This window comes from Solwaraspora sp. WMMA2101 (assembly GCF_049179175.1).
Classification (GTDB): Bacteria; Actinomycetota; Actinomycetes; order Mycobacteriales; family Micromonosporaceae; genus Micromonospora_E.
Map to the genome: position 1 here is coordinate 3,265,527 of NZ_JBMHMA010000006.1, position 56,825 is coordinate 3,322,351.

The window sequence follows — 56,825 nt, forward strand, 5'->3', positions numbered from 1 at the left end:
ATCACCTTGGTGATCGCGGTCGGCGGGATCCCGGTGCCGACACACGCCCCGCCGGAGGTCGGGTTGGACGAGGTGACGAACGGGTACGTGCCGTGGTCCATGTCCAGCATGGTGGCCTGCGCGCCTTCGAGCAGCACCGTCTCGCCCCGGTCCAGGGCGTCCCACAGCATCGCCCGGGTCTCGGCGATGTGCGGACGCAGCCGGGACGCGTAGCCGAGGTACTCCTCGACGACCGCGTCGACGTCGATGCCCTTGCGGTTGTAGACCTTGAACAGGATCTGGTTCTTCTCCCGCAGCGCCAGCTCCAGCTTCTTGCGCAGGATGCCGGGGTCGAGCAGGTCCTGGACCCGGATCCCCATCCGGGCGACCTTGTCGCCGTACGCCGGCCCGATGCCCCGGCCGGTGGTGCCGATCCGCGACGACCCGAGGTAGCGCTCGACGACCCGGTCCAGCGCCCGGTGGTGCGGCATGATCAGGTGCGCGTCGCCGGAGATCCGCAGCCGGGAGACGTCGACGCCGCGTTCGGCCAGGCCGTCGATCTCGGTCAGCAGGACCTTCGGGTCTACCACGACCCCGTTGCCGATGATGATCATCGCGTTCGGGGAGAGCGCCCCCGAGGGCATCAGGTGCAGGGCGTACTTCTGGCCGTCCGGGGTGATGACGGTGTGTCCGGCGTTGTTGCCGCCGGAGAACCGCACCACGTAGTGGACCCGCTCACCGAGCAGGTCGGTAACCTTGCCCTTGCCCTCGTCACCCCATTGCGCGCCGAGCAGCACGATCGCTGGCATCTTGTGTAACCCGCCTCCATGGGGCTCGGGTGCCAGGTGGCGACCGCGTGGCGAGCCCGGGGAGTCAGGCTAACAAGGGCCGCGATCCTGGTGGACGTGGCCGCGAGGATCGGCAGGAGGCGGCGACGGTGTACGACGTGGTGCTACTGACGCTCGGCAGCCAGCCGGACGCGGGCTGCGACGGCGGCTGCGGGGTCGCCTGCGGTACGGCGGCGAACCGTCCGAAGTCCGACTGCGCCGAACCGGTCCGGGTGCCGGTGCTGGCCTGCCGGGACGCGCTGGTCGCGGCCGGTGCCCGGGTGCGGACCGTCACCGCCCGCTCCGACCGCGAGATCGACGACGTACTCGCCCAGCTGGACGGACCGGCCCGCCCGGACGGGCTGACCTGGCCGGATGAGGACAGCAAGACCCGGCTGGTCGTGGCGACGGCCAGCGACGGACAGTTACGGGCCGTGCTGCGCCGGCTGGTGCGCCGGTACGCTCCACCGCCGAGTCGCCGACCCGCCGACCTGGCCGACAACCGCACCCTGCCCGACCTGCCGGCGATCGGGATCCTGCCGCTGGACCCGGGCCTGGTGCGGGACACGCCGACCGACGGGGGCACCCCGCCGGGCGACCTGGCCGGGCGGCTCGGGCTGCCCCGAGATCCGGCCGCCGTCGCGGCAGCGGTGCTGCACGGCCCGGTCCGGCGGCTGGACCTGCTGCGTACCGACGCCGGTTCGGTGACCCTCGACGGTGCGCTGCTCGGCGGTGCCGACGACGCCGACCGCCCGCTGCCGTGGCGGGGCCGTGTCGAGGTCGACGACACCGTGCTCAGCGCCGGCGACGAACCGCTGCTGGCCTGCGTGGTGGCCAACGCCGACGGGTACGCCCGGCTCGCCGAGGTGCAGCTCGTGGCCCACCCCGACCCGTCGGACGGGCTGCTGGAGGTCGCGGTGGCGGTGCCGGTGGTGACGAGATCGCGGTGGCGCGGGCAGCGGGTGAAGATCGAGGTACGGCGGGCCCGTGGTCGGGCGGCGGCGGTCACCCCGCGCGACGGAGAGCTGCCGTTCGTGGACGATACGGTGACGGGAACATTGACCCGCAAACGATCCTGGTGGGTGGAACCAGCCGCCTGGGGCGTGTACACACATTGACCTGGTATGCGACGCTAAGTAGCGACTGACCTGCACATCCTCGGGTGGGGCCACGGGGGGCGAGGGGGAGTACGCCGTGCACGACCAGACCGAACCGGCGGTGTCGACCGGCGCCGGTGGCGCGCCGGTGGAGGAGCCGTTCTGGCCGCCGGACGAGATCGTCGCCACCGGGCGCAGCGACGTCACGATGGCGGTCCCGGTCGTGCCGGTCGCCCCGCCGCCCACGGCAGCGGCCAGCCAGCCACCACCGCACGACGTCGCCCCGACGCCGCAGCCGGGTGACGGCAACGGTCGGGCGGTCGAGCGGGACCCCGGGCTGCCGCACTCACCGACCTCACCGTGGGCACAGCCGCCGCGCCGGCTGACCCCGCCGACGGACACCGGCGACAACGATCAGCGGGGCGGCCTGCCGCCGGCACCGCGACGCTCACCCGAGCAGCCGACGTCAGCGTCGGCGTCGGCAGAGCAGTTCGCGCCGGCGGAGCAGTTCGCGCCGGAGTCCGCTGGTCGGCCGCATCCGTCGTCGCCCCGGCCCGGCCCGACTCACCCCAGTCCGCCGCACCCTGGCCCGAGCCGGCCGGCACCGCCGCCCGGCCAGACGCCCACGCCACCGGGCCCGCCACCGCCACCGGGCCCGCCACCATCCCCGCCGGCCGCCGGCATGGGGCAGCCGGCCGACCCGTGGGCACCCGCCGATGCCGGTCCACCGGCAGCGACCGGTTGGGACGACTGGACACCGGCCGACGGTGGCGGCTGGTCGCCGCCGCAGCCGATGGCGTACCAGCAGGTGGTTCCCGGCGTGACGGAGCTGCCTCGCCAGCCGTACGAGGAGGCTCCCGGCGTACACCGGATTCCGTCCCCACCGACCCCGCCGCAGCAGCCCGTACCACCGCCACAGCCCGTACCACCGCAGCAGCCCGTACCACCGCCACAGCCCGTACCACCGGCCGCCGGCTACCCGCCGGCGGCGGGAACCGGGTACCCGCAGCCGCCAGCGGTCACCTACCCCGTGCCGCCCGCAGTGGCCGGGCCGTACCCACCGGCACCGCCGCACGGCCAGCCCGATCCGCATGCCGGCTGGGTCGGTGACGGCTTCGCGCCGACCGCCGAGGAGTTCGCCCAGCGGCGCGCCGTCAAACCGGCCAACCCGGTCGCCACGATGGGCATGCGGGCCGCGCTCAACCGGACCACGCTCGGGCTGGTGAAGCTGCCGCCCGGTCAGCAGGAGCAGGAGATCCGGCGCGACATCGAAATGGTGCGCCGCAACTTCGGTGGGCTGCGCCAGGTCACCGTGGTCAACCCCAAGGGCGGCGCCGGCAAGACCGTCGCCATCCTGATGCTGGCCATGACCTTCGGGCAGAAACGCGGCGGGTACGTCCTGGCCTGGGACAACAACGAGACGCAGGGCACCCTCGGGATGCGCGCCCAGCAGGACTTCCATTCCCGTACGGTCCGCGACATGCTGCGTGACCTGCGGCAGTTCCAGGGCTCACACGGCCGCGTCGGTGACCTGTCCCAGTACGTCCGGGCGCAGGGCGAGGGCATGTTCGACGTCCTCGCCTCCGACGAGTCGGCCACCGCCGGCGAGATGCTCACCGCCGCCGCGTTCGCCGAGATCCGCGAGGTCGTCAGCCGCTTCTACAAGCTGATCTTCGTGGACACCGGCAACAACGTACGGGCGCAGAACTGGCAGGCGGCGATCGACGCCACCGACCAGCTCGTGGTCACGATGTCCGCCCGCAACGACTCCGCCGAACCCGCCGCCCGGATGCTCGACCATCTGGAGCAGACCGGCCGGCAGCGGCTGGTCCGCCAGGCGGTGACGGTGATCTCCATGCCGCCGTCGCGACGGGAGATCGACCTGCGCCCCATCGAGCAGCACTTCGCCGCCCGTACCCGCACCGTCCTGCTGGCACCGTACGAACGGATCATCGACAGCGGCGAACCGATCCGGTACGGGCAGCTCTCGTCGACCTTCCGGCAGGCCTGGCTCAAGATCGCCGCAGCGGTCTCCGACGGGCTGTGAGCGCGGCCGTCGGCTGCGCCGCGCTCACCGCTGGGCCGGCCGGTCAGCTGCTGGCCAGCGCGTCCCCGGCCGCCGGGTCGCAGTCACGCAGGAACTGCGCGCAGCGCGCCGCCTCGTCGGACTCGCCGATCTCGCCAGCGGCCCGCGACAGCAGATGCAGGCAGGCGAGGAAACCCTGGTTGGGTCGGTGCGACCAGGGCACCGGCCCGTGGCCCTTCCACCCGTTGCGACGGAGCTGGTCGAGCCCCCGGTGGTAGCCGGTACGGGCGTACGCGTACGCGGTGACGACCTCACCCTTGGCGAACGCCCGCTGCGCCAGCACCGCCCAGGCCCGGCTGTGGGTGGGGTGCTGGCCGGTGGCGGCGGCGTACGCCTCATCGGTGTCGACCTGGGCGGCCTCGGCCAGCGCCGCCTCGGCCTGCTCGTCGCCGGGAAGCAGGGTGGCCGGCGGCTCGGGCAACAGGTTCTGCATTTTGCCCATTCAACCCGGATTCGGTGCGGCATGGTGACTGAACGGATGAGTCCTTCGTCACGCGTGCGGCGGGTGTGCCGGGCGCGGCACTCGACTAGAAATAGAGGTCCGGAGCCTCCCCAGGACCCGGTTTGAGAAGCCCGGTGGCCTCGTGCCACCGGGCTTCGCTATGCCCACGCCCGCTGTGCACCAAGCAGGTGCTCAGCAATTTGCGGCCAACAGGGAAAATGTCCGGGTGCCCACGCCACCCCCCGCCGAACTCCTCGAACCCCACGACACCACACCGCTCGAAGTGGAGTCCCGCGCCGAACTCGACCGGCATCTACGGGCCGGCAGCCTCGCCGGGCTGACCGTGCAGGGACTGCAGTTCGACGTACCGCCGGTGCCCGACCTGACCGACGTCGACCTGACCGACACCCTCTTCCTCGGCTGCACGTTCCCGTCCGCCCAGGCCGAGGCCGACCTGGTCCGGCGCGGCGCACACGTGGTGCCGCCGGTCGCCGGGCTGCCGTACCCGAGCCACCCGTCCCGGCTGTACACCCCCGCCGACCTGGCCGCCGGCTTCGCCGAACACGGCGCCGACGGGATGTACGACAACCTGGTCTACCAGCACTTCCGCCAGCACGGTGGCGCGCTGCCGGAGATCCGCGAGGCGCTCGCCCAACGGCTGCACGACCACGCGATCGACAACGCGCTCACCGACGCCACCCGGTCCTGGATCGACGCGTACGGCCCCGCCTCGGTCGTCGGCGTGATGGGCGGGCACGCGGTGGTCCGGGGCAGCGCGCCGTACCGGCTCGCCGCCACGCTCGGCTGGGAGCTGACCCGGGCCGGCCGGCTGATCGTCACCGGCGGCGGGCCGGGCGTGATGGAGGCTGCCAACCTCGGCGCGTACCTCAGCGGTCACGACGCCGAGGAGCTGACCGCCGCCATCGACCTGCTGGCCACCGCGCCGCACTACGCCGACCAGCAGCCGTACACCGCTGCCGCGCTGGCGGTCCGCGACCGGTACCCGGTGGCCGGGGCCGACGGCACCGCCGCCGACCTCGGCTGGGCACGCGCCGGTGGGCTGGCCATCCCCACCTGGCTGTACGGGCACGAACCCGCCAACCTGTTCGCCGGCCGGGTCGCCAAGTACTTCTGCAACGCCGTCCGGGAGGACACCATCCTGCGGCTGGCCCGGGGCGGCATCGTCTTCGCGCCGGGCCGGGCAGGCACCGTCCAGGAGGTGTTCCAGGCGGCGACGAAGACCTTCTACGGCACCGACGGCGCCAGCGGTCCGTACATCTTCCTGGACCGCACCTTCTGGACCGAGGCCCTGCCGGTCGAGTCGGTCCTCGCGCCGCTGCTGGCGCTGTCCCCGGCCGGTGACCTGTCCCCACTGATCCGGCTCACCGACGACGTCCACGAAGCGGTCGCGCTGCTCACCGCCACCGGGCTGCCGCCGGTGGTGCCGGCCCAGTCACGGAGCTGACCTCGACCCGCACGACGATCGACTATCCGGCGGTCGGTCCCATTCATTGGACAACGCCCCGTCTGCGGGGCGAGACCGATGCCGGTGTACCGCTACCTGCCGGCGACCTTTCGGCGGCGCTACCAGCATCGACCGGCAACGCTCCAGATATGCCCCGGCCGGTGACGATGTCCGCCCTCGATCCGGTTCCCGGGCCGGCTGGCGTCGATCCCGCCTTGGCGCTGCACTGGAGTGAACTGCTACGGCTCCTGGCCGCCTCGCACAACGTCTTCGGTTCACGCCAGGTGTACGGCGCTGTTTGCCGAGAGCTAGCCATCGTCCGCCGATACCGCCGCGAGGCCTCGGACGACCTCACGCCACGTCTTCTGGCAGTGGAGGCACGATGGGCGGAGTTCGCGTCCTGGACCGCCGACAACCTCGCCGACGTCAACGCAGCCACCTACTGGCTCGACCACGCACTCACCCTGGCGAACCGGGCGGGCGACAAGCGGATGGCCGCCTATATCGTCATGCGCCAGGCACAGCAGGCCGTCGACCGCCTCGACGGTACCCAGGCGACGGGACTCGCCGAAACCGCCGAGACACTCGAACCACTCACCGACCGCGACCGCGCCCTCTGCCTCATCCGCCAGGCCCAGGGACACGCCCTCCGCAACGACCAACTGCGGTCCCTCTCCGCGATCAAGACCGCGCACCAACTCGTCAATCGGTCCATGGGCAACACGGCCGATGACCCGGACACCATCGGCCGCCACTGCACCCACGCCTACCTCCGCGCCCACGAGGGCTACTGCCTGCTCCAGCTCGGCCGCGCCGCTGCGGCGGCCGACACCCTGGAAACCGTTCTGACCGACTGGCCTGCCGACTACCGCCAGGACGAGGCGCTTACCCGAAGCTGGCTCGCCCGGTCCTACGCCGCGACGAACCGGCTGACCGAAGCCGGTGCCGAAGGCAGCCGCGCCCTGAGTCTGGCCGCCGCGACCTCGGCGGCCAGGGCGATGACCTCCCTGCACCATCTTCACGGTCGGCTCGCAGGCGCAACGGGATCCACCGAGGTCGTCGAGTTCCGAAATGCCTTCTCCCTCGTCGCGTCAACGACCAGACTGTGATCATGAACCTGATCTCCACCGCGACCACCACGGACGAGGCCCACCGCGCAGCCGCCGTCGCAGTCCTCCCGGTGGGCAGCTTCGAACAACACGGCACCCATCTCCCGCTGACCACCGACACCATCGTGGCCAGCGCGATCGCGAAAGCCGCCGCGACCGCCTACGACCTACTGCTGCTGCCCCCGGTGACGATCAGCTGCTCGCAGGAACACACCGGATGGCCGGGCACCGTCAGCATCCGCTCCTCCACCCTGACCCACATCGTCACCGACATCGCGCAGTCGCTAGAGCAGGCCGGCGTCGACCGGCTGGTCGTGGTCAACGGCCACGGCGGCAACTACGTGCTGTCCAACATCGTCCAAGAGGCCAACACCAGCGGACGGCGCATGGCCCTGTACCCGAGGAGGCAGGACTGGGAAACCGCCCGCCAGCACGCCGGCCTCGACAGCACCAGCCACGACGACATGCACGCCGGCGAGATCGAGACCTCCCTGCTCCTGCACCTGTGCCCCGACCTCGTCCGACCCGGCTACCAGACCGCCGACCACCTCACCGAACGACCCGACCTCCTGGTGCTCGGCATGCGCGGCTACACCCACACCGGCGTCATCGGCGCACCATCCGCCGCAACCGCCACCAAAGGCAAGGCCGTCCTCGACAGCCTGACCACCACCTTCGCCACCAGCCTCGCCATCCTCCAACAGAACACCCAACCCTGACCGGTCACGCCCGCTGCGCCTCGCCGACCGCCGTAGCGCTCCAGCGCAGAGCCTGTAGTGGCGGTGTCGCGCCGGGCGACCGGTCGGTCGGCCAGGTCAGGCGACGGGGCGACGACGCCAGGCGACGATCGGCAGTTCGACGTCGGGTGCGGCGGACAGGCCGTTCTCGTCGAGGGCGTTCTGCACGGCCAGCCGGGCACCGTCGAAGCGGAACTCGACCGCGTGCAGCACGTGCGGCCGCCAGTGCGACGGCATGATCCGCTCGATCACGTTGACCGCCCGCAGCGGTCGGCCCCGGGCCGGCAGCGGCGCCGGGTGGCGGTCAGCTCGCCAGTCCAGCCGCAGGCCGGGCTGGTCCACCGGCATCGTCATGTCCACCTGGTTCCAGGTGATCGCGCACTCGTCGAACTTGCGGTGGGTGACCTCGACGTTGGTGTCGCCGAAGCCAAGGACGACCGGGCCGTTGGCGTACCAGGTGTCCTGGTCGAGGTCCCACATCAGCCAGACGTCGATCAGTGGCCGGCCGATCAACCGGGTGAACCGGGCGCGGTGGGCGGCGGCCAGCGTCGCGGCGTCGTGACACCACTGTGGCTCGTACCCGTCGATGCCGAGCACCGCGACCTCCACACCGGACCTGTTGGATCGGTTGATGTCCTATGGTGCACCCCGACCAGTGACGACGCACGGCCGGCCCCGAGTGGGGCCGGCCGTGCGGACAGAGCGTGGGCGGAGGGTTACTTCGCCAGGGTGGTGCCGGTGGAGCGCAGGTGCTCGCAGGCGTCGACGACCCGCTTGGCCATGCCCGCCTCGGCCGACTTGCCCCAGGCCCGGGGGTCGTACGCCTTCTTGTCGCCGACCTCGCCGTCAATCTTCAGCACCCCGTCGTACTTGGTGAACATGTGGGTGACGACCGGCCGGGTGAACGCGTACTGGGTGTCGGTGTCGATGTTCATCTTGACCACGCCGTAGTCCAGCGCGGCCCGGATCTCCTCCAGCAGCGAGCCGGAACCGCCGTGGAAGACCAGGCTGAGCGGCTTCTCCTTGCCGTACTTGGCGCCGACCGCGTCCTGGATCTCCTTGAGGATCTCCGGCCGCAGCTTGACGTTGCCGGGCTTGTAGACGCCGTGCACGTTGCCGAAGGTCAGCGCCGCCATGTAGCGGCCCTTCTCGCCGAGGCCGAGCGCCTCGACCATGGCCAGGCCGTCCTCGACGGTGGTGTACAGCTTCTCGTCGATGGCGCCGACGATGCCGTCCTCCTCGCCACCGACGACGCCGACCTCGATCTCCAGCACGACCTTGGCCGCGGCGGCCTCGGCGAGCAGCTCGGTGGCGATCTCCAGGTTCTCCTTCAGCGGTACGGCGGAGCCGTCCCACATGTGCGACTGGAACAGCGGCGCGCCGCCGGCGGCGACCCGCTCCTTGGAGGCGGCCAGCAGCGGGCGGACGAAGCCGTCGAGCTTGCCCTTCGGGCAGTGGTCGGTGTGCAGCGCGATGTTGACCGGGTACTTCTTCGCCACTTCCTGGGCGAAGGCGGCGAAGGCCAGCGAACCGGTGACCATGTCCTTGACGGTCGGGCCGGACAGGTACTCGGCGCCACCGGTGGAGACCTGGATGATGCCGTCGCTCTCGGCCTCGGCGAAGCCCTGCAGCGCGGCGTTGAGGGTCTGCGACGACGTGACGTTGATGGCGGGGTACGCGAACGCGCCGGCCTTGGCGCGGTCAAGCATCTCGGCGTAGACCTCGGGAGAGGCGATGGGCATCTCGAACGCTCCTTTGTACCGGTTCGGCCCGTCGACGGGTCGATTGTCGTGCTCAGCTCACTGCGCTGGACCGCGCTGTCCTCCGCTGGCAGTATCCCGCAGCGACGGGGCGACGGCGACATCGCCCCTGTCCGTGCCGACGGTCAGCGGCGGTCGTACTTGTCCGGGACGACCAGGCTGATCGCCCAGCCGACGATGGCCATCACGATCGCGCCCCAGAACGCCGGCCAGAAGCCGTCGATGGTGAACGGCAGGTCCAGTTGCTGGGCGAGCCAGTCGGTCAGCAGGAACAGCAGGGCGTTGACGACCAGGGCGAACAGGCCCAGGGTCAGCAGGTAGAAGACGCAGCCGACGACCTTGATGATCGGCTTGAGCACGGCGTTCACGATGCCGAAGATCAACGCGACGATGACCAGGGTCAGCACGGTACGGGTCGCCGAGTCGCCGGAGACCTCGATCCCGGGGACGACGAGCGTGGTGATCCACAGGGCGACCGCGGTGATGGCGAGTCTGATCAGGAATCCCATCCCGTCATCCTGCCATCCGGGATCCACCACCTGACCCGATAACCGGACAACTTTCCGATTCTGGGTAGCAGTCTGCGGGCAGCCGGGTCAGCCCGTACCGTGGAAAGCGCGCAACCGCCGACCGAGGAGGCCGATATGACGTACCCGGACGAGGACCTCGCCCCGGCCGACCACCTCGACCCCGCCGAACGCGACATCGAGGCCCCCACCGACGACGCGGTCGAACAGTCGGTGGTGGCCAACCCGGTCGAGCAGCCCCCGGAGATCCACCGGGGGCTGGAGGTCGACGACTGGGACGCCGTCGAGCAGTCCCGCATCGTCGACCTCGACGACGACGGCTACCGCTGAGCCGATCACACCGGTCACCCCGGGCCGGCGTCCGCCGCGACGGCTAAACCGCTGTCCCAGGGTGGCGCCCGGCTGACACGATCACCCGCGTGCTGCTGACCGTGACGACGACTCACCGACCCGCCACCGACCTCGGCTACCTGCTGGTCAAGCATCCGGACCGGATGCAGTCGTTCGACGTACCCACCGGCACCGCGCACGTGTTCTACCCGGAAGCCGACGAACAGCGCTGCACCGCCGCGCTGCTGCTCGACGTCGACCCGGGCCGGCTCACCGCCGCGCGGGGCCGCCACCGCGGCCGGCCCACCGCCGCGATGCCCGGCAGCTTCACCCTCAGCCAGTACGTCAACGACCGGCCGTACGCCGCGTCCAGCCTGCTCGCCGCCGCGCTCGCCAAGGTGTTCCGGTCGGCGCTGCGCGGGCAGAGCCGGGACCGACCCGAACTGGTCGACGTGGCGCTGCCGCTGACCGTCCGGGTACCGGTGCTGCGCTGCCGGGGCGGCGCGGCACTCGCCGACCGTCTCTTCGCCCCGCTCGGCTGGACGGTGACCGCCCGGCCGATCCCCCTCGACGAACGCTTCCCCGAATGGGGCGACAGCCGCTACGTCGACCTCACCCTGACCGGCACGCTGCGGGTCGCCGACGCGCTCAACCACCTGTACGTGCTGCTGCCGGTGCTCGACGACGCCAAGCACTACTGGATTGCCCCGGACGAGCTGGACAAACTGCTACGGGCCGGGGACGGCTGGTTGGCCGGCCACCCGGAGCGCCGCCTGATCACCCGGCGGTACCTGGCGCACCGACGGATCCTCGCCCAGCAGGCCGAGGACCAGCTCGCCGAGGCACAGGCCGCGCAGCTGCGGCTGTCCGACGCGGCGGTCGAACCCGACAGCATCGAGTCGGACAGCGTCGAACCCGACGGTGTCGGCCCGGACAGCGGCGACCCGGACGGCGCGCCGTCGCGGCCGCGTCCACTGGCGGCGACCCGGCGGGCCGCCGTACTGGCCGTGCTGGCCGAGGTCGGCGCCAGCCGGGTGCTCGACCTCGGCTGCGGCGGCGGTGCGCTGCTCACCGAACTGCTCGCCCAGCCCCGGATCAGCGAGATCGTCGGCACCGACGTGTCGGCGCGGGCGCTGGAGCTGGCCGCCCGCCGGCTGCGGCTGGACCGGCTGCCGCCCCGCCAGCAGCAGCGGGTACGGCTGTGGCAGTCGGCGCTGACCTACCGTGACGACCGGCTGCGCGGCTTCGACGCGGCGGTGCTCATGGAAGTGGTCGAGCATCTGGACCCGCCCCGGCTGCCCGCACTGGCCGAGTCGGTCTTCGGGCACGCCCGACCCGGCACCGTCGTGGTCACCACCCCGAACGTGGAGTACAACGTGCGCTTCGACGGCCTGACCCCCGGTACGCTGCGCCACCCGGACCACCGGTTCGAGTGGACCCGTGCCGAGTTCGCCGCCTGGGCCGGGCAGGTCGCCACGACGTACGGCTATCAGGTGACCTACCGGCCGGTCGGCGAGGTGGACCCGCAGGTCGGGCCGCCGACCCAGCTGGCGGTCTTCACCCGCGACGGCGCCCGCGCCGGCGCCGACGGTGCCGTGGGCGTCGGGGGTGCCCGGTGACCGTCCTGGAGATCCCCGAACTCGCCCTGGTCGCGCTCGTCGGCGTCTCCGGCTCCGGCAAGTCGACGTTCGCCCGCCGGCACTTCGCCGCCACCCAGGTGCTCTCCTCGGACACCTTCCGGGCGTTGGTGGCCGACGACGAGAACGACCAGTCGGCGTCGGCGGACGCCTTCGACGCACTGCACTACGTCGCCGGCAAACGGCTGCGGGCCGGCCGGTTCACCGTGGTCGACGCCACCAACCTGCAGGAACACGCCCGGGCCGGGCTGGTCGCCATCGCCCGCGAGCACGACGTGCTGCCGGTCGCGGTGGTGCTCGACGTGCCGGAGCAGCTCTGCTGGGAACGCACCCAGGGCCGCACCGACCGGACGTTCGGCCGGCACGTGGTCGCCAGGATGCACCGCGACCTGCGCCGGTCGGTCGGCAAGCTGGCCCGGGAAGGGTTCCGGCACGTGTTCGTGCTGCGCGGCACCGACGAGATCGACGCCACCGAGATCCGACTCACCCGGCTGTACAACGACCGCCGGGAACTCACCGGCCCGTTCGACATCATCGGTGACGTGCACGGCTGCCGGGCCGAGCTGGAAGCGCTGCTGACCGCGCTCGGCTGGACGCTGGAGCGCGACGACACCGGCCGACCGGTCGGTGCCCGGCACCCGCAGGGGCGTACCGCTGTCTTCGTCGGTGACCTGGTCGACCGCGGCCCGGACTCGCCCGGGGTGCTGCGCCTGGTGATGGGGATGGTCCGGGCCGGCACCGCGCTCTGCGTGCCCGGCAACCACGAGCAGAAGCTGCTGCGCAAACTGCGGGGCCGCAAGGTGACCGTGTCGCACGGGCTGGCCGAGACCCTGGAGCAGCTGGCCGCCGAGCCGGCCGATTTCACCGACGACGTCGCCAGGTTCATCGACGGCCTGGTCAGCCACTACCGGCTCGACGGGGGCGCGCTGGTGGTGGCGCACGCCGGGCTCAAGGCCGAATACCAGGGCCGGGCTTCGGGCCGGGTGCGCAGCTTCGCGCTGTACGGGGAGACCACCGGTGAGACCGACGAGTACGGCCTGCCGGTGCGTTACCCGTGGGCCCGCGACTATCGGGGTGCCGCCACCGTGGTCTACGGGCACACTCCGACACCGCGCCCCGAGTGGGTCAACAACACCATCTGCGTCGACACCGGCTGCGTCTTCGGCGGCCGGCTCACCGCGCTGCGCTACCCGTCTCGGGAGCTCGTCTCGGTGCCGGCCGCCCGCGAGTACTACGCCCCGGTGAAACCGTTGACCGCCGACCCGGTCGACGGAAACGGTGCCACCGTGTCGGAGCGCCGCGACGACGTACTGCTGCTCAGCGACGTCACCGGCCGGCGGCACATCGACTACGGCTACGGCACCACGACGGTCGCGGCCGGCAACGCCGCCGCCGCGTTGGAGGTGATGAGCCGGTACGCGGTGGATCCCCGCTGGCTGGTCTGGCTGCCGCCGACGATGGCCCCCTGCTCGACGTCGACCCGGGACGGCTACCTGGAGCATCCGGCGGAGGCGTTCGCCGACTACCGGGCCGCCGGGGTGGAGCGGGTGGTCTGCCAGGAGAAGCACATGGGGTCGCGGGCGGTGGTGCTGGTCTGCCGCGACCCGGCCGGGCATCCCCGGTTCGGGCCGGGTGGCGGGGTGGTGCACACCCGGACCGGGCGGCCGTTCTTCGACTCGACCGCCCGTACCGAGGCGCTGCTGGCCCGGGTCCGGGCGGCGGCCGACGCCGCCGGGCTCTGGCAGCGACTGGCCACCGACGCCGGGCCGGCCAGCTGGCTGCTGCTCGACTGCGAGCTGCTGCCCTGGTCGGCGAAGGCGCTCGGGCTGATCCGCGAGCAGTACGCGGGGGTCGCCGCCGCCGGCCGGGCCGCGCTGCCCGCCGCGCTCGACGCCCTGGATGCGGCGGCCGGCCGGGGGCTACCGGTCGGGCAGCTGCGCGAACGGCTGGCCCGCCGGGCCGTCGACGTCGACCGGTACGCCGACGCCTACCGGGCGTACGTCGGCGACCCGGACACGGTGACGTTGGCGCCGTTCGCGGTGCTGGCCAGCGACGGCCGGTCGTACGCCGACCGCGACCACGGCTGGCACCTGGACTGCGCCGACGCGCTGGTGGCCGCCGATCCGGCGGTGTTCACCGCCACCCGGCGACGGGTGGTGGACCTGGCCGACGAGGCGGCGGTGACCGGGGCGACCGACTGGTGGCACGAGCTGACCGCCGCCGGCGGCGAGGGCATGGTGGTCAAGCCGTACGCCGGCCCGGCCGCCCGGGGCGGCACCGGCCGGCTGCTGCAGCCGGGGATCAAGTGCCGGGGCCGGGAGTACCTGCGGATCATCTACGGCCCGGAGTACACCGAGCCGGAGCGGCTGGCCGCCCTGCGCCGCCGGTCGTTGGGGCGCAAACGGGCGATGGCCCTGCGGGAGCACGGCCTCGGCCTGGCCGCGTTGGACCTGCTGGCCGCCGACGCCGCACTGTGGCGCCGACACGAGCTGGTGTTCGCGGTACTCGCCTGCGAGTCCGAGCCGGTCGACCCCCGACTGTGAACTCTGGCCCGGTATGGTTGCGCGAATGTCAGTGCGTGAACGTGTCGGCCATGTGTTCCGGGGTGCGGCGATCGGGGTGGCGGAGGCCATCCCGGGCGTCAGTGGTGGGACGATCGCACTGGTCACCGGCGTGTACGAGCGGCTCATCGCCTCGGCCGGGCACCTGATCAACACGGTCCGGTACGCGGTCTCCGACGTACCCCGCAAGCAGGGCTGGGCGCGCAGCCGCGACCAGTTCCGCCAGGTGCACTGGGATGTGGTCATCCCGCTGGCGCTCGGCATGCTGCCGGGTCTGCTGCTCGCCGCCCGGCTGTTGGAGCCGATGCTGGAGGAGTACCCGGAGCAGACCCGAGGGTTGTTCTTCGGCCTGGTGCTGGCGTCGGTGCTGGTGCCGATCTCGATGATCGGCCGACCGTGGCGGGTACGGGACGCGGCCGCGGTGGGCATCGCGGCGGTGGCGGCGTTCGTGTTGACCGGGCTGCCGTCGGCGACGATCGACCCGAACCCGGTGGTGGTGCTGTTGGCGGCCGCCGTCGCGGTCTGTGCGCTGGTGCTGCCGGGGGTGTCCGGGTCGTTCCTGCTGCTGACCGTCGGGCTCTACGAGCCGACCATCGAGGCGGTCAACGACCGGAACCTCGGCTACCTGGCGGTCTTCGCCGCCGGCATGGTGATCGGCCTGACGCTGTTCGTGAAGCTGCTGCAGTACCTGTTGGAGCATCACCGCCGGGTCACCCTGGCGGTGATGACCGGTGTCATCGTCGGCAGCCTGCGGGCGCTGTGGCCGTGGCAGACCGAGGATCGGGGGCTGCTGGCCCCGGCCGGCAACGCGCCGTCGGTGGTGCTGCTCCTGCTGCTGGGGATCGCGGTGGTCACCGCGATGGTGATCGTCGAGCAGCGGCGGCTGCGCCGCGCCGCCGTGGACGTCACCCAGGAGGAGTCGCCGGAGCTGCCCAGCCACCACCGCTGAGCAGGGTTCCGGTTCAGACGCTGCCCTGCTCGGGGTGCGGCAGCTGGTCCAGGTAGTCGGCCGGCAGCGGGGTCAGCTCGTCGAGCCGGCCGACGGCCAGTGCCCGGTAGGTGAGCCGGGCCGCTTCCTCCAGGTTGACCGCACGCTTATGGGCCAGCTCGACCGAGCTGGCCAGCACCGAGCAGCCGTGCCGGGACAGGATCAGGCAGTTGGTGCCGTCGGCGGCCGCGTCGGCGGCAGCCTGCGCCAACGGCCAGCCGCCCGGCGGCGCGAACGGGACGGTGACGACCCGACGCAGGTAGAAGGCATGGTCGGTGGTGACCAGCCGGATCGGTACGCCGAGGGTGTCCAGCAGCAGCATGGACTGTGGATGCAGGTGCACCACGGCGTGCACGTCCGGGCGGGCCCGGTAGACCGCCAGGTGCAGGGCCAGCTCGCTGGTCGGCCGCGCCGGCGTACCGGCAGGCGTCATCGCGCCAGGTGCCACCGCGACAGGCGGCATCGCCTCGGGTGCCGGACCGTCGGGCAGCGTCGTGCCGTCCGCGACCCGGACCCGGACGAACGACGCCCGGTCGAGCCGGTCCAGCCAGGTGCCGGACGCGGTCACCCAGCAGTCGTCGCCACCGGGCAGCCGGGCGGACAGGTTGCCGCCGGAGCCCACGACGAGACCGGCGCGCACCACGTCGCGCCCGAGGTAGGCCAGCTGGTCCCGCAGGTCGCCAGCAACGTACGTCACCGGTGTCCCTTCGAGGCCTTGGGCACCTTGCCTGGCAGCTCCGCCTCCAGCGAGTCGGCCAGGCAAGGTGCCGTCAGGTCAGCGCGCCTTCTTGGTGGCGCGCTTACGCGGCGGGGTCAGCAGATCCGCGATCGTGGCGATCGCGGACGGCACCAGCCGGTAGTAAGCCCACACGCCGCGCTTCTCCCGTTCCAGCAAGCCGGCTTCGGTGAGGATACGCAGGTGGTGGCTCACGGTCGGCTGGGAGAGCCCGAGCGGAGCGGTGAGGTCGCAGACGCAGGCCTCGCCTTCCGGCGCCGACTGGATCAGGCTGAGCAGCCTGAGTCGGGCCGGGTCGGCGAGCGCCTTGAGGACTCCAGCGAGTCGCTCCGCGTCTGCGCGTTCGATCGGCTCGCCGGCAAGCGGCGAGATTTGAGGCATGGTCATTTCAGCCAACGCAGTTCCCACGAAACCCATCCTTCCACCAAACAGCATCGATCCGCCTGCATATCAGCAGATCCGAATCGGCAAACTTTTAGGCCAGAAGGCCGAGGTCAGCCAACGTATAGGCGGCCCGGTAGGGCAGTCCGGCTGCCCGAACCGCGTCGCCCGCCCCACGATCGACGATCACCGCCACGCCGACCACCTCTGCTCCTGCCTCTTGTAGCGCCTCGACTGCGGTCAGTACACTGCCCCCGGTCGTCGAGGTGTCCTCCACCGCGAGTACGCGGCGACCGACCACGTCCGGCCCTTCGATCCGTCGCTGGAGTCCATGCGTCTTCTCGGCCTTGCGCACCACGAAGGCGTCCAGCTTGCGCTGCCGCGTCGCCGCAGCGTGCAGCATGGACAGTGCCACCGGGTCCGCTCCCAACGTCAGGCCACCGACCGCGTCGTACTCCCAGTCCGCGGTGAGGTCGAGCAACACCCGCCCCACCAACGGTGCGGCGGCGTGGTGCAACGTCACCCGCCGCAGGTCGACGTACCAATCAGCCTCGCGACCTGACGACAACACCACCTTGCCGTGCACCACGGCCAGGTCAGTGATGAATTTGCGCAGGTCGTCATGGTCCCCCATGGTGCAAAGCGTACTGCGCGTCACTGGGTCTCCCGCCGCCGGCCCGGCAACTCGCCGATAACGCCATCCACGTCGCTAGCTGCCCATACACCACAAAACCCCTGGTCGCGGCGGCGGGAAGCGTTTCGACGGACACGCTGGTACGCTCTCCGGCTCACTCGCGATCCTTCGGTCGACCGCCGGCGAGCCGCAGCAGCCCATGCGGAGCGTGACGCACCACAGTGGCGAGCGCCTTGTACCGCCAGTCGGGGACGCTCACCGCACGCCCCCTGGCCAGGTCCCGCAACCCGTCGGCGACCACGTCGTCGGCCCGCAGCCAGAGCCAGCCAGGCGATCCAGTGACACGAATACCGGCCCGCTCGTGGAACTCCGTACGGACGTAGCCGGGGCACAGCGCCATCACCCGGACCCCGAGGTGGCGGACCGAATTGTCGATCGACTCACTGAAGTTCGTGACCCACGCCTTGCTCGCTGGATAGGTCGAACCCACTGCAACCGGACCAAATCCGGCGACCGATGAGACGTTAATCACTCTTCCTGCTCGGCGTTGCACCATCACCGGCAGCACCGCATGGGTCAGCCGCAGCACGGCTTCCACGTTCAACCGCAGCAGCCGCAGCTCGTCGGCCTCGTCGGTGCGGCGAAACGACTGGTTCAAGCCGATCCCGGCGTTGTTGACCAGCAGATCCACCGGGGTCTCCGTGTCCCGCAGCCGGGACGCGACGACGCCGACCCCGCCTTCGGTGGCGAGGTCGGCGTCGAGCACCTCGACCGTCGCGCCGTGCCGGTCGGTCAACTCGTCCGCCATCGTGGTCAGCCGCTGACGGTCCCGGGCGACCAGCACCAGCCGCGTACCGCGCGCGGCGAGCTGACGGGCGAAGGCCGCGCCGAGGCCGGCGGTGGCACCGGTGACCAGTGCGGTCTCGATCCTGGACGACGATGCCACCACGACGTACCTCCTGTGCTGTGCCGGACCGTCCGGTCAGCTGCCCGAAGGAGGCTGGCTGCCCGGCGGGTTACCGGAGGGATTGTCCGGTGTGTCACCGGCTGCCGGCGGGTTGCCCCCCGTGGGCGGCGGACCGGCTGCCGGCGGCGGTCCGGGCGGGGTGCCCGGGGCCGGCGGGTAGCTCGGGTAGGCGCCACCCGGCATCGGCGGTACGCCGCCGTACCCGCCACCGGGCACCGGCGGCTCCCAGGCGACGGCCGGCTTGCGGAAGAACTCGTTCGACGGCGGCAGCGCCAGCAGGATCAGCGCGGCCAGCAACGCCAGCACGGTCACCACGCCGACCAGCAGGTTGACCGGGTCGTACCAGCCGGGCAACGCGGCCTCCAGGTCTCGTTGCACCTGCGCCGGGTCCGGCATGTTCGGGTCGGTGCCGCTCGTGTCGGGGGTGAGCGCACTGCCGGCGGCGCCGAGCGCCAGCCCACCGCCGGAGCAGCAGAGGAAGATGCCGCCGAGCACCCAGGTGACGATCCGGGACGGGTTCTTGCCCCGGTTGTTGAGCAGCGCCAGCACCACCAGACCGGCGGCGACCAGCAGCCCGAAGATCGCCCCGGCGATCGTCGTGACCGTCGTGATCGTGCCGATGGCCTCCATGCCGTCGAAGTCGGCGTAGGCGTCCTCGTAGACCTGTTGCATCGTGCCCGTCACGGACAGCGCGACGATCAGGCCGACCACCTGCAGGGCGGCGGTCAGGAACAGCAGGTAACTCGAAATGGTGACGGTGCTCGGCCGCGCCTTGACCGGTGGCGCGGCCGGATTCGGATCCGACACAGCTCTCCTTCCCCGAAGCTTCGGAAGATCACCGTATCGGTACCCCGCCAGTGGCACGGGGCAAACGACACCCGCGTCTGCCTCGAGTTACACCGCTGGCACCCGCCGCGCCACCCGGCACGGACCATCGACGCCGGTCAGCCTGCCTGCACCGCCAGCCCTTCCTTGTCGTCGGCGAGCTGCACCCGGACGGTGTCCCCGTCGCGGATCTCGCCGGCCAGCAACGCCCTGGCCAACTGGTCGCCGATCGCCGACTGGACCAGCCGACGCAGCGGCCGGGCCCCGTAGATCGGGTCGTAGCCGTGCTCGGCCAGCCAACCACGGGCGGCGTCGTCGACGTCCAGGCTCAGCCGGCGGTCGGCCAGCCGCCGCCGCATCCGGTCCAGCTGGATGTCCACGATCGAGCGCAGCTCGGCGCCGCTGAGCATCGCGAAGACCACGATGTCGTCGAGCCGGTTGAGGAACTCCGGCTTGAAGTGCGCCCGGACCACGGCCAGCACCGCGTCGCGACGCTGCTCCTCGGTCAACGTCGGGTCGTTGATCAGCGTCGAGCCGAGGTTGGAGGTGAGGATCAGGATCGCGTTACGGAAGTCCACCGTACGGCCCTGCCCGTCGGTGAGCCGGCCGTCGTCGAGCACCTGCAGCAGCACGTCGAAGACGTCCGGATGGGCCTTCTCCACCTCGTCGAGCAGGATCACCGAGTACGGCCGACGGCGCACCGCCTCGGTCAGCTGACCGCCCTCCTCGTACCCGACGTAACCGGGTGGGGCACCGACCAGCCGGGCCACCGAGTGCTTCTCGGCGTACTCGCTCATGTCGATGCGGACCATGGCCCGCTCGTCGTCGAAGAGGAACTCCGCCAACGCCTTGCCCAGCTCGGTCTTGCCGACACCGGTCGGGCCGAGGAAGAGGAAGCTGCCGGTCGGCCGGTCCGGGTCGGCGACCCCGGCCCGGGCCCGGCGGACCGCGTCGGAGACGGCGGCGACGGCGGCGGGCTGACCGACCACCCTCGCACCGAGGGACTCCTCCATCCGCAGCAGCTTCGCGGTCTCGCCCTCCATCAGCCGGCCGGCCGGGATGCCGGTCCAGGCGGCGACGACGGCCGCGATGTCGTCCGCGCCGATCTCCTCCTTCAGCATCGCCCCGTCGGCCTGCAACGCGGCCAGCTCGGTCTCGGCACGGGCCAGCTCGCCCTGCAGCGCCGGGATCCGCCCGTACCGCAGCTCGGCGGCGCGCTCCAACTCGCCGTCGCGTTCGGCCCGCTCCGCCTCGCCGCCGAGGCGTTCCAGCTCCTCACGGGCGGTGGAGATCCGGGTGATGTGCCCCTTCTCCAGCTGCCAGCGGTCGCTGAGCGCGGTCAACTGCTCGCGCTTGTCGGCCAGCTCGCGGCGCAGCCGCTCCAGGCGCTGCGCCGAGCCGGGGTCCGGCTCCTTCGCCAGCGCCATCTCCTCGATTTCGAGGCGGCGGACGGCGCGCTCGATCTCGTCGACCTCGACCGGCCGCGAGTCGATCTCCATCCGCAGCCGGGAGGCGGACTCGTCGACCAGGTCGATCGCCTTGTCCGGCAGGAACCGGTCGGTGATGTAGCGGTCGGACAGGCCGGCGGCGGCGACCAGCGCGGCGTCGGTGATCCGTACGCCGTGGTGCACCTCGTAGCGTTCCTTGAGCCCGCGCAGGATGCCGATGGTGTCCTCGACGGTCGGCTCGCCGACCAGCACCGGCTGGAAGCGGCGCTCCAACGCCGGGTCCTTCTCGATGTGTTCGCGGTACTCGTCGAGGGTGGTCGCGCCGACCATCCGCAGCTCACCACGGGCAAGCATCGGCTTGAGCATGTTGCCGGCGTCCATCGAGCCCTCGCCCTTGCCGGCACCGACCACGGTGTGCAGTTCGTCGAGGAAGGTGATCACCTGGCCGTCGGAGCCCTTGATCTCCTCCAGCACCGACTTGAGCCGCTCCTCGAACTGGCCCCGGTACTGCGCGCCGGCGACCATCGCGCCGAGGTCGAGGGAGACCAGGCGCTTGTCGCGCAGCGATTCCGGTACGTCGCCGGCGACGATCCGCTGGGCGAGTCCTTCGACGATCGCGGTCTTGCCGACGCCAGGTTCGCCGATCAGCACCGGGTTGTTCTTGGTACGCCGGGACAGCACCTGGATCACCCGGCGGATCTCGGCGTCCCGGCCGATCACCGGGTCGATCTTGCCGTCGCGGGCGCTGGCGGTCAGGTCGACGCCGTACTTCTCCAGGGCCTGGTAGGTCTGCTCCGGGTCGGCGGTGGTGACCCTGCGGTCGCCGCCGCGAACCGACGGGAACGCGGCGATCAGGTTCTCCTCGGTGGCACCGGCGCTCTTGAGCAGCCCGGCGACCGCGCCACCCACCCGGGCCAGGCCGGCCAGCAGGTGCTCGGTGGAGGTGTACTCGTCGCCGAGCGGACGGGCGATCTGCTCGGCGGCGCCGATCGCGTTGGCGAACTCGCGGGACAGGCTCGGCTCGGCGACGCTGGAGCCGCGGGCGGCGGGCAGGTTCTCCACGGTCCGTACGGCGGACCGGCGGATCTCGGCCGGGTTGGCGCCGACGGCCCGCAGCAGGCCGGCGGCGGTCGACCCACCGGTGTCCAGCAGGGAGAGCAGCAGATGCCACGGTTCGACCGTGGCGTGGCCCCGCTGGTTGGCGACGGCGACCGCGGCGGTGATGACTTCGCGACTCTTGGTGGTCAGACGTTCGGCGTTCATGAGCTCCCCTGTGCGGCAGGTTGGTCCACTGGTAAGGACACCACCAGACTTGAGTCTATTCCACTCAACTCCGATCGACGAGTCCTCCGCGTGAGCCCGACCCGCACCGGGTCACCGACCGGTCGGGTCCCAGAAGATCTCCACCCAGCCGGCACCCACTGGTTGACGCACGTTGAGCAGCACCGCGCCGTCCCGACGCGCCTGCACCGTCGCGTCCCGCAGCCGGGTGAGGTACGCGCCCTGCACCGGCCAGTAGAGCACCTCGAACTGGCCGTCGGAGCCGACCGCCCAGGCACCGGTACGGGTGGTGACCAGCAACCGGCCGCCGTCGGGCAGCACCGACACCACCCCGGTCGGTGGGTCGTCGACCGGCAGATGCTCCAGCTGCGTCCCGTTGATCCGCCAGACCAGCGGGAACTCACCCGGCGCCCGTTCGGCGATCAGCCAGCGGCCGCCCAAGGGCGCGGTATGCACCACCAGCAGACGGATCCGGTCCGGCTCCGCGATGGTGATCGCGTCGGTCTGCCACTGCCAGGTCGGCTCGGCCACCCCACGATCGTCCGGCTGCGCCACCAGAGCGCCGAACGCCACGTGCAGCCGACCCTCACGCAGCCCGGCGACGGTCAGCTTGTCGCCGAGGTGGCCGACGGTCTGCACCACCGGAATCGGCGGCTGCTGTGGCAACGGGACCATGCCCTGCTCGGTCACCTCGACGACCCGCGCCACCGGATCGGTCTGGCAGCACACCTGGTACGGCCCGTCCACACTGGCGTACTCCGGCGGCATCGACCCGTCCGATCTGGTCGACCGGGTGAAGGTCGTACCCGCGTCGAGCGACCGGTACCAGGCGGCGTCGGTGGACAGCACCAGGCTGCCGTAGCCGACCAGCATCGACGGCGACCCCTCGTCCGGTGCCGGATGCTCCTGTTGCCACCAGGACCCACCGGCGTCGAAGGTGACGAAGAGCAGCGGCGGGCACGGGACCGGGTCGCCAGCGTCCGCCGACCGGGTGCAGCCGGGGAAGAGCGCGTACCCCAGCCGGGCGTGGTCGAACTCGATGAGCGGCGGGTCGTAGTACGCCGGCACCGGCACCCGCATCGGGCGGACCTCGACGGCGCCGGGCCCGTCGGCCGGCACCGTCGGGTCGGCCGAGGGGACCGCGCGCTCCGGCGGGGTACGCCGGATGTCGCCGATCGAACAACCCGCCAGGATCAGTACGGCCACCACCAGTACGGCCGGCAGCAGGAGAGCCCGCCGGTCGGTCGTCGTCGCGGGCCTGCGTACCCGGTCTCGCATCCGCCGCCTCCCGTCGCCCACGCGCCTGTTCCCTCAGTCTGACCGGACGCGGCGCGGCGGGTCGCCCCGCGACGGCGTAGCGTGGAAGGGTGCGCGCACGTGTGGAACAGGTCGACCTCCCCGGCATCGGGGTGCGCCACGATCTGCTGACCGAGTCGGGTCGGCGGATTGGGGTGGTGAGCCACCGGTCGGGACGTCGGGACCTGGTCCTCTACGACGAGGACGACCCGGACGCCTGCGACGCCGACATCCCGCTGACCGACGACGAGGCCGAGGCGCTCGCCGACATCCTCGGCGCCTCGCTGATGCTCAGCCAGCTGGCCGGGCTGCGCGACCAGGCCGCCGGGCTGCTCACCGAGCAGGTGGCGATCACCGCCGGCTCGCCGTTCGTCGGCCGTACCCTCGGCGACACCAAGGCGCGGACCCGCACCGGGGCGTCGATCGTGGCGGTACTGCGCAACCGGGAGGTGCTGGCGTCACCTGGGCCGGACTTCCGGTTCGCCGCCGGCGACGTGGTGGTGGTCGTCGGCACCCGGGCCGGCCTGGACGGCGTCGGCGGCATCCTGGCCGACGACGACCCGGCTGGCTGACCCGGCGATGCACGACAGCGCCCTGCTGCTGATCGAACTCGGCGCGCTGTTGCTGCTCCTCGGCCTGTTGAGTCGGCTCTCCCGCCGCTACGGGCTGTCGCCGATCCCGCTCTACCTGCTGGCCGGCCTGCTGTTCGGGCACGGTGGGTTGCTCCCGCTGCACGACATCCAGGACTTTTTCGCCGTCGGTGCCGAGATCGGCGTCGTGTTGCTGCTGGTGATGCTCGGGCTGGAGTACTCCGCCGCCGAACTGATCGGCAACCTGCGCCGGGCCGCGCCGGCCGGTCTGATCGACGCGCTGCTGAACGCGCTGCCGGGCGCGGCGTTCGCGCTGCTGCTCGGCTGGGGGCCGACCGCCGCGCTGGTGCTCGCCGGGATCACCTGGATCTCCTCGTCGGGGGTGGTCGCCAAACTCCTCGGCGACCTGGGCCGGCTGGGCAACCGGGAGACGCCGGTGATCCTGTCGATCCTGGTCGTCGAGGACCTGGCGATGGCGTTCTACCTGCCCGTACTCAGCGCGGTGCTGATCGGTGCCGGGTGGGCCGCCGGTGGCGTGGCGGTCGCGGTGGCGGTCGGCACGGTCACCGTCGTGCTGCTGGTCGCGGTCCGGTTCGGCCATCGGATCTCCGCCCTGCTGTCGGTACGCGACCCGGAGGCGCTGCTGCTCGGCGTACTCGGGTTGACCCTGCTGGTCGCCGGTCTCGCCGCCGAGTTGCAGGTCTCGGCGGCGGTCGGCGCGTTCCTGGTCGGCATCGCGTTGTCCGGGCCGGTGGCGCACAGCGCCACCGAGCTGCTGACGCCGTTGCGCGACGTGTTCGCCGCCGTGTTCTTCGTCTTCTTCGGCCTGGTGACCGACCCCCGGGACATCCCGCCGGTGCTGCTGCCGGCGTTGGCGCTGGCGGTGACGACGATGGGCACCAAGGTGCTGACCGGCTATCTGGCCGCCCGCCGGGCCGGCATCGCCGCACCTGGCCGGTGGCGGGCCGGGCTGGCGCTGATGCCGCGTGGGGAGTTCTCCATCGTGATCGCCGGTCTGGCGGTGGCCAGTTCGAGCGTGGAGCCGGCGCTCGCCCCACTGGCCACCGCGTACGTGTTGATCACCGTCGTCAGCGGGCCGGTGCTGGCGCGGGTGCCGGACACCCGCTGGTTCAAGCGGCGGGTGCGGCGGCGACCGACAGCCGGTACGGCCAGCGGTCATCACGCAGCGGAGGCGGGAGGACACGTATCACCCTCATGAATGGCACGCTGCAGGACTTCCGCGATCACCCTCCGACACGCTACGGTGGCGCGGCAGTAGCTAGTGACAGGCCCGGGGCCGGCAGCGCCCCGCTGGCCGCGGACGGGAGGGCACCCCGTTGAGCGTGCAGGAGTCGGCGTTCCGCGGCTTCGCCAATCCGGTGGACCCGGCGCCCGCCGAGCTGCGTGCCTGGGCGTACCAGCCAGACTCGGTGCCGCTGCAGTCCATGCCGCAGGACTGGGATCTGCTGGTCTCCGGCGACCGGTTGGTGACCACCCTGTTCGACCTCGCGATGGATCCGACCTGCCCGGCCCGCCGGTTCGCGCTGCACTGCCTCTACATCTACGCCGCCGACGGGATCCGCACCAATTTCCGGGCGCATCCGAAGCGGCGGCTGCGCCGGCTCGTCGAGCAGGCCGAGCAGCAGGGCGACGAGTTGATGGCGACCTGGGCGCACAACACCCGGGTGTTGCTGGCCAAGCCGCAGCTGTTCGACTATCACGACTGGTGCGAGGGCGGTCTGGTCCGCAAGTCCCGCCGGCTCAGCTGAGCGCCGCCCGAAGGGTCACGGCGCGGGTGGCTGACCGGCGGCGGCGAGTCCGGCGACGGCGACCTGCATCCCCCGTTGCAGTCCGGCCAGCAGTTGCTCCTGGTCGACCAGGATGGCCCGCCCCGGGTCGGGCAGCTCGGCGAGCAGCTGCATCATCACCGCGACCAGGGCCCCGATGAACGAACCCACCATCGCGGCGGCGGTGACCTCGTCGAGGTCGTCGGGGAAGGCTTCCCGCAGCCCACGGGCCAGGTCGTTCTGCCCGCTGAGCAGCAGCCGCAGCGCGTAGCCCTGCAGCGCCGGGCTGGCCAGGATCAGCCGGACCCGGATCGGCGCGAGCCGGGCGAACAGCTCGTTGGAGAAGGTGCTGGTGGCGAAGATCCGCTGGGCGGTACGCAGCAGCACGTCGGCCGGGCTTTCGCCGGGGTGCCGCAGGCGGATCTCGGCCTGGGCGATGCGCAGCCGTTCGGCGTTGTCGGCGAAGAGGACCTCCTCCTTGGTGCGGAAGTAGCTGAAGAAGGTCCGGGTGGAGACCTCGGCGACGGCGGCGATCTCGGCGACGGTCGTCTCGTCGTAGCCCTTGCGGTCGAACAGGTCGGCCGCCGCGTCGATCAGAGCCGCCCGGGTGCGTTCCTTCTTGCGCTCCCGCAGGCCCGGTTCGGTCGGCATGCAGACACCTTACGCCCGGACCCCAGATAGCTTCACTCATTGCAATTTTGCACTCGGTGCAGTCATGCTGGTGCCATGGAACGCATCCTGGAACGACTCGGCCGGGCCTGCGCCGGCCGGCCCTGGCACACCATCGCCGCCTGGCTGCTCGTCGCCGCCGCCCTCGCCGGCATCGGCCAGCTCACCGGCGGCGGCTTCGCCAACGACTTCCGGGTCCCCGGCGCCGAGTCACAGCGGGCCGCCGACCTCATCCAGCGACACTTCCCGGCGTACGGCGCGGACAGCGCCGAGATCGTCTGGCACGCCGCCGACGGCGACCTGCACCGGGCCGACCGGGTCGCCGCGATCACCGACGCCGTCGCCGCGATCCGCCAGCAGCCGTCGGTCGTCGACGCCGGCAACCCGCTGCCCGACGCCACCGGTCCCGGTTCCGGCGGGCTGCTGAGCCCGGACGGTCGCACCGCCACCAGCACCGTCCGCTACGACCGGCACGCCGGCGACCTGGGACCGGCGGCGTACCAGCGGCTCGACGCGGCGGTGGCACCGGCCCGCGTCGCCGGTGTCGACGTCGACTTCCGGGGGCTGGTCGTCGACGTGGCGTTCGAGCCGACCACCGGCACCGCCGAACTGGTCGGCCTCGCCGCGGCCGCCGTGGTGCTGCTGCTCTCCTTCGGCTCGATGGTCGCCGCCGGACTGCCGATCCTGGTCGCCCTGGTCGGCCTCGCCTGCGGCACGACGCTGGTGCTGATCGCCTCGCTCGTGGTTGACGTGCCAAGTTCGGCGCCGATCGTCGCCGTGATGCTCGGCCTCGGCGCTGGAATCGACTACGCGCTGTTCGTCGTCACCCGGTTCCGCGCGGCGCTGGCCGACGAACCACCGACCCGGTCACCGCCGCCGGCCGGGCCATCGGCACCGCCGGGCACGCGGTGCTGTTCGCCGGCGGTACGGTCGTGGTCGCGATCCTCGGCCTGCCGTTCACCGGCATCCCGTTCGTCGGCGCGATGGGGCTGGCCGGCGCGCTGACCGTCACCGCGACCATGCTGGCGGCGCTGACCCTGCTACCGGCGGTGCTCGGGCTGCTCGGCCGACGGGTCGACGCGGGCCGGATCCGCCGCCGTCGGCGCATTCCGGGGGCCGACTCCCGCGACCCGGCGGCCGACTCCCGCTGGCCGCGCTGGGGTCGCCACGTCACCCGCCACCGGTGGGCGTACGCCGTCGGTGCCACCCTGGCGCTGCTGGTCGTCACCGCCCCGGTGCTCACGTTGCGACTGGGCACCCCGGACGACGGCAACCAGCCGGCGCACTGGCCGCAGCGGCAGGCGTACGACCGGGTTGCCGCCGCCTTCGGGCCGGGCTGGAACGGCCCGCTGGTGCTCGCCGTACCGGTGCCGGCCGAACTGTCCCCGACGCGGACCACCGACGCGCTCGACGACCTCAGTCGCCGGCTGGTCGCCGACCCGGCGGTCGAACTGGTCACCCCGGCTCAGCTCAGCACGGACGGCCGCCTCGCGCTGCTCAACGTAGTGCCCCGGTACGCGCCGCAGGACGACCGGGTGGCCGACCTGGTGCACCGGATCCGGTCCGACACCGCCCCGGCGGCCCTCGACGGGTACGGCACCGGTGCGCTGATCGCCGGCACCACCGCGTTCATGATCGACATCGCGGACGCGGTCGCCGACCGGCTGCCCTGGGTGGTGTTCGCGGTGATCCTCGCGGCCGGGCTGCTGCTGGTGGCGATGTTCCGGGCACCGCTGATCGCGGTCAAGGCCGCGGTCATGGCGCTGCTCTCGGTCGGCACCGCGTACGGGGTGCTGGTGATGGTGTTCCAGTGGGGGTGGGGGCTGACCCTGATCGGCGTCGACCGCCCGGTGCCGATCATGTCGGTGGTGCCGATGCTGCTCTTCGCGGTGCTGTTCGGGCTGTCGATGGACTACGAGGTGTTCCTGCTGTCGGCGATCCGGGAGGAGTACCGGCGCGGCGGCGACCCCGGCGCGGCCGTGGTCGTCGGACTCGCCGGCACCGGTCGGGTGATCACCGCCGCCGCGACCATCATGGCGGTGGTCTTCCTCAGCTTCGTCTGGATCGACGACACCCTGGTCAAGATGATCGGCATCGGGCTGGCCACCGCCGTGATCATCGACGCGACGGTGATCCGGGTGGTCCTCGCCCCGGCGGTGCTCAGCCTGCTCGGTCACCACGCCTGGTGGCCGGGCCGGCTCAGCCGGTAGCTGGGCGGCCGCCCCGGTCACCGCGCTGTGGCCGCCACACCACCAGCGCGGTCGAGGTGCGACTGGTCGGGACCAGGTCCGCCCGCCGGTACGGCCCGACCGACTCCAGCTCGGCGATCCGTTGGTACGCGGCGGCCAGCTCGGCCTGCAGTTCGGTGACCTGCTGCTGCAGGTCACCGACGAGCTGCTCCAGGCCGATGATCCGCTTGATGCCGGCGAGGTTGACCCCGTCGTCCTGGCTCAGCCGCTGCACCTCCCGCAGCAGCACCACGTCCCGGACGCTGTACCGGCGACCGCCACCGGCGGCCCGACCGGCCTGGACCAGGCCGAGCCGGTCGTACTGGCGCAGCGTCTGCGGATGCATGCCGGCCATCCGGGCCGCCACCGAAATGATCAGGACCTTGGCGTCGGAGGCGGCCTCGAAGGAGATCGTCAGTTCGTCCTCCACCCTCGCTCATCTCCTGTCCGTGGCTGGTCGCGGCCCGGGGGTCTCGTTGTCGTTGCGACGCAGCCGGGCGACGAGTCGTTCCCGATCGGCCCCCGGCGTGTGCTCGGCGAAGGTCCGCAGCGCCGCCGTGGCCGACTCGTCAACGGTAGCCGGAACGACGACCTCGACGGTGACGAGAAGGTCACCGGCGGTCCCGTCCCGACGCGGCACACCCTTGCCCCGCGCCCGCAGCGTCCGACCACTCGGCGTACCGGGCTGCACCCGCAGGGTCACCGCACCGTCCATCGTCGGGACCCGCAGGTCCGTACCGAGGACCGCCTCGGCGAACGTGATCGGCACGGTCAACGTCAGGTCGTCGCCGGAGCGGCCGAACAGGTCGTCGCCGCGCACCTTCACCAGTACGTACAGGTCACCGGCCGGCCCGCCCCGGTCGCCGGGCTCACCGCGACCGGCCAGCCGGATCCGCTGCCCGTCGGCGACCCCGGGCGGGAAACGGACGTTGAGGGTCCGGGTCTTCGTCACCCCGCCGCTGCCGTGACACTCCGGGCACTTCTCGTCGACGATCGTGCCGACGCCCTGGCAGTCCCGGCACGGCTCGGAAAAGCTGAACGAACCCTGGTTTCGGGTGATCAGCCCGGTCCCGGCACAGGTCGGGCAGGTACGGGGCACCGTACCGGGCTTGGCACCGTTGCCCTGGCAGGTGTCGCAGACGCCGGGCGCGCGCAGGCTCAACGGCAGCGTGGTTCCCCGTACGGCGGCCGCGAAGTCCAGCACCACCTCGGCCTCGACGTCGCGCCCCCGGGCCGGCCCACGGGCACGCATCCCGCCGGCCCCGCCACCGGAGAAGATCGAACTGAAGATGTCCGAGAAACCCGCGCCGCCGAAGCGCCGGTCCCCGCCGCCCGCGCCGGCTCCGGAGAAGCCGCCACCGCCGAACAGGTCGGACGGGTCGAAGCCGCCGGCACCACGGGCACCGCGACGGAACGCGCCGGAGCCGAACAACGAGCGCATCTCGTCGTACTCCTTGCGCTTACGGTCGTCGGCGAGCACGGTGTACGCCTCGGAGACCGCCTTGAACCGCTCCTCGGAGGCGGTGTTGCCGGGGTTGTGGTCCGGGTGCAGTTCCCGGGCCAGCTTGCGGTACGCCTTCTTGATGTCGTCCGTGGAGGCCGACTTGGGCACCCCCAGCACGGCGTAGAAGTCCTTTTCCAGCCAGTCCTTGGAACTCACCCTGTCCTCCTCCCGTCCGTCCCCGAACTGCCCTGTGTCCCCGAACCGCTGGTGGCGCCCCGGCGGTGGGACGCGACTCGCGTCCCACCGCCGGTGGTGCGCGCCGGTGCCTGACCGGCGGCGGTCATTCGGGGTCGGCGACAGCGACCAGTGCCGCCCGTAGCAGCCGGTCCCCGAGCAGGTATCCCCGCCGCATCACGTCGACGCAGGTGGGTTCGGTGACCTCGCCGGAGGTCAGGTGCGCGACCGCCTCGTGCCGGGTCGGGTCGAACGGGTCGCCCTTCTCCCCGAACGGGGTCAGCCCGAACTTCCCGAGCGCCGTGGTGAGCTGCTCGGCGACGGTGCCGAACGGCCCGACCAGGTCGCCGTGCTCGCGGGCCCGGTCCAGGTCGTCGAGGATCGGCAGCAGCGCGGCGAGCACCGCCCCGGTAGCCTGCTCAGAGGCCAGCCCCTTGTCCCGCTCGACCCGCTTGCGGTAGTTGGCGTACTCGGCGGTCACCCGTTGCAGGTCGCGGGTGCGCTCGTCGAGATCGGCCCGCAGGGCCTGCAGTTCGGCACCGAGCGGTGGGGCGGCGTCACCGGCCGACGCGGCGGGCTGACCGGTGTCGGGTGCCTCGTCGGCTTCGACGATCTCTCCGGTCACCGGCTCGTCGACGGTCGCGGCGTCGGTCGGGTCCGGTCGGGTGGCCGGGCCGGAACCGGACTCCTGCGGCTGGTCGGTCGGCTCGGCGGCCGGTTCGGCCGAGCTGTCGGCCGGGCTGCCGTTGGCGTTCCCACTCACGGTCTCCTCCTCCGGGCCCGGCCGGGCGTGCCGCCCGGCCGGGCGTTGGTCGGTGGCAGTCGCCGCGTCGGCCGGTTCGGCCGCCGCGTGCCGAGCACTTCGGGTCCGCGTACCGGTGGGGTCGATCCGCCGCCGGTCCCGGATCACCAGACGCTCCGGAGCCTCACCCTCGGCGCGCCCGGTCGACCTCGAACGACCGGCCGGTCGCCCGGTGCCCGCCGGATCGGCGGCCCGTGGTGTGTCCGTCATTCGACTACCTCGATCCGTACGACGCTTCGACGAAGATCATCGCTGGTTCCCGGTTGCGGCGCGACGTCACTTCTTGTCGTCCTCGATGATCTCCGCGTCGACCACGTCGTCCGGACCGGCGGCGCCGCCCGACGCGCCGGCGGCACCGGCACCTGGTCCGGCCGCACCTGGTCCGGCCGTACCCGGTCCGGCCGCACCGCCCGGCTGCCCCTGCTGCTCGGCCTGCTGGGCGTAGAGCGCCGAACCGGCCTGCTGGGAGACCTGGGCCAGCTTCTCGTGCGCCGACTTGATCTTCTCGATGTCGCTGCCGGCCAGGGCGCCGCGCAGCTCGCCGAGGGCCTCGTTCATCTGGTCACGCGAGTCCGACGACAGCTTGTCGCCGCTCTCGGCCAGGAACTTCTCGGTCTGCCACTGCAGCTGCTCGGCCAGGTTGCGGGTCTCCGCCTCCTCGCGACGCCGCTTGTCCTCGTCGGCGTGGTCCTGGGCGTCGCGCATCATCCGCTCGATGTCGTCCTTCGGCAGCGCCGAGCCGCCGGTGATCGTCATCGACTGCTCCTTGCCGGTGCCCAGGTCCTTGGCGTTGACGTGGACGATGCCGTTGGCGTCGATGTCGAAGGTGACCTCGACCTGCGGCACCCCGCGCGGCGCCGGCGGCAGCCCGGTCAGCTCGAAGGTGCCGAGCTTCTTGTTGTACGCCGCGATGTCCCGCTCGCCCTGGAAGACCTGGATCAGCACGGACGGCTGGTTGTCGTCGGCCGTGGTGAAGACCTCGGAACGCTTGGTCGGGATCGTGGTGTTGCGCTCGATCAGCTTGGTGAAGATGCCGCCCTTGGTCTCGATGCCCAGGCTCAGCGGGGTCACATCGAGCAGCAGGACGTCCTTGACCTCGCCCTTGAGCACGCCGGCCTGCAGGGCGGCACCGACGGCGACGACCTCGTCGGGGTTGACGCCCTTGTTCGGCTCCCGACCGGTGAGCTGCTTGACCAGCTCGGAGACGGCCGGCATCCGGGTGGAGCCGCCGACCAGGATCACGTGGTCGACGTCGGCCAGCTTGACCCCGGCGTCCTTGATGGCCTGCTCGAACGGGCCCTTGCAGCGGTCCAGCAGGTCCTGGGTCATCCGCTGGAACTCGGCCCGGGTCAGGGTGACGTCCAGGTGCAGCGGCGCCGACGGCGCGCCGTCGGAACCGGCCGGGCCGGCCGTGATGTACGGCAGGTTGATGCTGGTCGTGGTGGCCGCGGACAGCTCGATCTTGGCCTTCTCGGCGGCTTCCCGCAGCCGCTGCATGGCCATCTTGTCCTGGGCCAGGTCCACGCCGTGCTGGCCGCGGAAGGTCTTCACCAGGTGGTCGATGATCCGCTGATCCCAGTCGTCGCCGCCGAGCAGGTTGTCACCGCTGGTGGACTTGACCTCGATGACGCCCTCGCCGAGCTCCAGCAGGGAGACGTCGAAGGTGCCGCCGCCGAGGTCGAAGACCAGGACGGTCTGCTCCTTGGAGCCCTTGTCCAGGCCGTACGCCAGGGCCGCCGCCGTGGGCTCGTTGACGATCCGCAGCACGTTGAACCCGGCGATCTCGCCGGCCTCCTTGGTGGCCTGCCGCTGGGCGTCGTTGAAGTACGCCGGAACGGTGATCACCGCGTCGGTGATCCGCTCGCCCAGGTACGCCTCGGCGTCGCGCTTGAGCTTCATCAGGGTACGGGCGGAGATCTCCTGCGGCGTGTACTTCTTGCCGTCGATGTCGACGGTCCAGTTGGTGCCGATCTCCCGCTTGACCGACCGGATGGTCCGGTCCGGGTTGGTCACCGCCTGACGCTTGGCGACCTCGCCGACGAGCACCTCACCGTTGCGGGCGAACGCGACGATGGAGGGAGTGGTCCGGGAGCCTTCCGCGTTGGCGATGACGGTGGGCTCACCGCCCTCCAGCACACTGACGCAGGAGTTCGTCGTGCCCAGGTCGATACCGACCGCACGTGCCATGGTCGCTTCCTCGCTTCGTTCGTAGAGCAGGTGCCGGGGCACCGCCCCGCCGTACACCCACCACAAGTTGAGTGGACTTGACTCAATACTGCCACGATCGCAGCCACCGTCAAGTCAGGTTGAGCCGGGGACACGCAATAATGGCCCCCACCTGCACCGACAGCGCAGGTGAGCCCATGAATCACGATCAGATCACCAGGCGCGCCGGGCCGGTTCAGGTTGTCTGGCATGCATAGATCAGGCACGCTCTACCCGTGACCACGCAGGGTGGACCGGCCGCGCCCAGCCCGAGTGCACCGGAACTTCCCGGAGCACTCAATCGACTACGCACCGCTATCGGCGGGACGGCGTACCCGCTGGCGCTGCCCTCCGCCGAGGAGGCCCGCGCCGTCGGTGCCGGGCTGATCGCCCAACTCGACGACTACCTGCTGCCCCGGCTCGCCCGGCTCGACGCCCCACTGCTGGTGGTGGTCGGCGGCTCCACCGGAGCCGGCAAGTCGACCCTGGTCAACAGCCTCGTCCAGGCCCGGGTCAGCGCCACCGGGGTGCTCCGCCCGACGACCCGCTCGCCGGTGCTGGTCAGCAACCCCGCCGACACCGCCTGGTTCCGCCAGGGCGACCTGCTGCCCGGCCTGACCCGCACCGCCGGCCCCACCGACGCACCCGACGCGCTGCAGCTCGTGGCCGCGCCGGCACTGCTGCCCGGGCTGGCCTTCCTGGACGCCCCGGACATCGACTCGGTCGTCGACGCCAACCGGGCGCTCGCCGTACAACTGCTCGCCGCCGCCGACCTGTGGCTGTTCGTCACCACCGCCGCCAGGTACGCCGACGCGGTCCCCTGGCAACTGCTGCAGACCGCCCAGCTGCGCGGCACCATGCTCGCCCTCGCGCTGGACCGCGTACCGCCCGAAGCGGTCGACGAGATCACCGCCCACCTGCGGGAGATGCTCGCCGACAACGACCTCGACGACGTACCGATCTTCGTGGTGCCGGAAACGGTCGTCGACGGCCAGGGCCTGCTACCGGAGATCGTCACCGCACCGCTGCGGGAGTGGTTCGGCATGCTCGCCAGCGACGCGAACGCCCGCGCGGCGGTGATCCGGCAGACCCTCGACGGCGCGCTGAGCGCCCTCGCGCCGGCCGTCGACGGGCTGGCCGCCGCCGCCGACGACCAGCTCGACGCCGCCGGGTCACTGAGCGACCGGGTCCGGTCGGCGTACCGCACCGCCGCGCGCGGCGCGGAGCAGGCCGTGCAGGACGGCCGGCTGCTACGCGGCGAGGTGCTCGGCCGCTGGCAGGACTTCGTCGGCACCGGTGAACTGTTCCGCTCGCTGGAGGCCCGGGTCGGTCGGCTGCGGGACCGCGTCGTCAGCGTCGTCACCGGCCGACCGGCCCCGGCCAGCCAGCTGCGCAGCGCCATCGAATCCCAGCTGGTCACGTTGATCCGGGGGGCCGCCACCGACGGCGCCGACGCCGCGCAGCTGGCCTGGCGGGCGCACCCGGCCGGAGCCGCGCTGCTCACCCCCGAGCTGGCCCGGCCCTCGGCCGACCTGCCCGAACGCGCCGAACGTCTGGTCCGCGACTGGCAACGCGACGTGCTCGAACTGGTCCGTGCCGAGGCCGGCGACAAACGGTTCGTCGCCCGGACCGCCGCGTACGCCGTCAACGCCACCGGCCTGGCCGTCATGGTCGCCGTCTTCGCGTCGACCGCGTTCATCCCCACCGGGCTGGAGGTCGCCGCCGCCGGTGGCACCACGGTGGCCGCCCAGAAGGTGCTCGAGGCGATCTTCGGTGACCAGGCCATCCGCACCCTCGCCAACCGGTCCCGGGACGGTCTGCTCCAGCGGATCCGCGACCTGCTCGACGACGAGGCCGGGCGCTACCTCGACCTGATCGACGCGGTCGGGCTGCCGACGAGCATCCTCGGACCCGACACCGGGCCCGGCGACCGGCTACGCGCCGCCGCCGCCGAGGTCGAGCGGGCGCGCACCGGCGCCGGCCTGCACGGCGGTACGCCGTACCGGCTGCCGGACACCCTGCCGGGTGCCGCCGGCCCGTTGCCGGGAGCCGTAGCGTGACCGGCTTCGTCGACCGCGTCCGTGGCGCGGTCCGCCGCGAACCCCGCGTCGACGCCGACCAGCTGGTCGCCCGCCTCACCGCGCTGGGCCGGTTCCTGCGCGCCACCGACGGACGGATCCCGGACACCCGGCTCGGCGCGGCCCGCACCCTGGTCGAGCGGGCCGGTGCCCGGCTGACGCTGTCCCGGGAGCACACCGTGGTGGCGCTGGCCGGTGCGACCGGCAGCGGCAAGTCGAGCATCTTCAACGCACTGGCCGGGATGGAGCTTTCCCCGGTCGGCGTGCGCCGGCCCACCACCGGCAACGCCCACGCCTGTGTCTGGGGCCCGGTCGACGGTGCCGGCGAGTTGCTGGACTGGGTCGGCGTACTGCCCCGGCACCGGTTCGTCCGGGAAAGTGCCCTGGACGGCACCGACGAGGCCGGGCTGCACGGGCTGGTCCTGCTCGACCTGCCCGACTTCGACTCCGTCGAGTTCGGCCACCGGCTGGAGGTGGACCGGCTGCTCGGCCTGGTCGACCTGGTGATCTGGGTGGTCGACCCGCAGAAGTACGCCGACCGGGTGATCCACCGTGGCTACCTACGGGAGTTCCACCGCAACCGGGACGTCACGGTCGTCGTGCTCAACCAGGCCGACCGGCTCGACCAGTCCGAACTCACCCGGCTGATGGCCGACCTGCGCCGGCTGCTGGACACCGACGAACTCGCCGGCGTACCGCTGCTGGCCACCTCGGCGGTGATCCCGGCCGCGATGGCCGAACTACGGGGGCAACTGGAGCGTACGGTGACCGAACGGCAGGCGGTGCTGCGTCGGCTCGCCGGCGACCTCGACGCGGTCACCGACGATCTGGGCGACCTGGTCGGCCCGGTGGGACGTGCCGAGGAGGAGATCAACCGGGGCACCGTCCGACGGCTCAGCTCCGCGCTGGCCGACGCCGCCGGAGTGCCGACGGTCGCCCAGGCGGTCGAATCGGCGTACCGGCAGCGGGCCGCCGCCGCGACCGGCTGGCCGGTCAGCCGGGCCTGGCACCGGCTGCGCCCCGACCCGCTGCTGCGGCTGCACCTGCTCGGTTCCCGACGGGCCGACGGCCCGCCCGGGGCGCCGTCCGACGGCCCGGCCGACCCGCCGGCGCCGCTGGCGGTGACGTCGCTGCCGGCGCCGAGCGCCGCCCAGCGCGCGGCCGTCGACCTGGCGGTACGCGGCCTCGCCGAGCAGGCCGGCAGCCAACTGCCGGCACCCTGGCCGGCGGCGGTGACCGCCGCCGCCCGTTCGCAGACCGCCGATCTGCCCGACGCGCTGGACCGGGCCGTCGGTGCCGCCGATCTGGCCCCGGTCGACCGGCCGTTGTGGTGGCGGGCGGTCGGCGCGGTGCAGTGGCTGGTGACCGCCGCGGCGGCCGCCGGGCTCGGCTGGCTGCTCGTCGGCTTCGTCGTCCGGGTGCTGGGTCTGCCGGCGCTGGAGTACCCGGCGGTCGGGGTGGTGCCGGTGCCGACGGTACTGCTGCTCGGCGGTCTGCTCGGCGGCGTCCTGGTCGGCCTGCTGATCCGGCCGGTGACCGGTTGGGCGGCCCGGCGGGCCCGCCGACGCGCCGAGGACCGGCTCTACGACGCCGTGGCCGACGTGGCCCGACGCCACGTGGTCGCCCCGGTCCGCGCGGTCCTGGCCGCCCACAGCGACGCCAGCGACGCCCTGGACCAGGCACGGTCCCGGTCAGGTCGCTGAGCCGACCGGATTCCGGCGGCCAGGCGTGGCCGACATGTAACGCACTGGTGATGCCAGTTGCCGGGGGGCGGGCGTAGGGTCGAATCATGGCCACGCCAGAAACCCCCTACGACGCGGTGCTCGCGGCCGCCCGTGACGTGACCAAGTTGGAGTGTGCACTCGACGCGGAGATGCTCGGTGCCGCCCTGCTGGGCAGTGTCTACGCCGTCGCCGAGACCGACCGGGCAGCCGCGGTCCGGGAGTTCGTCGGTAGTTTCCTGTCCGCCACCACCCGCCGCCGGGCCGCGTCCGCCACCACGATCCGGACGGTCTTCGCCCGGCTCGTCCCGGACGCGGCCGGAGCCGCCGGCGTCAAGATCGGCAGCACCGCACCCGACTGGTCCAGCCGGCTGGGTCAGGTACGGCTGACCGGCAGCTACGCCTACGGCGACGTGTACGGCGACCAGACGTCCTACCTGGCGACCTTCGCCTACGACGACGACCTCGGCGGACCGGAGCACGCGGTGGTCGCGTTGGTCGACCACAACATCGGCATCACCAAGGACGTCTTCGTCGGCGGCCCGGCGGAGCGGATCCTGGGCCAGGTGCGGCAGATGTGCGCCAACGACGAGTTGACCTGGTTCCGCGAGGAGGACCCCGGGGTCCTGCGGGGCGAGGTCAGCCGGCATCTGGCCATCACCGACGGCCTGCGGGAGTTGCCCAGCGAGGGCTCACTCGCCACCGACCGGGCGTTGGTCGGTGCCCGGCTCGCGGTGCTGCCGGCGCCGACGTCCGTGGTGGCACCGCCCGGTGACGACCCCATCCCCGCCGATCGGCGGACCGTCCTGGTCCGCGAGTTCCTGGCCTCGCCGCAGGCGCGGCGGTTCGGCCTCGATTCGACCGGCACCAGCGACCTCGCCTCGTTGCACTTCTGCCTGAGCCTGGTGCTCGACCACTCGGCGAGCCTGCTCGATCCCGACCCGATGCGCTGGAGTCCGGCGGTGGCCGGGATGTTCCTGCTGGACTGGGTGCACCGGCGGGCGGTGCTCGACATCGACGACGCGGCGATGCTACCGGCCGTGGTCCGGGGCTGGGCCGCGTACGCCGGGCAGCAGCGCAATCTGCCGGCGGCGGCCATCAGCCAGACCGACACCGCGATCGCCGAGATCGTGCCGGAGTTCGTCCGCCTCTACACCACCGGGGAGCGGCGCAGCCCGGCCACCGCTGCCGTGGCCCAGCTCCTCGCCGACGGTGTCGACCTCAACGATCCGCAGGCGCTGGACGCCTGGATCGACGCCAACCGGCAGCGGCTCGCCGACGAGCAGAGCTGACCGCCCGACCGGACGATCCACCGCGCGGGCCGGTGCTCGACGCACCGGGATCGGCGGTGGTCGTCGGTTCCGGGCTGGGGCTGGGGCTCTGGCCGGGGTCCGGCGTCGGTGACAGGTCGGGTGCCGGAGACGGCTCCGGGGTCGCATCCGGGTCACCTTCGGCGCCGGTCCCAGGGTCACCTTCGGCGCCGGTACCCGGATCGCCCTCCGCGCCCGTACCCGGATCGCCTTCGGCACCGGTCCCAGGGTCGCCTTCCGCGCCCGTACCCGGATCGCCTTCCGCGCCCGTACCGGGATCGCCTTCCGCGCCGGTCCCAGGGTCGCCCTCCGCGCCCGTACCGGGGTCACCCTCGGCACCCGCACCCGGACCGGAGTCCGGACCGGTGTCAGGCGTGGGGCTGGTGGACGGGGTCGGGGCCGGCGTCGGGCCCGGTGTGGGGACGACCGGAGCCGGCGACGTCGGGGCGACCGGCGGCGGTGACACCGGTCCGACGAGTACCCCACCCGACCCGTCGCCCCGCGACGGCGGCACCGTGCGGGTGCCGGTCGGTGGCCGGCCCGCCTGAGCCGGACCGCCGCCGACAGCGGTGTCGATGCCGCCGTGGTCGGCGGTGTCGGTCTGGGACGGATTGGCGATCGGACTCGGCTGCGGGTATCGCACGACCGGCCCGCCGCCGGGCTGACCGAGCAGCGGTACGACGGCCGTCCGACCGTCACCGGTCGCCGTCACCGAGCCAGCCTGCAGCGTCGCCAGCATGGGCAGCGACGCTGTCGTCACCAGCAACGCCATGATCAGGGCGAACCGCCGCGCCGGACCGCTCAGTCCGGCGGTCGGAGCTGCGCTTTCCTGCGGCAGCGACACGGCTGGTCTCCTCGTCGGTGTGGCCCGACCGGTGGTCCACCGATCGTCGGCCCTGGATACATACTGAGGCAGTGACAGAAAGTTTTCCAGTTCAATACATCGTGTTATCAGAACCGGACGGATGAGCGACAGTCCCCCGAACGCCGCGTCACCCGGCAAGTTCCGCGCAACGCGGACATCACGTCTTCGGACCCGGACCGACCTATGACGCCCCTCACCTTCAATGCGAGTATGGACCGGACGGCACCGACGCCGCTGCCTCCGCCGCTACCCGTGGCGGACACGACTCGATGTTGTCCCCTTCCGGACCGGGTCCAGCCAGAATCCGGCCCGTGCCGCGCGGCAACCCTGACCGGGCCAGGCGCGGCGAGAGGACCTGCCTCGGCAGCAGCCGACAGCAGGACGAGCTGCGCGGTCGGGACACCCCCGCTGCCACGCACACACGATGGGAGAGACGGATGGCGAAAGTCGACCGCGGGACGGCGACCCGCGGCAGACCGGCCACGGCCCGACGGCGGACCACCCGGACCGCCGCCGACCCGGAGCTGGTGCAGCTGCTCACCCCGGAGGGCGAGCGCATCGACCGGGTCACCGGCCCGGACGGTACGGAGTACTCCGTCGACTTCACCGACGAGCAGTACCGCGGCCTCTACCGCGACCTCGTCGTGGTGCGCAAACTCGACGCCGAGGCGACCGCCCTGCAACGCCAGGGCGAGCTGGGCATCTGGGCCAGCCTGCTCGGCCAGGAGGCCGCCCAGGTCGGTTCCGGCCGGGCACTGCGCGAGCAGGACATGGCCTTCCCCACCTACCGCGAGCACGGCGTCCTCTACTGCCGGGGCATCGACCCGATCATGCCGCTGGGGCTGTTCCGCGGCGTCGACCAGGGTGGCTGGGACCCCAACGAGTTCAAGTTCAACATGTACACGATCGTGATCGGCGCCCAGACACTGCACGCGACCGGCTACGCCATGGGCATCACCATGGACGGTCGGACCGGCGGCGACGACGGCGAGGCGGTCATCGCGTACTTTGGTGACGGCGCGTCAGCGCAAGGTGACGTCAACGAGGCCTTCGTCTGGTCCAGCGTCTTCAACGCACCCATCGTCTTCTTCTGTCAGAACAACCAGTACGCCATCTCCGAACCGCTGGAACGGCAGACGAGGATCCCGCTCTACAAGCGCTCCTCCGGCTTCGGCTTTCCCGGCGTACGGGTGGACGGCAACGACGTACTGGCCAGTTACGCGGTGACCCGCGCCGCGCTGGACAACGCCCGGCACGGGCAGGGTCCGACGCTGATCGAGGCGTACACGTACCGGATGGGGGCGCACACCACCTCGGACGACCCGACCCGCTACCGGATCGCCAGCGAGGTCGAGGCGTGGCAGGCCAAGGACCCGATCGCCCGGGTCCGCGCCTTCCTGACCAGGCAGCAGATCGCCGACTCCGACTTCTTCGCCGAGGTCGACGCGCAGGCGCAACGGGACGCGGTCCAGTTGCGGGAACGGGTGCTAGCCATGCCCGATCCGCAACCGGGCGCGCTGTTCGACCACGTGTACGCGCACGGCTCCCCGCTGGTCGAGGCCGAGCGTGCCCAGTTCGAGCGGTACCAGGCGTCGTTCGAGGGAGGGTCGCACTGATGGCCGAGACACTCACTCTGGGCAAGGCGCTCAACGCCGGTCTGCGCAAGGCGCTGGAGGGCGACAGCAAGGTCATCCTGATGGGCGAGGACGTCGGCAAGCTCGGCGGCGTCTTCCGGATCACCGACGGCCTGCAGAAGGACTTCGGCGAGACCCGGGTGATCGACACCCCGTTGGCCGAGTCCGGGATCATCGGCACCGCGGTCGGCCTGGCCATCCGTGGCTACCGGCCGATCTGCGAGATCCAGTTCGACGGCTTCGTCTACCCGGCGTACGACCAGATCGTGTCGCAGGTGGCGAAGATGCACTACCGGTCGCAGGGCAAGGTGAAGCTGCCGATCGTGATCCGGATCCCGTTCGGCGGCGGCATCGGCGCGGTGGAGCACCACTCGGAGTCACCGGAGGCGTACTTCTCGCACACCGCCGGGTTGAAGGTCGTCGCCTGCTCCAACCCGCAGGACGCCTACACGATGATCCAGCAGGCGGTGCTCTCCGACGACCCGATCATCTTCCTGGAGCCGAAGCGGCGCTACTGGGAAAAGGCACCGGTCGAGCTGGAGACACCACCGGGTACGGCGTACCCACTGCACGCCGCCCGCACGGTGCGGCCCGGCAACGACGCGACCGTGCTGGCGTACGGTCCGATGGTGCGGACCGCCCTGGACGCGGCCACCGCCGCCGCCGAGGAGGGCCGCGAGCTCGAGGTGATCGACCTGCGGTCGCTCTCCCCGCTGGACCTGGCCGGGGCGTACGAGTCGGTCCGGCGTACCGGCCGGTGCGTGGTGGTGCACGAGGCGCCGACCAACCTCGGGCTCGGTGCCGAGATCGCGGCCCGGATCACCGAGGAGTGCTTCTACTCGCTGGAGTCGCCGGTGCTGCGGGTGGGCGGGTTCAACACGCCGTACCCGGCCTCCCGGCTGGAGGAGGAGTACCTGCCGGACCTGGACCGGGTGCTCGACGCCGTCGACCGTGCGTTCGGTTGGTGAGCGCCGATGTCGCGTATCAAGCAGTTCGACCTGCCTGACCTCGGCGAAGGTCTCACCGAGGGCGAGATCCTCAAGTGGCTCGTCGCGGTCGGCGACACGATCGAGTTGAACCAGCCGATCGTCGAGGTGGAGACCGCGAAGGCAGCGGTCGAGATCCCGGCAAAGTGGGGCGGGCAGGTCCAGGCGATCTTCCATCCGGAAGGCACCACCGTCGAGGTCGGCACGGCGATCATCGCGATCGACACGGATCCGTCGGCCGGCCCGACGGATCCGCCGGAGATCCCACCGGCCGAGGGCGCGATCGAGCCCGGCATGATCGGCGGCCCGGCACCGGGCGGCCGCACGGCCGTCCTGGTCGGCTACGGCCCACGGACCACTGCGGCGGTCCGCCGGCCCCGCCGCACCAACGGGCAGGCACCGCCGGCCGGCACTGCGGTCGAGCCGCCGGCCGCCGTCACACCACCGGCCGCTGTCGCCGTCACACCACCGGCCGCTGTCGCTGCGGTCGGGCCGCCGGCCGATGTGCGAACCGGCGCGGCGGCCCGGGCGTTGGCCAAACCGCCGGTCCGAAAGCTCGCCCGGGACCTCGGGGTCGACCTGGCCGGAATCGTCGGCAGCGGCCCGCTCGGTTCCGTCACCCGCGACGACGTGTTGCGGGCCAGCGCACCGGCGGTCGACTCCCCGGCCGCCGACGCGAGCGCCGACGTCGCGGTCGCGGCGTCCGCCGCCCGGGTCGGCACCGACCGGGAACGGCGGATTCCGGTCAAGGGCGTCCGCAAGCTGACCGCCGAGAACATGGTGGCTTCCGCCTTCACCGCGCCGCATGTGACCGAGTTCCTGACTGTCGACCTCACCCGGTCGATGAAGGCGCTGGAGCGGCTGCGGGCGCAGCCGCAGTGGCGCGAGGTCCGGGTCTCACCGCTGCTGATGGTCGCCAAGGCGATGCTGCTGGCCGCAGCCCGGCACCCGATGGTCAACGCCACCTGGGCCGGCGACGAGATCGTGGTCAAGGAGTACGTGAACCTGGGGATCGCGGCGGCCACCGACCGTGGGCTGATCGTGCCGAACATCAAGGACGCCGGCCGGCTCACCCTGCTGGAGCTGGCCGAGGCCATGTCGGCTCTGGTCCGTACGGCCAAGTCTGGTCGGACCGCGCCGGCCGACATGGCCGGCGGAACGATGACCATCACCAATGTCGGCGTGTTCGGGGTGGACAGCGGGACGCCGATCCTGCCGCCGGGGGAATCGGCGATTCTCGCGGTCGGCACGATCCGCAAGGCACCCTGGGTGCACAAGGAAAAGATTCGGGTACGGCAGGTCGCCACCCTGGCGTTGTCGTTCGATCACCGGATCATCGACGGCGAACTGGGGTCGGCGTTCCTTCGCGACATCGGCGCGTTCCTCACCGATCCCGAGGCGATGTTGCTCGCCTGGACCTGAACGCGCTCTTCCATCCCGACCACCACTACGAACGGCGTTGCAGTCGCTACCGACTGCAACGCCGTTCCTCGCGAGTGGCCGACGATACTTCGGTGACCCGCTTACGGTGCCGACGTTTCTAAGGCAGGTGTGCGGCGTCACCTTCAAATCGTTGGCAACCGGCGGCGGGTTCGAGGTTTACTTGAATCGGCCGACAGATGGCCGGCCACGCAGATCCACAGGAGAGCACGTCATGTCCATGATCGATCGAATTCGTCGGCACCGGGAGACCAACCGCCGGGCCCGTGCGCTGGAGCGTGCGCTGCGCGCCACCGACTCCGCAGCGGTCCGCGACGAAATCCGCGCGATCGCACAGCGCTACTACAACTGAACTCGCCGCCGCGAACCCTGCGCCACGCCACGACACACGTGCCACTTCGGCGGCACCGGGATTCCTCCGCTCGGAACGGCCCGGTACGGTGGGCTCGGTCGTCGTCGGGTCGATCCGGCGCGCTGCGGACCAGATTCGGTCAGCCGCCGCCGGGCCGCCAGCCGACGCAATCCGGCTGGCCAGCCTCCGGTGATCTCGATCGCCGGGAGCGGGCGGGCCCGCCCGGCCGGACTACCGGCGTCACTGGTCGACCGACCAGCCACGTCGGTGGCACGGCACGGCTGACAGGTCATGGAGGAGGCGCACATGACGTCCGAGGGCACCCAGCATCCCGGCCAGGAGCCGGAGGAGGCAGGCACCGGCGGACCCGCGCCCTACGCCAGCCAACGACACGGCGTCGGTCAGGCGACCGGTGAAGCCGGCAGCGGCCCCGAGCCGCAGCAGTGGACCCCACCGGCCGGCGGCTGGGGCACCGGCTTCGGGGACCAGCCGGGTCGCCCCGCCGGCTACCCGGCTCCGGCCCCGTACCCGGCCCCGCCCGGCGCGTACCCGCCGCCGGGCGGCCAGTCCGGCGAGCCGGAACCGCAATCTCCCGGCGAGCTGAACTGGACGCCGCCGCCCAGCATCCCGCCGGCGGCACCCTGGTCCCCGCAGCAGGCCTGGCGGACCGGCACCGACCAGTCCGATCTACCGACCCCGCAGGCAGACCAGCCAGCCGGGCCGCCGGCACCCGGCGGTGGGTTCGGCTCGCTGCCCCAGCGCCAGCCCGAGCCACAGCCGCTACCGGATCCGCACCGCGACGCCGACGCCGGCCGGCCGGCCGAACCGTCCTGGCCAGGCGAGGCCCGTCCGCCGGCCGAACCGTCCTGGCCAGGCGAGGCCCGCCCGTCTGCCGAACCGTCCTGGCAGGCCGACGCCCAACGGTCTGCCGAACCGCAGCCCTTCGTTCCTGGACCGGTACAGAACCGGTTCGAGCCGCCGGCCGCACCGCCGCCCGCACCGACCGCACCGGAACCGGCCCGGCACGGCGCGGCGCTGCCGTTCGCTCCGGCCGGTCCGACGCCGCTGCCACCGCAGGAGACCCGGGTCCCCGGTGCCTCGCTGGCCGCAGCACTCGGCGGAGGCACCCCGACGCCGCTGAGCCCGGCGGCCCCACCACCGGCTCCGCCCGCTCCGGCGCCGGCGGCGGCACCGGCCGCGCAACCGGCCTCGCATGTTCCGCAGCAGCGCGGCCCGTTCGACGAGCCGCCCGCCGCCGACGCCGAACGGCCAGCCTTCGGCGGCCCGTCGGCCGCCGCAGCGGGTGCCGCCGGTGCCGCCGGCCGGGCGGTGAGCGCGAGCGCGTCGGTGCCGACCGCGAGTCGTGTCGCGCCGCCCGCCGACCAGTCGGCGATCGTCGCCAACCGGCCGCCGGCCCAACCCCGGGTGTACGGGCGTCCTGCCAGCCCGGAACCGGAGCAGTCCCCCGCCGATCGACCGGCACCGTTCGGTGCCGGCGAACCGCCGAACCGGCCCGGCGACGGGCCTTTCCCGCCCACCGGCTCACCGGTACCGGCACCGGAGCATCCGGCCGCGCCCCGGCCGCTGCCGCCCCGGCCAGCTGGGCAGGTCGCGCCGCCGTTCGGTGCCCGTCCCGGTACGGCCGCAGTCGCGCCGGGTGCCGGCAACGGCCAGGACGCCGTCGATCTCGCGCTACCGCACCTGAGCGCCGGAGCGCACATCCAGCCCGCGTCTCCAGCGTCAGCCGACGGCGGTCGGGGATTCCGACCGTCCGGTGCCGAACCGTACGGAGATCTGGTCGACCGGGCCGGTGACGGTGCGGGGCCGCAGGGCCCGCCACACTTCGGCCCCGGCCCCCAGGGCCAACCGCACCTCAACGCCGGGCCGCAGAGCCCGCCGGCCTTCGGCGCCCGACCGCAGAGCCCGCCGGCCTTCGGCAGCCCGCCGCAGGGTCAGCCGACCTTCGGCGCCCAGCAGGGCGCCCCGGACGGCTATCCGCCGGCCGGCGGTCCGACGCCCGCTGGCAACCAGTGGAACGCCCCCGATCCGGAGCAGAACCGGTTCGACGCGTTCCGCCCGGAGCCGGCCGCCCCCGCGGAGCAGGAAGCGACCCCGGAGCCGGCCCCCCAGGTCCGCAACGGTCGAGTCCTGCTGGCGGTGCTGGTGGCCGCCGTACTGCTGGTGGCGATCCCGATGTCGCTGGTCTGGTTGATCACCCGCCCTGGTGACCAGGCGTTCGACCCGGCCGTCGGCGCGTGTGTCAAGCAGTCCGGAAACACCGCCGCGCCAGCGGACTGCGCCGAGCCGAACGCCTTCGAAGTGGTCGCCAAGGTCGACCAGGTCGACCAGTGCGCCGACCCGAACGCGCCGCACATCCAGGTGGCCGGCGACTCCGGACGTGAGCAGGTGCTCTGCCTCCAGCCGGCAGCCGCCGGCGACGACCCGGACGCGGGCACGGCTCCCGATGCCAGCTCGGCGCCGGACGCCAGTTCAGCACCGGACAACTGAGCCCACCGCAGATGTCGAGTCCATCGTCACCGCCACAGCCCCGGGTGCGGGCACCGCAGCTCAAGGGCCGGCAGTGGCTGAACACGGCCGGCCGGCCGATCTCCCTCGCCGACCTGCGGGGAAAGATCGTCCTGCTGGACTTCTGGACCTTCTGCTGCGTCAACTGCCTGCACGTGCTGGACGAGTTGCGCCCGCTGGAGGAGAAGTACGCCGACGTACTGGTGGTGATCGGCGTCCACTCCCCGAAGTTCGCCCACGAGCGGGATCCGGTGGCGGTCACCGCCGCCGTCGAGCGCTACGGCGTGACCCACCCGGTGCTCGACGATCCCGAGCTGGACATGTGGCAGCAGTACGCCGCCCGGGCCTGGCCGACCCTGGTGCTGGTCGACCCGGAGGGTTACGTCGTCGCCACCATGGCCGGCGAAGGGCACGCCGAAGGCCTGGTCCGGGAGATCGACCAGCTGATCGGGGCGCACGAGGCGAAGGGCACGCTGCACCGGGGCGACGGCCCGTACGTACCGCCGGAACCGGCCGACACGACGCTGCGTTTTCCGGGCAAGGCGGTCGCGCTGGACGACGGCGGGCTGCTGGTCTCCGACTCCGCCCGGCACTCGCTGGTGGAGTTGGCGCCCGACGGTGAGACGGTACGCCGACGGATCGGCTCCGGGGCCCGGGGCCGCACCGACGGCGACGCCGCGAACGCCCGGTTCAGCGAGCCCCAGGGACTGCTGCGGCTACCGGCCGAGGTCGCCGCCGTCGCCGGGTACGACCTGGTGGTCGCCGACACGGTCAACCACCTGCTGCGCGGGGTACGGACGAGCACCGGCGAGGTGGTCACCGTCGCCGGCTCCGGCCGGCAGTGGCGCTCAGGTGTCGACTACGACCCGCACGACGCGCTCGCCGTGGATCTTTCCTCGCCGTGGGACCTCGCCTGGTACGACGGCCGGGTGATCGTGGCGATGGCCGGGATCCACCAGCTGTGGTGGTTCGACCCGGGTACGCGGACCGCCGGCATGTACGCCGGCACCACGGTCGAGTCGCTGCGCGACGGTCCCCTTCCCGACGTCTGGCTGGCGCAGCCGTCCGGCCTGGCGACCAGCGTCGACGGTCGGCAGCTGTGGATCGCCGACAGTGAGACCAGTGCGCTGCGGCAGGTGGTCGACGGGCACCTGCGGACGGTCGTCGGGCAGGGCCTGTTCGACTTCGGGCAGGTCGACGGGGCGGCGGCGCAGGCACTGCTGCAGCACCCGCTCGGGGTCTGTGCACTGGCCGACGGTACGGTGCTGGTCGCCGACACCTACAACGGCGCGATCCGCCGCTACGATCCGGCCACCGACCGGGTGACGACGGTCCTGGACGGGCTGGCCGAGCCGAGTGACGTGCTGGTGACCGCTGACGGCACCGTCTGGGTGGTGGAGTCCGCCGCCCACCGGGTGACCCGGATCGCGCCCGGTGCCCTGTCGGCGGCCGGGGCCACCGTCGATGGGGCACGGCACCGGACCGTACGCCCGCCGCTGCTGGTGGCACCCGGTGAGGTGACCCTGGAGGTGGTGTTCACTCCCGCACCGGGGCAGAAGCTCGACACCAGTTTCGGTCCGGCCACCCGGCTGGAGGTCTCGGCCGATCCGCCCGGGCTGCTGCGCGACGGTGCGGGCACCGACACCGGGCTGAGCCGTCGGCTGGTGATCGACCCGTCGGTGCCGGCCGGCGTACTGCAGGTGGTCGCGCAGGCTGCCACCTGCGACGCCGACAACGAGCATGCCGCCTGCCACCTGACCCGGCAGGACTGGGGCGTGCCGGTACGGGTCGACCCGGCGGGTGCGGCCCGCGTACCGCTGATCCTGCGTGGTGTCGACCCGGCCGACGACGCCGAAGCCTGACCGGCACGCACCCCACGCGCACCCCGGTCTGACCGGGACGGTCAGACGAAGGCCGTGAGCCGCTGGCCGGCCGCCTCCAACGACTGGCGGATCCGCCGGGCCAGCGCGGCCGCGCCGGGCGTGTCGCCGTGTACGCAGATCGACTCGACGGGGCTGGCGACCGCCGTGCCGTCCGTGGCGGTCACGGTGCCCGACCCGGCCATCGACAGCGCCTGGGCGACGACCTCACGGTGGTCGTCGAGCAGGGCTCCGGGTGCGTCGCGCGGCACCAGTCGGCCGTCCGGCTGGTAGCCCCGGTCGGCGAAGCCTTCGGCGACGGCCCGCAGCCCGGCACCGGTGGCCAGCTGGCTGAGCACCGAACCGGGCAGGCACAGGATCGGCAGCGTCGGGTCGACGTCGGCCACGGCGGCGACCACCGCCGCGGCCTGGGCCTCGTCGACGCAGGCGGTGTTGTACAGCGCGCCGTGCGGTTTGACGTAGCGGACCCGGGTGCCGGCGACCCGGCAGAAGCCGTCCAGCGCGGCGATCTGGTAGAGCACGTCGTCGCGGAGCTCGTCGAAGCGGTAGTCGATCCGCCGCCGGCCGAAGCCGGCCAGGTCGCGGTAGCCGACCTGGGCGCCGACGGTGACACCCCGGTCGGCGGCCGCCGCGCAGATCCGCCGCATGGTCACCGGGTCGCCGGCGTGGAAGCCGCAGGCGACGTTGGCGGAGGTGACGATGTCGAGCAGCGCCTCGTCGTCGCCGAGGCGCCAGACGCCGAAGCCTTCACCGAGGTCCGCGTTGAGGTCCATGGAACTCCACGGTAGTGCCCGGCCGGGCCTGGGCGAGCCCGGTGACGTCGTCGACCACTCCGATGACCGGGTAGCCGCCGGTGGTCGGATGGTCGGCGAGGAAGATCAGTGGTTGACCGTCGGCGGGGACCTGGACGGCGCCGAGGACCAGCCCTTCGCTGGGTAGTTCGTCCGGGACGCGGCGGGTCAGCGGTGCGCCGGTCAGTCGGACCCCGATCCGGTTGCTCACCGGGCTGACCAGATACGGGGTGCCGAGCAGCCGCCGCAGCGCGGCCTCGGTGAACCAGTCGGCGCGCGGGCCGAGCCGTACGGTGAGCCGGAGCGGGTCGGCCGGTGCCGACCAGGGGACGGGGTCGGCCGGCGGCGGCCCGTCGACGGTGGTCGGGGCGTCGCCGACCGGCAGGACGGTGCCGTCGCGTACCACCGGTGGACCGATGCCGGCGAGGAGGTCGGTCGAGCGGCTGCCCAGCACCGGCGGTACGGCGATCCCGCCGGCCACCGCGAGGTAGCTGCGCACGCCGTACCGGGCGGGTCCGACGTCGAGGTGGGCCCCGGCCGGCACCGGTACGCAGCTGAGGAAGCCGGCCGGTCGACCGGCGAGGCGGATCGCGGCGGGCGCGCCGGTGATCGCGACGGTGCCTCCGGCGGGCAGCCGCAGCTGGCAGCCGGTGAGCGTGATCTCCAGACCGGCGGCGTCGGGCGGGTTGCCGACGAGCCGGTTGGCCAGCGCCAGCGCCGGCTGGTCGAGGGCACCGGAGCGGGGCACGCCGAGGTGTGCCCAGCCGGGCCGGCCCCGGTCCTGAACGGTGCAGAGCGCGCCGGCCCGGACGACCTCGATCACCGGTCGCCCCGATCGACTGGTGGCACGTCCGGTGGCGCGGCGGCCGGCACGTCCGGTGGCACGTCGGCCGGCACGTCCGGTGGCACGTCGGCCGGCGCGTCCGGCGGCGTGTCGGCCGGGGCCAGCCGGACCCGGGTGCCGGGGGTGAGGGTGGCGGGCGGGTCGCGATCAAGGTCGAAAAGCACCAGGTCGGTGTGGCCGACGAGTTGCCAGCCGCCGGGTGAGGCGGACGGGTAGATGCCGGCGTACGGTCCGGCGAGCGCGACCGAGCCGGCCGCGACGGTGGCGCGCGGTGTCGGCCGGCGCGGTACGGACCATTCGTCGGGCAGTCCGGTGAGGTAGCCGAAGCCGGGTGCGAAGCCGCAGAAGGCGACGGTGAACTCGGTGCCGGCGAGCCGGTCGACGGCTTCGTCGACGGGTACCCGCCAGTGCCGGGCGACGTCGGGCAGGTCGGGCCCGTCGTACCGGACGGTGACGGTGACCGGCCGGGTGTCGGCGCTGGTCCGCAGCGGTGGCGGCCGCCAGCCGGCCAGCGCGGCGGCGGTCGCGACCGGGTCGGCCAGGCCGTCGAGCAGGATGGTACGGGCGGCGGGGACGATGTCGTCGACGGCGAGTTCGCCCTGGTCGCGACGGTGGTCGAGGCCGGCCCGCCAGGCATCGATGGTTGCCGGGTCCGGCGCTGCCCATTCGAGCAGCAGTGCACGCCGACCGACGCGATGGATCCGCATGACACCATCTTGGCCCGTCGTTGTCAGCTGGACGTGAGACGACTCACTACCTGGCAGTAACCTACGGTGCCGTAACCTAAGTGGGTGACCACCGAAGCACCCCTTCGCCTCAAGCCGGTCGACATCGGCAAACCCCGGATGCGCGGCTGGCTGCACACGTACGCATTCTTCGTGGCCCTGGTCAGCGGCATCGTGCTCTGCGCGCTGGCCGCGACCCGACCGGGCTGGACCCCGCTGATCAGCTGCGTCGTCTACAGCCTCACGGTCTGTGGTCTGTTCGGCACCAGCGCCCTCTACCATCGTCGGGTCTGGTCGGAGCGCGCCTATCAGGTGATGCGCCGACTGGACCACTCGATGATCTTCGTCTTCATCGCCGGTACGTACACCCCGTTCTGCCTGCTGCTCCTGCCGGGGCGCAGCGCGGCGACGCTGCTGACCGTCGTCTGGGCCGGCGCCCTGGGCGGGGTGGCGATGAAGCTGATCTGGCCCCACCTGCCACGCTGGGCCGGCGCCCCGCTCTACATCGCGCTCGGCTGGGTGGCCGTCGCCGTCCTGCCCGACATCCTGCGCTACGGCGGCGTCACCGCCCTGGTGCTACTGGTCGTCGGCGGCGCGGTCTACAGCATCGGGGCGATCTTCTACGCCCTGCGCCGGCCGAACCCCTGGCCGACGGTCTTCGGCCATCACGAGTTCTTCCACGCCTGCACGCTGGTCGCCGCGCTCTGCCACCACATCGCGATCTACTTCGCTCTGTTCGCCTGACCGCCAGCTGGCGGTCAGGCGAACAGAGCTGCTGTAGGTGCGGCTGCGCCGACGAGGTGCGCCACGGGGTTCAGACCGGGCGTCCCGGGCGACGAACCTCGCGGTACTGCTCCTCCACGACGTGGTCGGACGCGGGCGGGGCGACGGCCGCCGGCTCTTCGGCGGCGGATCGGGTCACCACGCTACGGCGGCGGCTCTGCCAGAACCACAAGGTCAGGATCAGCCCGAACACACCCGCTGCCATCAACACCCAGCCGACCGTGTTCAGGTTGAGAAAGCCCAGTTCAGCCTCGACCGCGAAGGCCAGGATGGCGCCCAGGGCGACAAGGAAGATGCTTCCGCCGATGCCCACTTCGTACCTCCTTGGCTACTGCCGGCACCGTCGTACCGGCCCGATGCCGCTCGTGAGGTAGCGGCGGGCTCGGATGTACCCAGGCGGTTCTCGGCTCAATCAGGCATGCTGGGGCCATGCCACGACGCACGATCGTGTTGCTGCGCCACGCCAAGGCCGAGCAGCCCGAGCAGATGAGCGACTCAGCGCGTGGGCTCACCCCACGCGGGCATTCGGACGCCGCGTACGCCGGCCGTTGGCTGGCCGAGCACGACCACTGGCCGCAGGTGGTGGTCTGCTCGCCCGCGCGGCGGACCCGGCAGACCTGGCAGGAGGCGTCGTCGGCGGGTCCGGCGCCGTCGGTGAGTTACGAACCGTCGCTGTACGCCGGAAGCCCGGGTGACCTGCTCGCCGTGGTACGCCAACTCGACGCCCGGCACGAACGGTTGCTCATCGTCGGCCACAATCCCACGATCTCGAACTTCTCCGCGCTGCTCGACCCGCAGGGCATCGACGACACCGGGCTGCGCACCTGCGGACTGGCGGTGCACGAGTTCACCGGCGACTGGTCGCAGTGCCGACCGGAGACGGCGGCGCTGGTCACGGCGTACACCGCCCGGGCCGCCTCGGTCGGCTGACGCCGACGCCAGACATCCCGGGCAGGGGTCGGCTGACGCCGACGCGACACATCCCGGGCAGGCCTCGGCCCGACCGGGATGTGCGCGGCGTACGGATCAGTTGGGTGGCTGTGGGGGTTCCGCCGGCGGTGGCACCACCTGCGCCGGATGGGAGAGTTTGTTCTCCTCGACGATCACCGTCCGTGCCCGGCGACGACGATCGTTCCAGAACCAGAGCACGGTGAGCAGGATCGCCAGACCCGCGAGGATCAGCACCCAGCCCACGGCCTGTACGTCGAGCCACCACACGTCCGCCCGGACGGCGTACGCGAGGATGGCGCCTACCGCGATGAGGAAGATTCCACTGCCGATGCCCATGTGCTGCACTCCTTGTGCGGTCGCTACAAGTTGTGCGGTCGCCTGCTGATCTACCCGGCGGGCAGGGGCTGAAACGGCGGCGCCGGACGGTCGGCGAGCAGGGGGCTCCCGCCGACCGCCCGTGGCGGGGTGAGGTGGGTGTGCGTTGGCCGCCTCAGCCGGTCAGAACGCCTCCTCGGGCAGATCCATCAGGTCGAGGGCGGTTCCGGCGATGATCCGGCGATCGGCTCCGATGCGGGGCAGCACCTCGCTGGCGAAGAACCGGGCCGCCGCCACCTTGCCCTGGTAGAAGTTACGGTCGGCGGCCGAGACCTCACCGGCGAGCGCGGTCAGGGCAACCTCGGCCTGCCGCTGCAGCAGCCAGGCGACGACGACGTCGCCGAGCGCCAGCAGCAGTCGGCGACTGCTCAGCCCGACCTTGTACAGCGAACGCTGCTCACCGCTCTGTACCTCGCCGAGCCAGCCGGTCATCACGCCGAGGATGTTCTGCACCTCACCGAGGGCCCGGCCGAGCGCGGCGCGCTCCTCCTTGAGCTGGCCGTTTCCGCCTTCGGCCGTGATGAAGGCCTGGATCTCACCGGCGACGGTCATCAGGGACTGCCCGTTGTCCCGCACGATCTTGCGGAAGAACAGGTCGAGGCTCTGGATCGCGGTGGTGCCCTCGTACAGCGTGTCGATCTTCGAGTCGCGGACGTACTGCTCCAGCGGGTAGTCCTGCAGGAAGCCGGAACCACCGAAGGTCTGCAGCGACTCGTGGCCGAGCAGCTCGTAGGCCCGCTCCGAGCCGCACCCCTTGACCAGGGGCAGCAGCAGGTCGTTGACCCGTTTGGCGACCTTCACGGCCTCCTCGTCACCGGCCGCCCGCGCGATATTGATCTTGTCCTGCCAGCTGGCGGTGTAGCAGACCAGGGCGCGCAGGCCCTCGGCGTACGCCTTCTGCAGCATCAGCGAGCGGCGCACGTCGGGGTGGTGGGTGATCGTCACCCGGGGGGCTGCCTTGTCGGTCATCTGCAGCAGGTCGGCACCCTGCACCCGGTTCTTCGCGTACTCCAGGGCGTTGAGGTAGCCGGTGGAGAGGGTGGCGATGGCCTTCGCGCCGACCAGCATCCGGGCGTACTCGATGATCAGGAACATCTGCCGGATGCCGTCGTGTACGTCGCCGAGCAGCCAGCCCTTCGCCGGCACGCCGTGCTCACCGAAGGTGAGCTCGGCGGTCGTGGAGACCTTCAGCCCCATCTTGTGCTCGATGTTGGTGGCGAAGACGCCGTTGCGCTCGCCCAGCTCACCGGTGGCCCCGTCGAAGTGGTACTTCGGCACGACGAACAGCGACAGGCCCTTGGTTCCCGGGCCGCCGGCGCCCTCGACGCCGACCGGACGGGCCAGCACGTAGTGGATGATGTTCTCACTGAGGTCGTGCTCGCCGCTGGTGATGAAGCGCTTGACGCCCTCGATGTGGTACGAGCCGTCCGGCTGCGGGATAGCCCGGGTCCGCCCGGCGCCCACGTCGGAACCGGCGTCCGGCTCGGTCAACACCATGGTCGACGCCCAGTGCCGCTCGACGAAGAGCTTGGCCCATTCCTTCTGCTCCGGGGTGCCCTCGACGTAGAGGGTGTGCGCGAAGGACGGCCCGGAGGCGTACATCCAGACCGGCGCGTTGGAGCCCAGCACCAGATCGGCGAGGGACCACCACAGCGCCCGGGGGGCGTTGGTGCCGCCGAGCTCCTCTGGTAGGTCCAGCCGCCAGAACTCGGCGGACATGAAGGCCGCGAAGGACCGGCGGAACTCCTCGGGCATGGTGACCGTGTGTGTCGCCGGGTCGAAGACCGGCGGATTGCGGTCGCCCGGGACGAAGCTCGGTGCCAGCTCCTCGCGGGCCAGCCGCTCGACCTCGGCGAGGATGCTCCGGGCCGTGTCGACGTCCAGGTCCGCGTACGGCGCCTGACCGAACGTACGGTCGGCACCGAACACCTCGAAGAGGTTGAACTCAAGGTCCCGAAGGTTGCTCTTGTAGTGGGTCATCGCGTGGTGGCCCCCGCTTCCCGGACGCTGTTACTGGTCAGTAACCACCACTGTATTACTTGCAGGTAGCCACCGACAAGCGACTCTTGACAGTGACCGAAGACACACAATCGCCCCCAGCCAACTCTTGACGACCCCGTCACCGAGCTTCGATGCACTCGTTCTGCCCGGTAACAGACTTAATCGGACAAAGGCCAAGTAAAGCTGGATAGCTACAGGAGGTCGACATGTCTCTCAACCGACTGTTCGATATGTTGATCGAGCCGGTCACCGCCCGGCGCTACGTCGGCCGGCACCGTGCCGTCGTCACCGGCACCAGCTTCCTGACCGGTCAGCTGCGCCTGGCCTGACCAGCGCGTCACGACCGCGCGGCGACCGCAGCGGCGCCGGTCGCCGGCGCGTTGTCGGCCGGCCGAGGCTGCGAAGCCGGCCGAGGCTGCGAATCAGCCGTCGGCGACGCCGACTTCCCAACTGGGCACCGACGCCGCCGGCACCGCGCCCGAGCCGGAGTACTCCATCAGCACCAGGGCGATGTCGTCGTCGAGCCGCCCGTACACCCACTCGATCAGTGCGGTCTCCAACGAGGCCAGACCGTCGCCGACCGTACCGTGACCCAGCAGTTGCCAGGCCCGGTCGGCAGTGGGAAAGAACGCGCCGTCGCGACGCGCCTCGCCCAGGCCGTCGGTGAACAGCAGCAGCCGGTCACCCGGTTCGAGCCGCTCCACCCGGGGCCGTACCACCGGCATGAACCCCAGCGGCGGTGCCGGTGCCGGCGGTTCGAGTGGGATCACCTCGCCCCGGCGCAGCAGCAGCGGTGCCGGATGGCCGCAGTTGACGATGGTGAGCGTGCCGCCGCGCTCCTCGACCAGGGCCGCAGTGACGAAGTCCTCGTCCCCGACGCTGCGGGCGACCGCCCGGTCCAGGTCCGCGACCATGGCGCGCAGATCCGCCCGCTCGTAGGCGACGTGCCGGTACGACCCGAGCACGATGCTCGCCAGCCGGACCGCGTCCAGGCCCTTGCCGCGTACGTCGCCGATGATCATCCGTACGCCGTACGGGGTGTCCAGCGCCTCGTACAGGTCACCGCCGATGTCCGCGGCGGCCGTGGCGGAGATGTAGCGTCCGGCGACGGCGAGCGTGCCGACCTGCGGTCCGAGCGGTCGCAGCACGGCCTGTTGCGCCACCGACGCCAGCCGGGACAGCTCGGCGATCTGCCGCGCCTGGCGTTCCCTGATCACCGCCACTGCGGCGGCGAGGCCGGTGGCCAGCGCGATGCCGACCACGTTCACCGCCGTGGCCAGGGAGACCATCTGCCCGGTCAACGCGAACACGCCGCCCATCAGGGTGGCCAGCACTCCGATGGAGAGCACGACCCGCCAGGTGGCGAAGGCGGCGGCCAGGAACGGCGCCGCCGCGACCAGCCCCACGTAGTTCGCTCCGGAGCCGTCGGCGATCTCCACGACCGACACGAGCGCGAGCAGCACGAGGGCCGCGCCGAGGCCGACGCGGGATCCGGAGCTCAGTGGGCGGCGGCCGCCCATCGGTGTGATGCGCATGGGTACGCGAAACAGCATGACTCATCGGGTGCGGCGGCCCAATGCTGTTGACCCCTTGTCTGACCCGGTTCTGGCCACCTGGGGTATACGACGCGATCTGGTTTTCTGGTCCGACCCGGCGGGACGTGTCTGGTTGCTCAACCTGCGGGTACAACTCGGATTGGCACATTCCGGCTCTGACCAGCGTCGGAGCACTGATTGGTCACTCAGTTTGCGCGGTCAGTCGTCGAGTACCTCGTACTGCACCTCGAGGTGACCGACAGAAAGTGGTGCGATCTGCTCAAAAGCCCCACGCGCCAGATCGAGACAGCGTCCCTCGACGAACGGACCCCGGTCGTTGATCCGCACCACCACAGCAGCACCGGATTGCGGGTTGGTCACCCGGACCCGCGTACCGAAGGCCCACGTGCGGTGCGCGGCGGTCATTCCCGACGGGTCGAACGACTCGCCGTTGGCGGTCACCTGGCCGCTCGCGTAGTACGACGTGCCGCAGGTGCCACTGGAGACCACCGAGTCCCCCGTGGTCGACGCCGACGGCGGTTCGGCCGTCGTCGGCGACGCCTCCGGCGACGGGGTCGTCGCCGCCCGCTCGGCGCCACGGGCCGCCCGGTCGCCCCGCGCGGACTCCGCCGGGGTCGGCGTGCCGGTGGCAGCCGGCGACGACGTCGCGGTGTCCGACGGTGACGCGGACGCCGCCGACGCCGATGGTGACGCGACGCCCGACGGCGCGACGTCGACCCATTCAGTCGTACGCGACGAGCCGGCCGTCCACTGGACCGCAGCCGCCGTACCCCCGGACACCCCGCCCACCACCAGCGCAACCACCAACCAGGGCGCGAACCGCAACCGTCGGGAGCGAGCGGAGCGATGCCGTGACGTCATGGGTTGCTCCTGGGGCGAGGGGACAACATAACCGTCGCGCAGGGTAGTCACAGCAGCGCTTGTCCTGTCAAGGC

General features: G+C 72.1%; 52 protein-coding genes (1 of these 52 only partly in view). 27 read left to right on the plus strand and 25 right to left on the minus strand.

All coding sequences use genetic code 11. The features are described 5' to 3' along the window. Positions 1-788, minus strand: the 5' portion of a protein-coding gene (locus ACN28F_RS15635; protein ID WP_421358412.1) for an adenylosuccinate synthase. 499 nt of this gene lie to the left of the window's left edge; 788 of the gene's 1,287 nt are visible here — the first part of the coding sequence; it begins with the start codon at positions 786-788; its stop codon lies beyond the left edge, outside the window. Positions 789-916: 128 nt separating this feature from the next. Here ACN28F_RS15635 and ACN28F_RS15640 point away from each other — a divergent pair, with 128 nt between their 5' ends. Together ACN28F_RS15640 and ACN28F_RS15645 are read left to right on the plus strand one after the other, a co-directional pair. Further along, on the plus strand, positions 917-1,924 hold the full coding sequence (locus ACN28F_RS15640; RefSeq protein ID WP_421358414.1) for a hypothetical protein: 1,008 nt from the start codon (positions 917-919) through the stop codon (positions 1,922-1,924). 76 nt (positions 1,925-2,000) lie between these two features. Continuing rightward, complete coding sequence (locus ACN28F_RS15645; RefSeq protein WP_421358415.1) at positions 2,001-3,950, plus strand: chromosome partitioning protein; 1,950 nt, start codon at positions 2,001-2,003, stop codon at positions 3,948-3,950. Between the two features lie 43 nt (positions 3,951-3,993). Here ACN28F_RS15645 and ACN28F_RS15650 read toward each other — a convergent pair whose 3' ends face one another. Then, positions 3,994-4,422, minus strand: a complete 429-nt coding sequence (locus tag ACN28F_RS15650) for a DUF3151 domain-containing protein (protein ID WP_282224720.1) — start codon at positions 4,420-4,422, stop codon at positions 3,994-3,996. 235 nt (positions 4,423-4,657) lie between these two features. Between ACN28F_RS15650 and ACN28F_RS15655 the strand changes: the two genes are divergently transcribed. The 3 genes from ACN28F_RS15655 (at position 4,658) to ACN28F_RS15665 (ending at position 7,724) form a co-directional block, all read left to right on the plus strand. Further along, entirely contained in the window at positions 4,658-5,896 is a 1,239-nt protein-coding gene (locus ACN28F_RS15655) for an LOG family protein (protein ID WP_289208692.1), read from the plus strand. 161 nt (positions 5,897-6,057) lie between these two features. Then, positions 6,058-7,005, plus strand: a complete 948-nt coding sequence (locus ACN28F_RS15660) for a tetratricopeptide repeat protein (RefSeq protein ID WP_421358417.1) — start codon at positions 6,058-6,060, stop codon at positions 7,003-7,005. Positions 7,006-7,007: 2 nt separating this feature from the next. Next, positions 7,008-7,724, plus strand: a complete 717-nt coding sequence (locus tag ACN28F_RS15665; protein WP_289208699.1) for a creatininase family protein — start codon at positions 7,008-7,010, stop codon at positions 7,722-7,724. Between the two features lie 96 nt (positions 7,725-7,820). Here the strand turns inward: ACN28F_RS15665 and ACN28F_RS15670 are convergent, their stop codons facing one another. From ACN28F_RS15670 to ACN28F_RS15680, 3 genes are all read right to left on the minus strand, one after another. Further along, positions 7,821-8,339 carry a hypothetical protein gene (locus ACN28F_RS15670; protein ID WP_421358419.1) on the minus strand — a complete coding sequence of 173 codons (519 nt, stop codon included), beginning with the start codon at positions 8,337-8,339 and terminating at the stop codon, positions 7,821-7,823. A 119-nt stretch (positions 8,340-8,458) separates the two neighbouring features. After that, entirely contained in the window at positions 8,459-9,484 is a 1,026-nt protein-coding gene (gene fbaA, locus ACN28F_RS15675) for a class II fructose-bisphosphate aldolase (RefSeq protein WP_421358421.1), read from the minus strand. Between the two features lie 143 nt (positions 9,485-9,627). Beyond that, complete coding sequence (locus tag ACN28F_RS15680; RefSeq protein WP_289208702.1) at positions 9,628-10,011, minus strand: phage holin family protein; 384 nt, start codon at positions 10,009-10,011, stop codon at positions 9,628-9,630. Between the two features lie 135 nt (positions 10,012-10,146). On the opposite strand from ACN28F_RS15680, the gene ACN28F_RS15685 reads away from it, so the two are divergent. The 4 genes from ACN28F_RS15685 (at position 10,147) to ACN28F_RS15700 (ending at position 15,506) form a co-directional block, all read left to right on the plus strand. Further along, positions 10,147-10,359: a hypothetical protein gene (locus tag ACN28F_RS15685; RefSeq protein ID WP_421358422.1), complete on the plus strand. Its 213-nt coding sequence runs from the start codon at positions 10,147-10,149 to the stop codon at positions 10,357-10,359. Positions 10,360-10,448: 89 nt separating this feature from the next. Next, positions 10,449-11,978: a 3' terminal RNA ribose 2'-O-methyltransferase Hen1 gene (locus ACN28F_RS15690; protein ID WP_421358424.1), complete on the plus strand. Its 1,530-nt coding sequence runs from the start codon at positions 10,449-10,451 to the stop codon at positions 11,976-11,978. Further along, positions 11,975-14,539 (plus strand): polynucleotide kinase-phosphatase, encoded by a 2,565-nt coding sequence (locus tag ACN28F_RS15695; protein WP_421358425.1) that lies wholly within the window; start codon positions 11,975-11,977, stop codon positions 14,537-14,539. The genes ACN28F_RS15690 and ACN28F_RS15695 overlap by 4 nt, the downstream gene beginning before the upstream one ends. A 25-nt stretch (positions 14,540-14,564) precedes the next feature. Continuing rightward, positions 14,565-15,506: a DUF368 domain-containing protein gene (locus ACN28F_RS15700; RefSeq protein ID WP_289208705.1), complete on the plus strand. Its 942-nt coding sequence runs from the start codon at positions 14,565-14,567 to the stop codon at positions 15,504-15,506. A gap of 13 nt (positions 15,507-15,519) precedes the next feature. Here ACN28F_RS15700 and ACN28F_RS15705 read toward each other — a convergent pair whose 3' ends face one another. From ACN28F_RS15705 to ACN28F_RS15735, 7 genes are all read right to left on the minus strand, one after another. Continuing rightward, the gene (locus ACN28F_RS15705; RefSeq protein ID WP_421358427.1) at positions 15,520-16,242 is read right to left on the minus strand and encodes a class II aldolase/adducin family protein; all 723 of its coding nucleotides are present in this window, start codon (positions 16,240-16,242) and stop codon (positions 15,520-15,522) included. A gap of 78 nt (positions 16,243-16,320) precedes the next feature. Beyond that, the gene (locus tag ACN28F_RS15710) at positions 16,321-16,698 is read right to left on the minus strand and encodes an ArsR/SmtB family transcription factor (protein WP_278110946.1); all 378 of its coding nucleotides are present in this window, start codon (positions 16,696-16,698) and stop codon (positions 16,321-16,323) included. A gap of 58 nt (positions 16,699-16,756) precedes the next feature. Beyond that, on the minus strand, positions 16,757-17,296 hold the full coding sequence (gene pyrE, locus ACN28F_RS15715; protein WP_421361410.1) for an orotate phosphoribosyltransferase: 540 nt from the start codon (positions 17,294-17,296) through the stop codon (positions 16,757-16,759). Positions 17,297-17,450: 154 nt separating this feature from the next. Further along, positions 17,451-18,245, minus strand: a complete 795-nt coding sequence (locus ACN28F_RS15720) for an SDR family NAD(P)-dependent oxidoreductase (protein WP_289208707.1) — start codon at positions 18,243-18,245, stop codon at positions 17,451-17,453. Between the two features lie 33 nt (positions 18,246-18,278). Beyond that, positions 18,279-19,070, minus strand: coding sequence for a hypothetical protein (locus tag ACN28F_RS15725; protein ID WP_289208708.1), 792 nt, complete (start codon positions 19,068-19,070; stop codon positions 18,279-18,281). A gap of 137 nt (positions 19,071-19,207) precedes the next feature. Then, positions 19,208-21,799, minus strand: a complete 2,592-nt coding sequence (gene clpB, locus ACN28F_RS15730) for an ATP-dependent chaperone ClpB (RefSeq protein WP_421358430.1) — start codon at positions 21,797-21,799, stop codon at positions 19,208-19,210. Between the two features lie 111 nt (positions 21,800-21,910). After that, on the minus strand, positions 21,911-23,095 hold the full coding sequence (locus tag ACN28F_RS15735) for a hypothetical protein (RefSeq protein WP_289208710.1): 1,185 nt from the start codon (positions 23,093-23,095) through the stop codon (positions 21,911-21,913). Positions 23,096-23,184: 89 nt separating this feature from the next. On the opposite strand from ACN28F_RS15735, the gene ACN28F_RS15740 reads away from it, so the two are divergent. The 3 genes from ACN28F_RS15740 to ACN28F_RS15750 all read left to right on the plus strand — a co-directional run bounded on the left by ACN28F_RS15740 (position 23,185) and on the right by ACN28F_RS15750 (position 25,472). Further along, on the plus strand, positions 23,185-23,685 hold the full coding sequence (locus tag ACN28F_RS15740; protein WP_289208711.1) for a cation:proton antiporter regulatory subunit: 501 nt from the start codon (positions 23,185-23,187) through the stop codon (positions 23,683-23,685). Positions 23,686-23,692: 7 nt separating this feature from the next. Next, positions 23,693-24,922 (plus strand): cation:proton antiporter, encoded by a 1,230-nt coding sequence (locus ACN28F_RS15745; protein ID WP_421358432.1) that lies wholly within the window; start codon positions 23,693-23,695, stop codon positions 24,920-24,922. 118 nt (positions 24,923-25,040) lie between these two features. Beyond that, positions 25,041-25,472, plus strand: a complete 432-nt coding sequence (locus ACN28F_RS15750; protein ID WP_282224703.1) for a hypothetical protein — start codon at positions 25,041-25,043, stop codon at positions 25,470-25,472. A gap of 15 nt (positions 25,473-25,487) precedes the next feature. Here ACN28F_RS15750 and ACN28F_RS15755 read toward each other — a convergent pair whose 3' ends face one another. Then, positions 25,488-26,141 carry a TetR/AcrR family transcriptional regulator gene (locus ACN28F_RS15755; protein WP_289208713.1) on the minus strand — a complete coding sequence of 218 codons (654 nt, stop codon included), beginning with the start codon at positions 26,139-26,141 and terminating at the stop codon, positions 25,488-25,490. A 75-nt stretch (positions 26,142-26,216) separates the two neighbouring features. On the opposite strand from ACN28F_RS15755, the gene ACN28F_RS15760 reads away from it, so the two are divergent. Together ACN28F_RS15760 and ACN28F_RS15765 are read left to right on the plus strand one after the other, a co-directional pair. Beyond that, positions 26,217-27,164 (plus strand): MMPL family transporter, encoded by a 948-nt coding sequence (locus tag ACN28F_RS15760; protein ID WP_421358435.1) that lies wholly within the window; start codon positions 26,217-26,219, stop codon positions 27,162-27,164. After that, positions 27,068-28,369, plus strand: a complete 1,302-nt coding sequence (locus tag ACN28F_RS15765; protein ID WP_421358437.1) for an MMPL family transporter — start codon at positions 27,068-27,070, stop codon at positions 28,367-28,369. The genes ACN28F_RS15760 and ACN28F_RS15765 overlap by 97 nt, the downstream gene beginning before the upstream one ends. On the opposite strand, the gene ACN28F_RS15770 is transcribed toward ACN28F_RS15765, so the two are convergent. The 4 genes from ACN28F_RS15770 to dnaK all read right to left on the minus strand — a co-directional run bounded on the left by ACN28F_RS15770 (position 28,359) and on the right by dnaK (position 33,054). After that, entirely contained in the window at positions 28,359-28,817 is a 459-nt protein-coding gene (locus ACN28F_RS15770; RefSeq protein WP_289208716.1) for a heat shock protein transcriptional repressor HspR, read from the minus strand. The two genes, ACN28F_RS15765 and ACN28F_RS15770, sit on opposite strands and share 11 nt — an antisense overlap. Positions 28,818-28,823: 6 nt before the next feature. Next, positions 28,824-30,047: a molecular chaperone DnaJ gene (gene dnaJ / locus ACN28F_RS15775; protein ID WP_421358439.1), complete on the minus strand. Its 1,224-nt coding sequence runs from the start codon at positions 30,045-30,047 to the stop codon at positions 28,824-28,826. A 124-nt stretch (positions 30,048-30,171) separates the two neighbouring features. Then, a complete protein-coding gene (gene grpE, locus ACN28F_RS15780; protein WP_289208718.1) occupies positions 30,172-31,077 on the minus strand; it encodes a nucleotide exchange factor GrpE in 906 nt (301 codons plus the stop codon). A 66-nt stretch (positions 31,078-31,143) separates the two neighbouring features. Further along, positions 31,144-33,054: a molecular chaperone DnaK gene (dnaK, locus tag ACN28F_RS15785; RefSeq protein WP_421358441.1), complete on the minus strand. Its 1,911-nt coding sequence runs from the start codon at positions 33,052-33,054 to the stop codon at positions 31,144-31,146. A gap of 254 nt (positions 33,055-33,308) precedes the next feature. On the opposite strand from dnaK, the gene ACN28F_RS15790 reads away from it, so the two are divergent. The 10 genes from ACN28F_RS15790 (at position 33,309) to ACN28F_RS15835 (ending at position 47,846) form a co-directional block, all read left to right on the plus strand. Further along, positions 33,309-35,132 (plus strand): ABC transporter, encoded by a 1,824-nt coding sequence (locus ACN28F_RS15790; RefSeq protein WP_289208720.1) that lies wholly within the window; start codon positions 33,309-33,311, stop codon positions 35,130-35,132. Then, positions 35,129-36,853: a GTPase gene (locus ACN28F_RS15795; RefSeq protein ID WP_421358443.1), complete on the plus strand. Its 1,725-nt coding sequence runs from the start codon at positions 35,129-35,131 to the stop codon at positions 36,851-36,853. The genes ACN28F_RS15790 and ACN28F_RS15795 overlap by 4 nt, the downstream gene beginning before the upstream one ends. Before the next feature lie 86 nt (positions 36,854-36,939). Then, on the plus strand, positions 36,940-38,163 hold the full coding sequence (locus ACN28F_RS15800) for a hypothetical protein (RefSeq protein ID WP_421358445.1): 1,224 nt from the start codon (positions 36,940-36,942) through the stop codon (positions 38,161-38,163). 392 nt (positions 38,164-38,555) lie between these two features. After that, positions 38,556-38,729: a hypothetical protein gene (locus ACN28F_RS15805; RefSeq protein ID WP_289208723.1), complete on the plus strand. Its 174-nt coding sequence runs from the start codon at positions 38,556-38,558 to the stop codon at positions 38,727-38,729. 754 nt (positions 38,730-39,483) lie between these two features. Beyond that, on the plus strand, positions 39,484-40,662 hold the full coding sequence (gene pdhA, locus ACN28F_RS15810) for a pyruvate dehydrogenase (acetyl-transferring) E1 component subunit alpha (protein WP_282224692.1): 1,179 nt from the start codon (positions 39,484-39,486) through the stop codon (positions 40,660-40,662). Continuing rightward, a complete protein-coding gene (locus ACN28F_RS15815; protein ID WP_289210772.1) occupies positions 40,659-41,648 on the plus strand; it encodes an alpha-ketoacid dehydrogenase subunit beta in 990 nt (329 codons plus the stop codon). Before pdhA ends, ACN28F_RS15815 begins: the two co-directional genes overlap by 4 nt. Before the next feature lie 6 nt (positions 41,649-41,654). Then, positions 41,655-43,088, plus strand: coding sequence for a dihydrolipoamide acetyltransferase family protein (locus tag ACN28F_RS15820; protein WP_421358447.1), 1,434 nt, complete (start codon positions 41,655-41,657; stop codon positions 43,086-43,088). Between the two features lie 232 nt (positions 43,089-43,320). Then, a complete protein-coding gene (locus tag ACN28F_RS15825) occupies positions 43,321-43,458 on the plus strand; it encodes a hypothetical protein (protein WP_282224690.1) in 138 nt (45 codons plus the stop codon). 306 nt (positions 43,459-43,764) lie between these two features. Next, complete coding sequence (locus tag ACN28F_RS15830) at positions 43,765-45,966, plus strand: LppU/SCO3897 family protein (protein WP_421358449.1); 2,202 nt, start codon at positions 43,765-43,767, stop codon at positions 45,964-45,966. Positions 45,967-45,977: 11 nt separating this feature from the next. Continuing rightward, positions 45,978-47,846, plus strand: a complete 1,869-nt coding sequence (locus ACN28F_RS15835; RefSeq protein ID WP_421358451.1) for an NHL domain-containing thioredoxin family protein — start codon at positions 45,978-45,980, stop codon at positions 47,844-47,846. Positions 47,847-47,887: 41 nt separating this feature from the next. Here the strand turns inward: ACN28F_RS15835 and ACN28F_RS15840 are convergent, their stop codons facing one another. Genes ACN28F_RS15840 through ACN28F_RS15850 form a run of 3 tightly spaced genes read right to left on the minus strand, consistent with a single transcriptional unit; the run spans position 47,888 to position 50,206 of the window. Continuing rightward, complete coding sequence (locus ACN28F_RS15840; protein WP_421358454.1) at positions 47,888-48,637, minus strand: LamB/YcsF family protein; 750 nt, start codon at positions 48,635-48,637, stop codon at positions 47,888-47,890. After that, positions 48,612-49,478, minus strand: a complete 867-nt coding sequence (locus ACN28F_RS15845) for a biotin-dependent carboxyltransferase family protein (RefSeq protein WP_421358456.1) — start codon at positions 49,476-49,478, stop codon at positions 48,612-48,614. The genes ACN28F_RS15840 and ACN28F_RS15845 overlap by 26 nt, the downstream gene beginning before the upstream one ends. Further along, positions 49,475-50,206 carry a 5-oxoprolinase subunit B family protein gene (locus ACN28F_RS15850; protein ID WP_421358458.1) on the minus strand — a complete coding sequence of 244 codons (732 nt, stop codon included), beginning with the start codon at positions 50,204-50,206 and terminating at the stop codon, positions 49,475-49,477. The genes ACN28F_RS15845 and ACN28F_RS15850 overlap by 4 nt, the downstream gene beginning before the upstream one ends. Positions 50,207-50,290: 84 nt before the next feature. Between ACN28F_RS15850 and trhA the strand changes: the two genes are divergently transcribed. Continuing rightward, complete coding sequence (gene trhA, locus ACN28F_RS15855) at positions 50,291-50,968, plus strand: PAQR family membrane homeostasis protein TrhA (protein ID WP_289208729.1); 678 nt, start codon at positions 50,291-50,293, stop codon at positions 50,966-50,968. 70 nt (positions 50,969-51,038) lie between these two features. Here the strand turns inward: trhA and ACN28F_RS15860 are convergent, their stop codons facing one another. Continuing rightward, positions 51,039-51,320 carry a DUF6458 family protein gene (locus tag ACN28F_RS15860; protein ID WP_289208730.1) on the minus strand — a complete coding sequence of 94 codons (282 nt, stop codon included), beginning with the start codon at positions 51,318-51,320 and terminating at the stop codon, positions 51,039-51,041. A 116-nt stretch (positions 51,321-51,436) separates the two neighbouring features. Between ACN28F_RS15860 and ACN28F_RS15865 the strand changes: the two genes are divergently transcribed. After that, positions 51,437-51,937: a SixA phosphatase family protein gene (locus tag ACN28F_RS15865; protein ID WP_421358460.1), complete on the plus strand. Its 501-nt coding sequence runs from the start codon at positions 51,437-51,439 to the stop codon at positions 51,935-51,937. 96 nt (positions 51,938-52,033) lie between these two features. On the opposite strand, the gene ACN28F_RS15870 is transcribed toward ACN28F_RS15865, so the two are convergent. Then, positions 52,034-52,294 carry a DUF6458 family protein gene (locus ACN28F_RS15870; RefSeq protein ID WP_289208732.1) on the minus strand — a complete coding sequence of 87 codons (261 nt, stop codon included), beginning with the start codon at positions 52,292-52,294 and terminating at the stop codon, positions 52,034-52,036. A 162-nt stretch (positions 52,295-52,456) separates the two neighbouring features. Beyond that, a complete protein-coding gene (locus tag ACN28F_RS15875) occupies positions 52,457-54,313 on the minus strand; it encodes an acyl-CoA dehydrogenase (protein WP_289208733.1) in 1,857 nt (618 codons plus the stop codon). Positions 54,314-54,540: 227 nt separating this feature from the next. Between ACN28F_RS15875 and ACN28F_RS15880 the strand changes: the two genes are divergently transcribed. After that, entirely contained in the window at positions 54,541-54,663 is a 123-nt protein-coding gene (locus tag ACN28F_RS15880; RefSeq protein ID WP_289208734.1) for a hypothetical protein, read from the plus strand. Between the two features lie 93 nt (positions 54,664-54,756). On the opposite strand, the gene ACN28F_RS15885 is transcribed toward ACN28F_RS15880, so the two are convergent. Both ACN28F_RS15885 and ACN28F_RS15890 read right to left on the minus strand, forming a co-directional pair. Beyond that, the gene (locus ACN28F_RS15885) at positions 54,757-55,869 is read right to left on the minus strand and encodes a PP2C family protein-serine/threonine phosphatase (protein ID WP_421358463.1); all 1,113 of its coding nucleotides are present in this window, start codon (positions 55,867-55,869) and stop codon (positions 54,757-54,759) included. Between the two features lie 219 nt (positions 55,870-56,088). After that, complete coding sequence (locus ACN28F_RS15890; protein ID WP_289208736.1) at positions 56,089-56,751, minus strand: septal ring lytic transglycosylase RlpA family protein; 663 nt, start codon at positions 56,749-56,751, stop codon at positions 56,089-56,091. Positions 56,752-56,825 lie beyond the last annotated feature (74 nt).

What these genes read in the sequence shown, in the direction of transcription:
- ACN28F_RS15760 (WP_421358435.1), top strand. Translation starts at nt 26,217, where the DNA reads ATGGAACGCATCCTGGAACGACTCGGCCGGGCCTGCGCCGGCCGGCCC.
- ACN28F_RS15665 (WP_289208699.1), top strand. Translation starts at nt 7,008, where the DNA reads ATGAACCTGATCTCCACCGCGACCACCACGGACGAGGCCCACCGCGCA.
- ACN28F_RS15835 (WP_421358451.1), top strand. Translation starts at nt 45,978, where the DNA reads ATGTCGAGTCCATCGTCACCGCCACAGCCCCGGGTGCGGGCACCGCAG.
- ACN28F_RS15865 (WP_421358460.1), top strand. Translation starts at nt 51,437, where the DNA reads ATGCCACGACGCACGATCGTGTTGCTGCGCCACGCCAAGGCCGAGCAG.
- ACN28F_RS15680 (WP_289208702.1), bottom strand. Translation starts at nt 10,011, where the DNA reads ATGGGATTCCTGATCAGACTCGCCATCACCGCGGTCGCCCTGTGGATC.
- ACN28F_RS15875 (WP_289208733.1), bottom strand. Translation starts at nt 54,313, where the DNA reads ATGACCCACTACAAGAGCAACCTTCGGGACCTTGAGTTCAACCTCTTC.
- ACN28F_RS15755 (WP_289208713.1), bottom strand. Translation starts at nt 26,141, where the DNA reads ATGCCGACCGAACCGGGCCTGCGGGAGCGCAAGAAGGAACGCACCCGG.
- ACN28F_RS15825 (WP_282224690.1), top strand. Translation starts at nt 43,321, where the DNA reads ATGTCCATGATCGATCGAATTCGTCGGCACCGGGAGACCAACCGCCGG.
- fbaA (WP_421358421.1), bottom strand. Translation starts at nt 9,484, where the DNA reads ATGCCCATCGCCTCTCCCGAGGTCTACGCCGAGATGCTTGACCGCGCC.
- ACN28F_RS15850 (WP_421358458.1), bottom strand. Translation starts at nt 50,206, where the DNA reads ATGCGGATCCATCGCGTCGGTCGGCGTGCACTGCTGCTCGAATGGGCA.
- ACN28F_RS15870 (WP_289208732.1), bottom strand. Translation starts at nt 52,294, where the DNA reads ATGGGCATCGGCAGTGGAATCTTCCTCATCGCGGTAGGCGCCATCCTC.
- grpE (WP_289208718.1), bottom strand. Translation starts at nt 31,077, where the DNA reads ATGACGGACACACCACGGGCCGCCGATCCGGCGGGCACCGGGCGACCG.
- dnaK (WP_421358441.1), bottom strand. Translation starts at nt 33,054, where the DNA reads ATGGCACGTGCGGTCGGTATCGACCTGGGCACGACGAACTCCTGCGTC.
- ACN28F_RS15745 (WP_421358432.1), top strand. Translation starts at nt 23,693, where the DNA reads ATGCACGACAGCGCCCTGCTGCTGATCGAACTCGGCGCGCTGTTGCTG.
- ACN28F_RS15880 (WP_289208734.1), top strand. Translation starts at nt 54,541, where the DNA reads ATGTCTCTCAACCGACTGTTCGATATGTTGATCGAGCCGGTCACCGCC.
- ACN28F_RS15710 (WP_278110946.1), bottom strand. Translation starts at nt 16,698, where the DNA reads ATGGGTTTCGTGGGAACTGCGTTGGCTGAAATGACCATGCCTCAAATC.
- ACN28F_RS15800 (WP_421358445.1), top strand. Translation starts at nt 36,940, where the DNA reads ATGGCCACGCCAGAAACCCCCTACGACGCGGTGCTCGCGGCCGCCCGT.
- ACN28F_RS15890 (WP_289208736.1), bottom strand. Translation starts at nt 56,751, where the DNA reads ATGACGTCACGGCATCGCTCCGCTCGCTCCCGACGGTTGCGGTTCGCG.
- pyrE (WP_421361410.1), bottom strand. Translation starts at nt 17,296, where the DNA reads ATGGGGGACCATGACGACCTGCGCAAATTCATCACTGACCTGGCCGTG.
- ACN28F_RS15700 (WP_289208705.1), top strand. Translation starts at nt 14,565, where the DNA reads ATGTCAGTGCGTGAACGTGTCGGCCATGTGTTCCGGGGTGCGGCGATC.
- ACN28F_RS15735 (WP_289208710.1), bottom strand. Translation starts at nt 23,095, where the DNA reads ATGCGAGACCGGGTACGCAGGCCCGCGACGACGACCGACCGGCGGGCT.
- ACN28F_RS15820 (WP_421358447.1), top strand. Translation starts at nt 41,655, where the DNA reads ATGTCGCGTATCAAGCAGTTCGACCTGCCTGACCTCGGCGAAGGTCTC.
- ACN28F_RS15840 (WP_421358454.1), bottom strand. Translation starts at nt 48,637, where the DNA reads ATGGACCTCAACGCGGACCTCGGTGAAGGCTTCGGCGTCTGGCGCCTC.
- ACN28F_RS15830 (WP_421358449.1), top strand. Translation starts at nt 43,765, where the DNA reads ATGACGTCCGAGGGCACCCAGCATCCCGGCCAGGAGCCGGAGGAGGCA.
- ACN28F_RS15685 (WP_421358422.1), top strand. Translation starts at nt 10,147, where the DNA reads ATGACGTACCCGGACGAGGACCTCGCCCCGGCCGACCACCTCGACCCC.
- ACN28F_RS15885 (WP_421358463.1), bottom strand. Translation starts at nt 55,869, where the DNA reads ATGCGCATCACACCGATGGGCGGCCGCCGCCCACTGAGCTCCGGATCC.
- clpB (WP_421358430.1), bottom strand. Translation starts at nt 21,799, where the DNA reads ATGAACGCCGAACGTCTGACCACCAAGAGTCGCGAAGTCATCACCGCC.
- ACN28F_RS15650 (WP_282224720.1), bottom strand. Translation starts at nt 4,422, where the DNA reads ATGCAGAACCTGTTGCCCGAGCCGCCGGCCACCCTGCTTCCCGGCGAC.
- pdhA (WP_282224692.1), top strand. Translation starts at nt 39,484, where the DNA reads ATGGCGAAAGTCGACCGCGGGACGGCGACCCGCGGCAGACCGGCCACG.